This is a genomic window from Brevibacterium sp. LS14 (genome assembly GCF_012027885.1).
GTDB lineage: Bacteria > Actinomycetota > Actinomycetes > Actinomycetales > Brevibacteriaceae > Brevibacterium > Brevibacterium casei.
In genome coordinates, this window is the sequence record NZ_SJXG01000058.1 from 57,253 (window position 1) to 114,923 (window position 57,671).

Annotated in this window: 45 protein-coding genes and 2 tRNA genes (1 of these 47 running past the window's edge); 24 read left to right on the forward strand and 23 right to left on the reverse strand. The window is 69.2% G+C overall.

Translation table 11 applies throughout. The annotated features are described in order from the left end of the window. The 7 genes from EZE58_RS14035 to EZE58_RS14065 all read right to left on the reverse strand — a co-directional run. On the reverse strand, positions 1–2,333 hold the 5' portion of the coding sequence (locus tag EZE58_RS14035; protein ID WP_167560769.1) for an FtsX-like permease family protein. It extends 205 nt beyond the left edge of the window; the window shows 2,333 of its 2,538 coding nt (coding positions 1–2,333); its start codon is at positions 2,331–2,333; its stop codon lies beyond the left edge, outside the window. Then, entirely contained in the window at positions 2,330–3,091 is a 762-nt protein-coding gene (locus EZE58_RS14040) for an ABC transporter ATP-binding protein (RefSeq protein WP_167560771.1), read from the reverse strand. The genes EZE58_RS14035 and EZE58_RS14040 overlap by 4 nt, the downstream gene beginning before the upstream one ends. A gap of 75 nt (positions 3,092–3,166) precedes the next feature. Beyond that, positions 3,167–3,239: transfer RNA gene (locus EZE58_RS14045), tRNA-Arg, on the reverse strand. A gap of 81 nt (positions 3,240–3,320) precedes the next feature. Beyond that, positions 3,321–4,319, reverse strand: coding sequence for a M15 family metallopeptidase (locus tag EZE58_RS14050; RefSeq protein WP_240941336.1), 999 nt, complete (start codon positions 4,317–4,319; stop codon positions 3,321–3,323). Positions 4,320–4,590: 271 nt separating this feature from the next. Next, positions 4,591–5,637 (reverse strand): hemolysin family protein, encoded by a 1,047-nt coding sequence (locus tag EZE58_RS14055; RefSeq protein WP_009375271.1) that lies wholly within the window; start codon positions 5,635–5,637, stop codon positions 4,591–4,593. Next, entirely contained in the window at positions 5,634–6,965 is a 1,332-nt protein-coding gene (locus EZE58_RS14060) for a hemolysin family protein (protein ID WP_009375269.1), read from the reverse strand. Before EZE58_RS14060 ends, EZE58_RS14055 begins: the two co-directional genes overlap by 4 nt. Positions 6,966–7,096: 131 nt before the next feature. Beyond that, positions 7,097–8,554, reverse strand: coding sequence for a GuaB1 family IMP dehydrogenase-related protein (locus tag EZE58_RS14065; RefSeq protein WP_009375267.1), 1,458 nt, complete (start codon positions 8,552–8,554; stop codon positions 7,097–7,099). A gap of 101 nt (positions 8,555–8,655) precedes the next feature. On the opposite strand from EZE58_RS14065, the gene EZE58_RS14070 reads away from it, so the two are divergent. Together EZE58_RS14070 and EZE58_RS14075 are read left to right on the forward strand one after the other, a co-directional pair. After that, positions 8,656–12,444 carry a multifunctional oxoglutarate decarboxylase/oxoglutarate dehydrogenase thiamine pyrophosphate-binding subunit/dihydrolipoyllysine-residue succinyltransferase subunit gene (locus EZE58_RS14070; protein ID WP_095375830.1) on the forward strand — a complete coding sequence of 1,263 codons (3,789 nt, stop codon included), beginning with the start codon at positions 8,656–8,658 and terminating at the stop codon, positions 12,442–12,444. Next, positions 12,441–13,058, forward strand: coding sequence for a GDSL-type esterase/lipase family protein (locus EZE58_RS14075; RefSeq protein WP_009375263.1), 618 nt, complete (start codon positions 12,441–12,443; stop codon positions 13,056–13,058). The genes EZE58_RS14070 and EZE58_RS14075 overlap by 4 nt, the downstream gene beginning before the upstream one ends. A 211-nt stretch (positions 13,059–13,269) precedes the next feature. Here the strand turns inward: EZE58_RS14075 and rsrA are convergent, their stop codons facing one another. Then, positions 13,270–13,536, reverse strand: coding sequence for a mycothiol system anti-sigma-R factor (gene rsrA / locus EZE58_RS14080; RefSeq protein WP_009375261.1), 267 nt, complete (start codon positions 13,534–13,536; stop codon positions 13,270–13,272). Next, positions 13,533–14,300 carry a sigma-70 family RNA polymerase sigma factor gene (locus EZE58_RS14085; RefSeq protein WP_269447356.1) on the reverse strand — a complete coding sequence of 256 codons (768 nt, stop codon included), beginning with the start codon at positions 14,298–14,300 and terminating at the stop codon, positions 13,533–13,535. The genes rsrA and EZE58_RS14085 overlap by 4 nt, the downstream gene beginning before the upstream one ends. 90 nt (positions 14,301–14,390) lie before the next feature. Between EZE58_RS14085 and EZE58_RS14090 the strand changes: the two genes are divergently transcribed. From EZE58_RS14090 to EZE58_RS14110, 5 genes are read left to right on the forward strand one after another with little or no spacing between them, the layout of a single operon-like run. Next, positions 14,391–14,888, forward strand: a complete 498-nt coding sequence (locus tag EZE58_RS14090; RefSeq protein WP_040340965.1) for a DoxX family membrane protein — start codon at positions 14,391–14,393, stop codon at positions 14,886–14,888. Beyond that, a complete protein-coding gene (gene aroA, locus EZE58_RS14095) occupies positions 14,875–16,182 on the forward strand; it encodes a 3-phosphoshikimate 1-carboxyvinyltransferase (RefSeq protein ID WP_051995472.1) in 1,308 nt (435 codons plus the stop codon). Before EZE58_RS14090 ends, aroA begins: the two co-directional genes overlap by 14 nt. 1 nt (position 16,183) lies before the next feature. Continuing rightward, entirely contained in the window at positions 16,184–17,203 is a 1,020-nt protein-coding gene (gene rsgA / locus EZE58_RS14100; RefSeq protein ID WP_167560773.1) for a ribosome small subunit-dependent GTPase A, read from the forward strand. 9 nt (positions 17,204–17,212) lie between these two features. After that, entirely contained in the window at positions 17,213–18,004 is a 792-nt protein-coding gene (hisN, locus tag EZE58_RS14105) for a histidinol-phosphatase (protein WP_167560775.1), read from the forward strand. Then, complete coding sequence (locus EZE58_RS14110; RefSeq protein WP_240941338.1) at positions 18,001–19,257, forward strand: aminotransferase class I/II-fold pyridoxal phosphate-dependent enzyme; 1,257 nt, start codon at positions 18,001–18,003, stop codon at positions 19,255–19,257. The genes hisN and EZE58_RS14110 overlap by 4 nt, the downstream gene beginning before the upstream one ends. Before the next feature lie 166 nt (positions 19,258–19,423). Here the strand turns inward: EZE58_RS14110 and EZE58_RS14115 are convergent, their stop codons facing one another. Then, positions 19,424–19,972 (reverse strand): YceI family protein, encoded by a 549-nt coding sequence (locus tag EZE58_RS14115; RefSeq protein WP_009375251.1) that lies wholly within the window; start codon positions 19,970–19,972, stop codon positions 19,424–19,426. A 272-nt stretch (positions 19,973–20,244) separates the two neighbouring features. Between EZE58_RS14115 and EZE58_RS14120 the strand changes: the two genes are divergently transcribed. Then, positions 20,245–20,321, forward strand: a tRNA-Met gene (locus EZE58_RS14120). Between the two features lie 193 nt (positions 20,322–20,514). Then, positions 20,515–21,510, forward strand: coding sequence for an iron-siderophore ABC transporter substrate-binding protein (locus EZE58_RS14125; RefSeq protein WP_095375899.1), 996 nt, complete (start codon positions 20,515–20,517; stop codon positions 21,508–21,510). Positions 21,511–21,616: 106 nt separating this feature from the next. Here EZE58_RS14125 and EZE58_RS14130 read toward each other — a convergent pair whose 3' ends face one another. Continuing rightward, on the reverse strand, positions 21,617–24,565 hold the full coding sequence (locus tag EZE58_RS14130) for a UPF0182 family protein (RefSeq protein WP_051995471.1): 2,949 nt from the start codon (positions 24,563–24,565) through the stop codon (positions 21,617–21,619). A 29-nt stretch (positions 24,566–24,594) separates the two neighbouring features. Next, positions 24,595–25,734: a S16 family serine protease gene (locus EZE58_RS14135; protein WP_040340959.1), complete on the reverse strand. Its 1,140-nt coding sequence runs from the start codon at positions 25,732–25,734 to the stop codon at positions 24,595–24,597. Positions 25,735–25,896: 162 nt separating this feature from the next. Here EZE58_RS14135 and EZE58_RS14140 point away from each other — a divergent pair, with 162 nt between their 5' ends. Both EZE58_RS14140 and EZE58_RS14145 read left to right on the forward strand, forming a co-directional pair. Then, positions 25,897–27,489, forward strand: coding sequence for a zinc-dependent metalloprotease (locus tag EZE58_RS14140; RefSeq protein ID WP_040341141.1), 1,593 nt, complete (start codon positions 25,897–25,899; stop codon positions 27,487–27,489). A gap of 1 nt (position 27,490) precedes the next feature. Next, a complete protein-coding gene (locus tag EZE58_RS14145) occupies positions 27,491–28,036 on the forward strand; it encodes an NUDIX domain-containing protein (protein ID WP_009375244.1) in 546 nt (181 codons plus the stop codon). Positions 28,037–28,092: 56 nt separating this feature from the next. Here EZE58_RS14145 and EZE58_RS14150 read toward each other — a convergent pair whose 3' ends face one another. Then, complete coding sequence (locus EZE58_RS14150) at positions 28,093–28,644, reverse strand: M48 family metallopeptidase (protein ID WP_040340957.1); 552 nt, start codon at positions 28,642–28,644, stop codon at positions 28,093–28,095. A gap of 547 nt (positions 28,645–29,191) precedes the next feature. Here EZE58_RS14150 and EZE58_RS14155 point away from each other — a divergent pair. Beyond that, positions 29,192–30,073, forward strand: coding sequence for a hypothetical protein (locus tag EZE58_RS14155; RefSeq protein ID WP_009375237.1), 882 nt, complete (start codon positions 29,192–29,194; stop codon positions 30,071–30,073). A 3-nt stretch (positions 30,074–30,076) separates the two neighbouring features. Here the strand turns inward: EZE58_RS14155 and EZE58_RS14160 are convergent, their stop codons facing one another. After that, the gene (locus tag EZE58_RS14160; protein WP_009375235.1) at positions 30,077–32,116 is read right to left on the reverse strand and encodes an ATP-dependent DNA helicase UvrD2; all 2,040 of its coding nucleotides are present in this window, start codon (positions 32,114–32,116) and stop codon (positions 30,077–30,079) included. Further along, positions 32,113–33,090 carry an NAD(+) diphosphatase gene (gene nudC / locus EZE58_RS14165; protein WP_009375234.1) on the reverse strand — a complete coding sequence of 326 codons (978 nt, stop codon included), beginning with the start codon at positions 33,088–33,090 and terminating at the stop codon, positions 32,113–32,115. Before nudC ends, EZE58_RS14160 begins: the two co-directional genes overlap by 4 nt. Before the next feature lie 93 nt (positions 33,091–33,183). Here nudC and EZE58_RS14170 point away from each other — a divergent pair, with 93 nt between their 5' ends. Next, positions 33,184–34,440 (forward strand): phosphotransferase, encoded by a 1,257-nt coding sequence (locus tag EZE58_RS14170; protein ID WP_009375232.1) that lies wholly within the window; start codon positions 33,184–33,186, stop codon positions 34,438–34,440. Between the two features lie 120 nt (positions 34,441–34,560). Here the strand turns inward: EZE58_RS14170 and EZE58_RS14175 are convergent, their stop codons facing one another. After that, positions 34,561–37,761: an ATP-dependent DNA helicase gene (locus tag EZE58_RS14175; protein WP_009375230.1), complete on the reverse strand. Its 3,201-nt coding sequence runs from the start codon at positions 37,759–37,761 to the stop codon at positions 34,561–34,563. Further along, on the reverse strand, positions 37,761–41,072 hold the full coding sequence (locus EZE58_RS14180) for a PD-(D/E)XK nuclease family protein (RefSeq protein WP_009375228.1): 3,312 nt from the start codon (positions 41,070–41,072) through the stop codon (positions 37,761–37,763). Before EZE58_RS14180 ends, EZE58_RS14175 begins: the two co-directional genes overlap by 1 nt. Before the next feature lie 75 nt (positions 41,073–41,147). Here EZE58_RS14180 and EZE58_RS14185 point away from each other — a divergent pair, with 75 nt between their 5' ends. After that, on the forward strand, positions 41,148–41,747 hold the full coding sequence (locus tag EZE58_RS14185) for a TetR/AcrR family transcriptional regulator (protein ID WP_040340952.1): 600 nt from the start codon (positions 41,148–41,150) through the stop codon (positions 41,745–41,747). 221 nt (positions 41,748–41,968) lie between these two features. Continuing rightward, a complete protein-coding gene (locus EZE58_RS14190) occupies positions 41,969–42,193 on the forward strand; it encodes a DUF3107 domain-containing protein (protein WP_009375226.1) in 225 nt (74 codons plus the stop codon). A 273-nt stretch (positions 42,194–42,466) separates the two neighbouring features. Here EZE58_RS14190 and EZE58_RS14195 read toward each other — a convergent pair whose 3' ends face one another. Then, on the reverse strand, positions 42,467–43,099 hold the full coding sequence (locus EZE58_RS14195) for a ferritin-like fold-containing protein (RefSeq protein ID WP_040340951.1): 633 nt from the start codon (positions 43,097–43,099) through the stop codon (positions 42,467–42,469). Between the two features lie 61 nt (positions 43,100–43,160). On the opposite strand from EZE58_RS14195, the gene EZE58_RS14200 reads away from it, so the two are divergent. Beyond that, positions 43,161–44,672: a DEAD/DEAH box helicase gene (locus EZE58_RS14200; protein WP_009375224.1), complete on the forward strand. Its 1,512-nt coding sequence runs from the start codon at positions 43,161–43,163 to the stop codon at positions 44,670–44,672. A gap of 301 nt (positions 44,673–44,973) precedes the next feature. On the opposite strand, the gene EZE58_RS14205 is transcribed toward EZE58_RS14200, so the two are convergent. Beyond that, positions 44,974–45,831 (reverse strand): PHP domain-containing protein, encoded by an 858-nt coding sequence (locus EZE58_RS14205; protein WP_009375223.1) that lies wholly within the window; start codon positions 45,829–45,831, stop codon positions 44,974–44,976. 81 nt (positions 45,832–45,912) lie between these two features. Here EZE58_RS14205 and EZE58_RS14210 point away from each other — a divergent pair, with 81 nt between their 5' ends. From EZE58_RS14210 to EZE58_RS14235, 6 genes are all read left to right on the forward strand, one after another. Beyond that, complete coding sequence (locus EZE58_RS14210) at positions 45,913–47,427, forward strand: aminopeptidase P family protein (protein WP_063250937.1); 1,515 nt, start codon at positions 45,913–45,915, stop codon at positions 47,425–47,427. Then, positions 47,424–48,488 (forward strand): P1 family peptidase, encoded by a 1,065-nt coding sequence (locus EZE58_RS14215; protein ID WP_167560777.1) that lies wholly within the window; start codon positions 47,424–47,426, stop codon positions 48,486–48,488. Before EZE58_RS14210 ends, EZE58_RS14215 begins: the two co-directional genes overlap by 4 nt. An 873-nt stretch (positions 48,489–49,361) precedes the next feature. Then, positions 49,362–50,636 (forward strand): CBS domain-containing protein, encoded by a 1,275-nt coding sequence (locus tag EZE58_RS14220; RefSeq protein WP_009375210.1) that lies wholly within the window; start codon positions 49,362–49,364, stop codon positions 50,634–50,636. Positions 50,637–50,638: 2 nt separating this feature from the next. After that, positions 50,639–51,175, forward strand: coding sequence for a DUF1003 domain-containing protein (locus tag EZE58_RS14225; RefSeq protein ID WP_009375208.1), 537 nt, complete (start codon positions 50,639–50,641; stop codon positions 51,173–51,175). Then, positions 51,172–52,302: an Mrp/NBP35 family ATP-binding protein gene (locus tag EZE58_RS14230; RefSeq protein ID WP_009375206.1), complete on the forward strand. Its 1,131-nt coding sequence runs from the start codon at positions 51,172–51,174 to the stop codon at positions 52,300–52,302. The genes EZE58_RS14225 and EZE58_RS14230 overlap by 4 nt, the downstream gene beginning before the upstream one ends. A 270-nt stretch (positions 52,303–52,572) precedes the next feature. Continuing rightward, positions 52,573–54,018 carry a polysaccharide deacetylase family protein gene (locus tag EZE58_RS14235; protein ID WP_063250941.1) on the forward strand — a complete coding sequence of 482 codons (1,446 nt, stop codon included), beginning with the start codon at positions 52,573–52,575 and terminating at the stop codon, positions 54,016–54,018. A gap of 147 nt (positions 54,019–54,165) precedes the next feature. Here EZE58_RS14235 and EZE58_RS14240 read toward each other — a convergent pair whose 3' ends face one another. Next, the gene (locus EZE58_RS14240; RefSeq protein ID WP_063250942.1) at positions 54,166–54,639 is read right to left on the reverse strand and encodes a twin-arginine translocase TatA/TatE family subunit; all 474 of its coding nucleotides are present in this window, start codon (positions 54,637–54,639) and stop codon (positions 54,166–54,168) included. A gap of 55 nt (positions 54,640–54,694) precedes the next feature. Here EZE58_RS14240 and EZE58_RS14245 point away from each other — a divergent pair, with 55 nt between their 5' ends. Together EZE58_RS14245 and EZE58_RS14250 are read left to right on the forward strand one after the other, a co-directional pair. Next, positions 54,695–55,033, forward strand: a complete 339-nt coding sequence (locus EZE58_RS14245) for an MGMT family protein (protein WP_009375201.1) — start codon at positions 54,695–54,697, stop codon at positions 55,031–55,033. Positions 55,034–55,065: 32 nt separating this feature from the next. Further along, entirely contained in the window at positions 55,066–55,704 is a 639-nt protein-coding gene (locus tag EZE58_RS14250) for a class I SAM-dependent methyltransferase (protein WP_009375199.1), read from the forward strand. Between the two features lie 161 nt (positions 55,705–55,865). Here the strand turns inward: EZE58_RS14250 and EZE58_RS14255 are convergent, their stop codons facing one another. The 3 genes from EZE58_RS14255 to EZE58_RS14265 form a co-directional block, all read right to left on the reverse strand. Beyond that, a complete protein-coding gene (locus EZE58_RS14255) occupies positions 55,866–56,036 on the reverse strand; it encodes a DUF3117 domain-containing protein (protein WP_009375197.1) in 171 nt (56 codons plus the stop codon). Between the two features lie 118 nt (positions 56,037–56,154). Then, complete coding sequence (locus EZE58_RS14260; RefSeq protein ID WP_009375195.1) at positions 56,155–57,390, reverse strand: hypothetical protein; 1,236 nt, start codon at positions 57,388–57,390, stop codon at positions 56,155–56,157. A 3-nt stretch (positions 57,391–57,393) separates the two neighbouring features. Next, positions 57,394–57,657 carry a DivIVA domain-containing protein gene (locus EZE58_RS14265; RefSeq protein WP_051995470.1) on the reverse strand — a complete coding sequence of 88 codons (264 nt, stop codon included), beginning with the start codon at positions 57,655–57,657 and terminating at the stop codon, positions 57,394–57,396. Positions 57,658–57,671 lie beyond the last annotated feature (14 nt).

Here is a 57,671-nt window from a genome sequence, read left to right on the forward strand (position 1 = left end):
CCGATGAGCGCGGCGACGACGGAGATGAGGACTGCTTCGAAGGCGAGCAGAGCGCGCAGCTGCGCGAGGCTGAGGCCGAGGGCGCGCAGCAGCGAGTTCTCCCGTCGGCGTTCGATGACCGAGAGGCTGATCGTGTTCGAGACCCCGATGAGGGCGATGAGGACGGCGATGAGGAGGACGCCGACGGCCGTGAGGAGGAGCACGTCGATGACCTGGGCGAAGAGCCCGCGTTCGACCGCCGAACCGATGACCTCGTCGGTGGCGACGTCGAGTGCCTCGGCGACCTGCTGCCGGATGCGCAGGACGTCGGAGCCGCTCTGGTCGGGGGCCAGGGTGATGAGCACAGCCGTCGACGCCGCGGAGATGCCGATCCTGTTGCCGACGTCAGCGGTCGTGAAGTAGGCCCGGCTCGACTCCCCCGACTTCTCGACCGGCAGCGTCGCCGTCGTCAGCCCCTGCACCTGCACCGACTGCCCCGGGTAGTTCTCAGGCACCGTCACCCGCCCGGCGACCACCGGAGGCGCCTGCTCGCCGAGGAGGGCCGAGAGCGAGCTCGGATCGACGATGTAGAGCTCGGCATCGTCGTCGACGACGGACCCGTGGTACGCGAGCACCGCCGTGGCGACGCCGTCGATGTCGCGGATCTCCTCGATGACGTCCTGATCGGCGGCGGTGCCGAGGTTGACGGCGACGTCGACGGGGAAGTGCTGTTCGAGGCCCGCCCCGAACGTCGCCTTCGTCGACATGCCGCCGACGACGAGAGTGGAGACGAGCGTGACGCCGATGACCAGCGCCGCGGCTGTCGACCCGGTGCGGCGGCGGTTGCGCAGCGTGTTGAGCGTGGCCAGTTGGCCCGGCAGACCCCACGGGGTGACGACGAGGTCGCCGATCCACGAGACCACGGGCGGGATGATCTGGCCTGAGCCGAGGACGAGTCCGACGACGACGAGGATGCCGCCGAGGGCGCCGACGAGGATCCAGACGGGCGAGTCGACGGCGAAGACGAGAGCGAGGACGACGGCGAGGGTGCCGATGACGATGCTCCCCCACCCGGAGAGGACACGCGCCCGCGACTGCGAGGTCGGAGCGCTGGGGACGTCGAAGGGCTGCAGCGCCTCGAGCGGGGTCACCGCGATCGCGCTGCGTGCCGGCCGGATCGTCGCCGCCACGGTGAGGAGGACGCCGACGACGACGCCGGCCAGCAGCGTCCAGGCCGGCACCGTGAGCGAGACGTAGGCGAACTCGTCCTTCCAGACCCGGGTGGCGACGGCAACGAGCAGGGCGCTCACCCCGATCCCGGCGATGACCCCGAGGAGCGAGCCGAGGAGTCCGACGAACACGCCTTCGACGAGGACCGAGCCGTAGAGCTGTCGGCGGGAGGCGCCGATGCAGCGGAGCAGGGCGAGTTCGCGGCGACGACCGGCGACGATGACCGAGAACGTGTTCGAGACGACGAGGACGGCGACGAGGACGGAGATGCCCGCACAGCCGAGCAGCATCCATGCGATGAAGTCGCTGCCCTCGGAGAACTCCGCGACCCGGCGGTCGACCGCCTCGTCGACGGTCATCGTCTCCATCCTGTCGCGGAGGACGGAATCGGCGATGCGGGTCTCGATCGCAGAGCGCACCGTTTCCGGGTCGGCATCGGAGGACAGACCGAGCTGGATGGCGGCGACGTCACCGGAGCGGGCGAAGTGCTCGCGGTAGCTCGCCCCCGTCGTCAGGGCCCGGGGCATGCCGACGAAGGTGGGGTCGTCGCCCATCTCCGCGATGCCGACGACGGTGAAGTCCGTGGCCGAGTGCCGCGGTCCGCGGTAGACGGGCATCGAATCGGTGTCGGTGTCGATCCGGGCGGTCGCCGTGGTGAACCGCAGGGTGTCTCCGACACCGACGCCGAGGTCGGCAGCCGTCGCCGTGTCGACGACGACGTCCGTGGGCTCCTGCGGACGGGATCCCTCGACGACGGAGAACGTGTCGAGTCGGGGATCTCCCGGCGCGGGGGTGACGGCGAAGTCGGTGTCGGCGATTCCGCCGCCGCGCGCCGAGGCGACGGCGCTGGCGGTGACCTCGACCGCACTCACCCCGGGCACCCCCGCCAGCGACTCCGTCACCGCGGCGACCTCAGGCGGGTCGATCGCGGCTCCGGTGACGGGCATGACGACGACTCCGGCCCGGGAGAACGACTGTCCGATCCCCTCCCGCAGGCTCTCCTGCAGCGAGGTGTTGATGATGAGGGTGGCCGAGACGAATCCCGCAGCGAGCGCGATGCCGAGACCGATCGCTGCGAACCGCGCCCAATGGGCGCGGATCTGGGCGAAGGCCACGGAGATCATCGCGCGCTCAGCTCGCTCAGGGCGGTGACGACTGTCTCCGTCGTCGGGTCGGCGATCTCACCGCCCACACGACCGTCCTTGAGCAGCACCACCCGATCGGCGTGGGCGGCGGCGACGGGGTCGTGGGTGACCATGATGATCGTCTGACCGTATTGGGCAGCGGCGGCATGGAGGAGGTCGAGCACCTCGGCGCCGGAGAGGGAGTCGAGGTTGCCCGTCGGCTCGTCGGCGAAGACGACATCGGGCTTCGTCAGCAGGGCACGGGCGACGGCGACGCGCTGCTGCTGGCCGCCGGAGAGCTCGTGGGGACGGTGCCGGAGTCGGTCGCCGATGCCGAGGCGCTCGACGATCTCCGCCTTCCACGCCTCGTCGACGTAGCCGCGGGCGAGCGAGACCGGCAGATCGATGTTCTGGTCGGCATCGAGGGTGGGGACGAGGTTGAAGGCCTGGAAGATGAAGCCGACGCGGTCGCGGCGCAGCTGGGTCAGCTGCCGGTCGTCGAGTCCGGTGATGTCCTCGCCGCGCATGAGGATCTCCCCCGAGTCGACGCGGTCGAGGCCGGCGAGCACATGCATGAACGTCGACTTGCCCGACCCGGAGGGGCCCATGATGGCGGTGAAGCGCCCGGAGTCGAAGTCGACGCTGATGTCGTCGAGCGCAGTCACCGCGGTCTCGTCGCGGCCGAAGCTCTTGCGCAGGTGACGGGCGCGCAGCACCGCCTCGTCAGAGCTGCTCGGCGCGGGGGAAGGAGTCGACATCACTGTCCTCGTGATCGCGGTCGGCGCGGGATAGACGAACCGCCCATCTCGACGTGGGAGATGGGCGGATCACTGTGCCCGCGACAGGATTCGAACCTACGACCTTCTGCTCCGGAGGCAGACGCTCTATCCGCTGAGCTACGCGGGCAACGCATGTCATGCTATCACCGACTGAGATCCGAACCCAAAACGCCGCCCGATCGTGTCGGACGGCGCAGCGGGGCGGGACTCAGGAGCCCTTCATGCCTTTGCGGCCGGGCACGTACTCCCAGTGCCACAGCTCGTACGAGTTGGCCTTGGCCCAGTCCGGGTTCTCCCAGCCGTACTTGCCGGCGTTGGCGGCGAGCCAGTCGTAGTTCGAGGTGTCGAGGTCGAGCGCGAGACCCCAGCCGTGGTTGGAGGTGCCCGGGCGGGCGGCGAAACCCGGCTTGCGGGCCGCGACCGAGATCTGCCCGGCCATGTCACGGTACGAGTCCGTGATGCCGAGGTCCTTGCCGGTGTCCTTCTTGAACGCGGCGTTCATCTCGGCGAAGGCGACAGCGGCGTCCGAGCGCAGCTTGTGGTCGCCCACGCCGATGCCGCACAGCCATTCCTCGGGCAGCTCGCCGTTCGAGGGCGAACCCTTCGGAGCCTCACCGGAGCAGCCGGGCAGGACCGACTTCTCGATCGCACGGGACGCGGCCTCGGCCTTGTTCTGCTTGGCGCTGGGAGCTCCGATCTCGATGCTCGTCTTCTCGTCGGTCGCGGGAATGTCCGCGGAGACCGATTCCGCGTTGATCGCACGCGCCGGGGCCGCGGCCGCGGTCTCATCGACCTTGACCTCCTGGCCGCCCATGTTGCCGGCGATCATCACGGCCGCGATCGCGGTGCCGGTGACCGAGACGGTCGCCAGCGCCGAGGCGGTGGTCACCCGCTTGCGGCGGACGGAGCGGAGCAGGGAGCCGTCGGAGCCGCGGTTGCCCGCGAAGGCGGCGACGCTTCCCGAGGCGCGTTCGGCGGCCAGGGCCGCACGCCTGGGCGAACCCGCCTGCGCCGCAGCCTCAGCGGCCATCGCCGCTCGCCGGGGCGAGAGGGGCTGGGACTGAGGCTGAGATGCGGATTCCCGCGTCTGCGGGGTCGTGTCGGCGGTGCGCCGGGAGAGGAGAGAGGGAACGCTCGAGGAGGCGTGCTGCTTGCGTAGATCGCGTCGGCGCACAGGCGCCTCCACGGTCGAGGTGTCACTCGACATATCACTCCGAACTGTCGTCTGCTGTGCTGCACGCCCGCGGTCGGGCAGGCGGCCGAAAAGCTTATGTCACAACACTATAACGGCATTGTTACAGAAAGTCATGTCTCTGCAACGTTTCGGCTCTGACCTCGCAGAACGCCCAGGGCAGGCGTGTCGGAGCACCGCTGATCCGTGACCTGGCGCACATCGATCGTTACATTCCGTTACACAGGCCACGCCGTTCGGGAGACCGGGATCACCGTTGGGGCGTGCGAATGTGGGCGAACTCACCTCAGCCGTTCGCGCGACCGCGCTGCATCGCGTCCTGGACCTCGCCGACGAGCTCCTCGAGGACGTCCTCGAGGAAGAGGACGCCGAGCACCTCGTCGTCGGCCGAGAGGACCCGGGCGACGTGGATGCCGACCTTCTGCATCTGCGCGAGCGCCTCCTCGACCTCGTCGTCGGCGCGCACGGTGAAGAGCGGGCGGAACCGCTTCGCCGGCACCGGCTCGGTGTCCCGATCGGCGTAGAGGACGTCCTTGATGTGGAGGTAGTTCTCCGGATACCCGTCATCGTCGACGACGAAGTACCGCGAGTATCCCGTGCGGCCGACGAGGGTGACGAGCTCGTCGGGAGTCACGCTCTCGCTGATCGTCACGAGTTCGGACATCGGCACCATGATGTCGGCGGCGGTCTTGTCGCTGAACTCGAGCGCTCCCTTGAGCAGTCCGATGTCGTCGCTGAGCAGGCCCTCGCGCTTCGACTCGGCGACGATCGACTCGACCTGCTCGATCGTGTAGGCCTCGTTGACCTCGTCACGAGGTTCGATGCCGATGAGGCGGAGCACGGCGTTGGCGAGTCCGTTGAGCGGTCGGATGACGAAGCCGAAGACGCGGGAGAGGAACACCAGCGGCGGAGCGAGCAGCATCACGGCACGCCCCGAGGTGGCCAGGGCGATGTTCTTCGGCACCATCTCGCCGATGACGACATGGAGGTAGGTGACGATGCCGAGGGAGAGGATGAACGAGATCGTCGACGAGAGGCTCGCCGGGATGCCGAGGCCCTCGAGTGGCCCGGAGAGCAGATGGTGGATCGCCGGCTCAGAGACGTTGCCGAGCAGCAGCGAGCACACAGTGATGCCGAGCTGGCAGATCGCGAGCATGAGCGAGACGTGCTCCATCGCATAGAGGGCCGTGCGCGCGGCGGCGGAGCCCTCGGCGGCCTTGGGCTCGACCTGTGAGCGCTTGGCGGCGACGATGGCGAACTCGGCGGCGACGAAGAACGAGTTGCCGAGCAGCAGGACGACGAGCCAGACGAGTCCGAACCAGTCAGCGCTCATGCCGCACCGCCTTCCTGCTCGTAGAGTGCGTGGTCGGTGGCGCGCAGCACCACCCGGAGGCGTTCGATGCGCCGGCCGTGCATGCGCTCGACCCTGATGAGCGCGTCGGGCGTGCGCACCTCGTCTCCGGGCACCGGGATCCGACCGAGCTCCTTGAGGACGAAGCCGGCGACGGTCTCGTAGTCGGGGTCCTCCGGGATCGTCAGCCCGATCGTCGTCTCGATCTCGTCGGGGCGCAGCTGACCGGGCACGATCCACGAGCCGTCGCGGGCGGGCCGGGCGGCCACCCGCATCCTGTCGTGCTCGTCGGCGACCTCTCCGACGAGTTCCTCGACGACGTCCTCGAGGGTGACGACACCGGCGGTGCCGCCGAACTCGTCGACGACGACGGCCAGCTGCATGCCCTTGCCGCGCAGCTCCATGAGCAGCGGGTCGAGGCGCAGCGTCTCGGGGATCTCCGTGACCTCTGTCATCAGCCCTCCCGCGTACGCGTCATCGCGGTTGGCCACGGGAACGGCGAAGGCCTGTTTGACGTGGACGACGCCGACGATGTGGTCCTTGTCCTCGCCGGCGACCGGGAACCGGGAGTAGCCGGTCTCACGCGCCTGCTCGATGATCTGCCGCGCGGTGGTGTCCTTGACCACCGAGGACATCCGTGTGCGCGGCGTCATGACGTCCTCGGCGGTGCGCTCGGAGAAGCTCAGGGTGCGCTCGAGCAGACCGGCGGTCTGCTCGTCGAGGACGCCCTCCTCGGCGGAGTGGCGCACGAGCGAGGTGAGCTCGTCCGGGGAGCGCCCGACAGAGCCCTCCTCCTGCGGTTCGATCCCCATGGCGAGCAGGATCTTGTTCGCCGTGCCGTTGAGTGCGGCGATGAGCGGGCGGAGCACGACGGAGAACGCGTACTGGATCGGCGCGGCGATGCGCCCGGTGGCCAAGGGCACTGCGATCGCGAGGTTCTTCGGAACGAGTTCGCCGAAGATCATCGACAGCACCGTCGAGACGATGAGGGCGATGGTGAGCGCGAGCGGCTCCGACAGGCCCGGGCTCAGTCCCCAGGTCTCGAAGACCGGGGAGAGCAGTCTGCCCAGCGACGGCTCCATGAGGTAGCCCGTGAGCAGAGTGGTGATCGTGATGCCCACCTGCGCGGCGGAGAGCTGCGTGGACAGGTGCGTCATCGACTGCCGCAGCGTCTTCGCCCCGACGACGCCGTCGGCGACGGCTCGGTCGGCCGTGTGGCGGTCGAGGGTGAGGAGGGAGAACTCCGCTGCGACGAAGATGCCCGTGCCGGCGATGAGCAGGAGGGCGAGGGCGAGGAACAGCCACTCCATCAGCGGTGCGCCCCCTCATGCAGGGGCGGGGTGAGAGTCTCGATGTCTCCGCTGACCCTCACGGGTCGGGGGTCATCGTCTGGGTCGCCGGCTTCCCGCCGGCGGGGACTGTCACTCTGCATGCGACGATCCTACCAACTTCCGCTCACAGGTCGACCTTCTTCGTAGCCCGCCGTACTCTGCACGCCCACGCTCGCCCGATCGGCGAATTCCTCGAGATCCGCGGCTCCGGCGTAGGTGAATGAGCTGCGCACTCCGGAGGTGATCGAGTCGAGGAGGTCCTCGACGCCCGGGGACGCCGGATCGATGTACATCGTCGACGAGGAGATGCCCTCCTCGAACAGTCCCTTGCGGGCGCGCGAGAACGCCGACTCAGTGCGCGTCCGGTTGGCCACCGCGCGGGCCGAGGCCATGCCGAAGCTCTCCTTGTACTTCCGCCCCTCGCCGTCGACGAGGAGGTCGCCCGGGGATTCGTGCGTGCCGGCGAACCACGAGCCGATCATCACCTGGGAGGCCCCGGCGGCGAGTGCGAGCGCGACGTCACGGGGGTAGCGCACTCCCCCGTCGGCCCAGACGTGGGCACCGAGCTCGGCGGCCGCTTCGGCGCATTCGCGCACGGCCGAGAACTGCGGGCGTCCCACCGCCGTCATCATCCGCGTCGTGCACATCGCTCCCGGACCGACGCCGACCTTGACGATCTGCGCACCGGCCGAGACGAGGTCGCGGACCCCGTCGGCGGTGACGACGTTGCCGGCGACGATGGGCACGCCGAGGTCGGCGTCCGCGACGGCCGTGAGGACGTCGAGCATCTTCGCCTGGTGGCCGTGGGCGGTGTCGATGACGAGAGTGTCGGCTCCGGCCTCCACGAGCGCGCTCGCCCGCTCGACGGCGTTGCCGTTGACGCCGATCGCCGTGGCGATCTTGAGGCGTCCCCCGTCGTCGAGGTTCGGCGTGTAGATCGACGACCGCAGCAGCGACTTCGGGGTGAGCGCCCCGAGGAGGACGCCCGCGTCATCGACGACCGCGGCGTAGGCGGTGCGCGCCTCGTTCATCGTCTCGAACAGCTGTGCGAGGGCTTCCTGGTCCTCCCAGTCGATCTCGTCGGCCCGGATGACCTGCGGGGAGGTCTGGACGAGTTCGCCCACCGCGGTGAAGCGATCGACATCGCGCAGGTCGGCGGCGTCGATGACCCCGACGAGCCGACCGGCATCGTCGACGACGGCACCGAGACCGTGGGCGCGCTTGCCGAGCACGTGGAGGGCGGAGAGGACGGTGTCCTCGGCGGAGAACCGAAGCGCCGACTCGAAGACCCGGTCCCGGCTCTTCACCCAGCGGATCGTGTCCTCGGCGGCGGTGAGCGGGATGTCCTGCGGCAGGACTGCCAGGCCGCCTCGGCGGGCCATCGTCTCCGCCATCCGTCGCCCGGACACGGCCGTCATGTTCGCGGCCACGATGGGGGTCGGGGACCCTGTCGGATCGGTGGTCGTGAGGTCGACGTCGAAGCGCGAGGTCAGCGACGAGGAGTTGGGGACAAGGAACACGTCGGAATACGTGAGATCGTGATCCGGTTGGTGTGAAATGAAACGCATGACACTATTGTCCCCCATGTGCACACAGCGGAGCACATCGCGTTAGGCTGGTATGTGTCGTATTGCAGCAATTCGTGAACAGGAAGTAGGCGATCAGCGCCGTGTCCGTCAATACTCCGAACCGCACCGTCGACGACTTCGGATCGAACGAGTGGTTGGTCGAGGAACTGTACGAACAGTACAAGTCAGACAAGAACTCTGTAGACAAGTCCTGGTGGCCGTTCTTCGACCAGTACGAGAAGACGGACGGAGCGCAGACGACGAAGGCTGCGGATTCCGCATCCGGTGGGGATGCCCCGCAGAAGAAGGCGGCCGACGAGCCGCAGGGCAAGACCGAGGCGAAGTCGGCTCCCCAGGCGAAGGGGTCACCGCAGGCCGAGGACGCGGGAACCGCGGCTCGCCCGGATTCGGTCCCGGCCGCGAAGGAGACCTCGCGCGGCGTCTCCCCGTCCTCGGCCGAGACGGAGACGCTCAAGGCGGAGTCGAAGTCGGTGCCGAAGGTGACGACGAAGGACGTCGAGCCGAAGCCCGCCCCGGAGGAGACCGTCACCCCTCTGCGCGGACCCGCCAAGCTCATCGCCAAGAACATGGACGAGTCGCTCGAGATGCCGACGGCTACCTCGGTGCGCGCCCTGCCGGCGAAGGCGCTCATCGACAACCGCATCGTCATCAACTCGCACCTCAAGCGCACCCGCGGCGGCAAGGTCTCGTTCACCCACCTCATCGGCTTCGCCGTCATCCGCGCCCTGAAGAACTTCCCGTCGATGAACGTCTCCTACGACGTCCGCGACGGCAAGCCCGCGATGGTCTCGCCGGCGCACGTCAACTTCGGCCTCGCCATCGACGTCCCGAAGAAGGACGGCACCCGCTCACTGCTCGTGCCCAACGTCAAGAAGGCCGAGACGCTGACCTTCCGGCAGTTCGTCGACGCCTACGACGGCCTCGTCGACAAGGCCCGCAAGGGCAAGCTCACCGCTGACGACTTCGCCGGCACGACGGTGTCGCTGACGAACCCCGGCGGCATCGGCACCGTCCACTCGATCCCCCGCCTGACCAAGGGGCAGGGCGCGATCATCGGAGTCGGTGCGCTCGACTACCCGGCCGAGTTCCAGGGCGCGAGCCAGCGCACGATCAACGACCTCGCCGTCTCGAAGGTGCTCACGCTCACCTCGACCTACGACCACCGCGTCATCCAGGGAGCGGGCTCGGGCGAGTTCCTCAAGCTCGTCCACGGCTACCTGCTCGGTGAGGACGGCTTCTACGACGACGTCTTCGAATCGCTGCGCCTGCCCTACGAACCCGTGCGCTGGGTTCCCGACGTCTCCGCCGAGGACCAGGACGACGTCAACAAGACCGCCCGTGTCATCGAACTCATCGACGCCTACCGGACGCGCGGCCACCTCATGGCCAACATCGATCCGCTCGTCTACCGCCAGCGTTCGCATCCCGACCTCGACATCAACCAGCACGGACTGACCCTCTGGGACCTCGAACGCGAGTTCCCCACCGGCGGTTTCGGCGCGAAGCCGATGATGCCCTTCCGCAACATCCTCGGTCTGCTCCGGGAGAGCTACTGCCGGACAATCGGCTTCGAGTACATGCACATCGCCGATCCGCTCCAGCGCCGCTGGTTCCAGGCGAAGATCGAGGTCCCCCACCAGGAGCTCACCCGTGCCGAGCAGGGGCACATCCTCGGCCGTCTCAATGCCGCCGAGGCGTTCGAGACGTTCCTGCAGACGAAGTACATCGGACAGAAGCGCTTCAGCCTCGAGGGCAGCGAGTCGGCCATCGTCCTCCTCGACGAGGTCCTCAACCAGTCCGCGGACGCCGGACTCGAAGAGGTTGCGATCGGCATGGCCCACCGCGGTCGCCTCAACGTGCTCACGAACATCGCGGGCAAGTCCTATGCGCAGATGTTCCGGGAGTTCGACGGCACCATGTCTCCCGACAGCGTCCAGGGCTCCGGCGACGTCAAGTACCACCTCGGCACGCAGGGCTCGTTCACCTCGCCCTCGGGCAACTCGACGAACGTCTACGTCGCAGCGAACCCCAGCCACCTCGAGACTGTCGATCCCGTCCTCGAGGGCATCGTGCGCGCGAAGCAGGACGTCATCGACCAGGGAGAGGCAGGCTTCTCCGTGCTTCCCGTCCTCGTCCACGGTGACGCCGCGTTCGCGGGTCAGGGTGTCGTCGCCGAGACGCTCAACCTCTCCGAGCTGCGCGGCTACCGCACCGGCGGGACGATCCACATCATCATCAACAACCAGGTCGGGTTCACGACTCCGCCCGCCTCGGCGCGTTCGTCGTTCTACTGCACCGACATCGCGAAGTCGATCAACGCCCCGATCCTCCATGTCAACGGCGATGACCCCGAAGCCGTCGTCCGGGCGGCCCGTCTCGCGTTCGAGTACCGCCAGGAATTCAATCGCGATGTCGTCATCGACCTCGTCTCCTACCGCCGTCGCGGACACAACGAGGGCGACGACCCGTCGATGACCCAGCCGCTCATGTACTCCCTCATCGAGAAGAAGGGGTCGGTTCGCAAGCTCTACACCGAGTCCCTCGTCGGCAGGAAGTGCATCACGGATGAGGAGGCCGCCGAGGCGCTCAAGGACTACCAGTCGAAGCTGGAGTCCGCGTTCGCCGAGACGAAGGCCGCCGAATCCGGGTCGGGCAAGGGCAGCGCGTTCAACGCCCCGCACCGACCGAGCGACATCGAGGCCCTCAACGACGTCTCGACGGCGATCAGCCCCGAGACCCTCAAGCGCATCGGCGACGCATTCGTCGACGTGCCCGAGGGCTTCACGGTGCACAAGAAGCTGCGCGCGCTGCTCGAGAAGCGCCGGGAGATGGCCATGCACGGCGGCATCGACTGGGGCTTCGCGGAGCTGCTCGCCTTCGGCTCGCTGCTCATCGAGGGCATCCCGGTGCGGCTGGCCGGGCAGGATTCGCGCCGTGGCACCTTCGTCCAGCGCCACTCGGTGCTCATCGACTCCGTCAACGGCAACGAGTGGACGCCTCTGCAGAACATCAGCGACGACCAGGCGCGGTTCTACGTCTACGACTCGCTGCTGAGCGAGTACGCGGCCGTCGGCTTCGAGTACGGCTACTCCGTCGAGCGCAAGGACGCCCTCGTGGCGTGGGAGGCGCAGTTCGGCGACTTCGCGCAGGGCGCCCAGTCGGTCATCGACGAGTTCGTCTCCTCGTCCGAGCAGAAGTGGCAGCAGAACTCCGGTGTCGTCATGCTTCTGCCCCACGGGTACGAGGGACAGGGACCCGACCACTCCTCGGCGCGCATCGAGCGCTACCTGCAGCTGTGCGCGGAGTCGAACATGACCGTCGCGTTCCCCTCCAGCGGCGCCTCGTACTTCCACCTGCTGCGCCGGCACGCGCTGACCCCGAACAAGCGCCCGCTCATCGTCTTCACCCCGAAGTCGATGCTGCGCCTCAAGGCGGCGGCGAACTCGCCGGAGGACTTCACCTCCGGGAAGTTCGAAGCCGTCATCGACGACCCGAGCATCGATCCGTCGAAGGTCGAGAAGGTCGTCCTCGTCTCCGGCAAGCTCTACTGGGAGCTGCTCGCCCAGCGCGAGAAGAACGGCGACGACACGACCGCTCTCGTGCGCGTCGAGCAGCTCTACCCGCTCGACGAGGACGCGATCACCGCGATCCTCGACCGGTACCCGGCCGATGCCAAGCTCGTCTGGGCGCAGGAGGAGCCGGAGAACCAGGGCGCGTGGCCGTTCATGGCCCTCAACCTCACCCCGCTCCTCGGCGGTCGTGACCTCACCCTCGTCGCCCGACCCGCTTCGGCGTCGACGGCGACGGGACTCAAGCACGTCCACGAGCTCCAGCAGGAAGAGGTCGTCGGCAGGGTGCTGCAGCGGTGAGCTCCGAGACCTCGACGACGATCGCCGTGGTCGGCGGCCCCTTGGTCGCCGGCCACGGCGATGGCCGCGGTCTCGGATGGGTCGGCAGGGTGACCGCACGGACCCTGCCGAGTCTGCCGGGCATGCGGGTCTACCCTCTGGCCGTCGGCCATGAGGATTCCGCAGGCCTCCATTCCCGTGCGATGTCGGAGGCGGCGCTGCGCTTCTCCGACGGTGCCGACAATCGGCTCGTGCTCGCACTCGGCTCCGGCGACCTCGATACCGGTCGCTCGGTGGCCCGCGCCAGACTCGACGTCGCCAACGTCCTCGACGAGGCGCTGGCGCGGAAGGTCTCGGCCTTCGTCATCGGTCCTCCGCCCGATCACGGAACGGATCGCAACCGGGCCATCGCCGAGCTGAATACGAGCTTCTCCGATGTCGCCAAACGCCGCGGCATCCCCTACGTCGACACCTACACCCCCCTGCTCGGCCATCCGGTCTGGCAGCGGGAGCTCGCGTCCTCGCACGACCGACTGCCGGCTCAGGAGGGCTACGGGCTGCTCGCGTGGCTCGTCCTCCACCGCGGATGGTTCCCGTGGCTGGGCGTGCGCGACGTGCTCGGAGACGACGGGTGAACTTGGCCCTCGGTCCACAGGCGTGAAACAATGAACCGTCCAATCGAAGGAGAACTGCCATGAGCAAGCGAGGCCGCAAGCGTCGCGATCGCCGTCGTTCGAATGCCAACCACGGCAAGCGTCCGAACAGCTGATCCACCGTGCACCGCGGGTGCACAGAGAAGGCGGGGAGAGTCATCCGACTCTCCCCGCCTTCTGTCTGCTCCAGGCCTCAGCGCTGCCAGCGCACCTGCTCGACTGCGATCCTCCGCCGGATCTTCTCCTTGAGTCCCAGCGGGGCCTCCTCGCGGCCGCACGACCGCCGCACGACCTCTTTGAGCATCGCTTCGATCTCGTATTCGTCGTGGCAGGCCGGGCAGTGCTCGAGGTGGATCGAGATCTCACGGATCTCGGTCGTCGTCAGCTCCCCGTCGAGGTAGTGGTAGATGCGCATGAGCGATTCGGCCCGCATGCTCTCACAGCAGTCTCCGTCGGTCATTTCTCCCCTCCTTCGCGCTTGCCGAAGCCGCGCTCGGCGGCATACTCGGAGAGCATCTCGCGCAGCTGCCTGCGTCCGCGATGGAGTCGCGACATCACTGTGCCGATCGGGGTGTCCATGATCTCAGCGATCTCCTTGTACGGCAGGCCTTCGACGTCGGCATAGTAGACGACCATCCGGAAGTCCTCGGGCAGGGCGGAGAGCGCATCCTTGACGTCGGAGTCGGGCAGGTGATCGAGGGCTTCGAGTTCGGCCGACCGCCCCTCGGAGGAGGTGTGGCTCGCGGCCTGGGCGATCTGCCAGTCCTCGATGTCCTCGCTGCCGTGCTCCTGCGGCTGCCGCTGCTTCTTGCGGTAGTTGTTGATGAAGGTGTTCGTGAGGATCCGGTAGAGCCACGCCTTGAGGTTGGTCCCCGGGGTGTACTGGTGGAAAGCTGCGTAGGCCTTCGCGTACGCCTCTTGCACGAGATCCTCGGCGTCGGCGGGGTTGCGGGTCATCCGCAGAGCCGCCGCGTAGAGCTGGTTGAGGTACTCGAGGGCGTCGCGCTCGAAACGAGCCGAGCGCTGTGCGTCGGTCTCGGTCTCGGTGGCTTCTCTGACTGATTCGGTCATCACCGTCAATGGTACGCCCGTTCTCTCCAGCACGGCAGTGGCACTCACTGACTCCTCCTCGTCCTCGGCGCTCTCCCACCGCGCACCCAGGTCGCGTGGATCCCGGCGAGCGGTCGGTCGTTGCCGTCGTCGGACCTGACATGCCGACGACATCGTGTACCGTCAACGCCGTCGCGCGGTTCCGATATTCCCTTTCGGCTATGCTTGCGGGTGAGATGCCCGACAGCCTCAGGAAGGAACCCTGTGTCCCCGATTCGACTTCTCGCAAGGCCCATGCTCGCCGCCGGCTACATCAGCAACGGCGTCGACCGTCTCCGCCGCCCTGAGGCAGCCGCAGCCTCGATCGCGCCGCTGCTCGCCCAGGCCCGCAAGCGCGTGGAGATCCCGCTCGATGCGACGACGATCGCCCGCGCCACCGGTGCCGCGCAGGTCGCTGCCGGTTCCCTGCTCGCCATCGGTCGTTTCCCGCGCCTGAGCGCCTCGATCCTCGTCGGCACCTACCTCCTCGACACCGTCGGGGAGCGCATCGCCGCGGAGAAGGCGACGTCGAAGGAGGAGAAGCGCACCCGCCTCGAGCGCACCCTCACCCGGACCTCGATGCTCGGCGGCGCCCTGCTCGCCAGCGTCGACACCGCCGGCAAGCCCGGACTGTGGTGGCGCACCCAGCACGCAGCCGAAGACCTCTGGTCCTCGGTCGAGAACACGTCGAAGCAGGCAATGAGTGCCCTTGGCGTCGACTGAGCCTCCCCCGTCAGCCGTGGGCGACTGGCGGCCTCCCCGCGCTCCCGAGGCCCTCGACGCCGTCGTCACGGTTCCCGGGTCGAAGTCGCTGACCAACCGCTATCTCGTCCTTGCCGCGCTCGCTGATTCCGAATCGATCATCCGCGGGTGGCTGCGCAGCCGCGACACCGAGCTCATGGTCGGCGCCCTGCGCAGCCTCGGCGCGGAGATCACGGAGTCCGGCGACGACCTCCACGTCACCCCGATCGACTTCACTGCCGGTGGAGAACCGGTGGCGATCGACTGCGGTCTCGCGGGGACCGTCATGCGCTTCGTCCCCCCGATCGCCGCGGCCACCGGCCGTGAGGTGGTCATCGACGGGGATGAGCAGGCCCGGGCGCGGCCGATGGACGTCACGATCGACTCCCTCACCCGCCTCGGCGCGTCCATCACCGCGGTCGACGACTCCCTGCCCCTGACGATCCATGCGGGGTCCGAGCTGCGCGGGGGACATCTCGAGATCGCCGCGGGGACCTCGAGCCAGTTCGTCTCGGGTCTCCTCCTCGCCGCGGCGGCGATGCCGCTCGGCCTCGACCTGAGCAACCGGGGTGACAGTGTGCCCAGCCGGGCCCACATCGATATGACCCTCGAGGTTCTCGCCGATGCCGGAGTCGACGTCACCGAACCGGAGCCCGAGCACTGGATCGTCGAACCGGGCCTGCCGCGCGGGCTCGACGTCGTCGTCGAACCCGACCTCTCCAACGCCGCAGCCTTTCTCGCCGCGGCACTCGCCACCGGGGGCACCGTCACGGTGCCCGGCTGGCCGGCCCACACGACGCAGGCCGGTGACGACTTCCGCCGCATCGCCGAGGCGTTCGGCGCGGAGGTCGATCTCGATCGCCGTGGTCTGCGAATCCTGGGACCCCAGCGGCTCTCCCCCGTCGACCTCGACCTCTCAGCCGTCGGCGAGCTCACCCCGGTCGTTGCGGCGCTGGCCGCACTCGCCCCCGGGACGTCGCACCTGCGGGGAATCGGCCACCTGCGCGGGCACGAGACCGACAGACTCGCAGCGCTGTCCGCGGAGCTCGGCGCGCTCGGCGTCGAGGTCGATGAGAGGCCCGACGCCCTGACGATCACCGGGGCGCGGCTGCGCGCGGGCACGTGGCACACCTACCACGACCATCGCATGGTCATGGCCGGGGCGGTCCTCGCCCTGGCCGCCGAGGACATCGTCATCGAGGACGTCGGCACGGTCGCGAAGACCCTGCCGGAGTTCGCGGGCCTCTGGGAAGCCATGCTCGCCGCCGAGGCCTGAGATGGCGCGCATCTTCCGCGATGAGGACTACCGGCCGCGACCGAACCGGCGCGGCTCGCGTCCGCGGACGAAGCACCGTCCCAGTCACGAGTCAGCCGTCGACGGTCTCGTCACCGCCGTCGACCGCGGCCGCTACCGGGTCGTCCTCGCCGATGCCGACGGGGACTTCGACGCCGACGGCCGCACCGTCACCGCGGTGCGGGCCTCCAACCTGCGCAGGGTCGCCGTCGTCCCCGGCGACATCGTGCGCATCGTCGGCGACACCACGGGCCGGGAGGGCACACTGGCCAGGCTCGTCGAGATCACCGAGCGGCGGACCCTGCTGCGTCGCAGCGCCGACGACACGGACCCCACCGAACGGGTCATCGTCGCCAACGTCGACCTCATGGGCATCGTCACCGCCACCGTCGACCCCGAACCGTCCTACGGCCTCATCGACCGGGCCCTGACCGCGGCCATCGACGCCGGCATCACCCCACTCATCATCGTCACGAAGACGGATCTCGCTCCCGCCGACGACATCGCCCGCCGCTTCTCCGCGGCCGAGGTCGACATCGTCTCCTCGGGGCTGCGCTCCGACGGCAGCCTCGCCGACGACGCGGTCGCCGAGCGGCTGGCCGGTCATATCAGCGTCCTCGTCGGCCACTCCGGCGTCGGGAAGTCGACGCTGACGAACGCCCTCGTTCCCGCCGCCGACCGGGCCACCGGCGACGTCAACGACGTCACCGGACGCGGTCGCCACACCTCCTCCTCGGCGGTGTGCCTGCCCCTGACGACCGGCGGCTGGCTCATCGACACCCCGGGCGTGCGCAGCTTCGGCCTCGCCCACGTCGACCGCGACGGCCTGCTGGCCGCGTTCCCCGAACTCGTCGAGGCGACGACCGAGTGCCCGCGCGGGTGCACCCACCTCGCCGATGCGCCCGGCTGCCGGCTCGATGCGTGGGTGGAGTCCGGGAAGGCCGGCCCCGAAGGGGTCTCACGACTGGAGTCACTGCGGAGGTTGCTCGCCAACGCTGGTTAGAGTGGGAGGATGAACGACCTCGACCTCGCGCTCGACCTCGCCGACCTCGCCGATTCGCTGAGCCTCTCGCGCTTCATCGCCCAGGACTTCACGATCGAGACGAAACCGGACCTCACCCCCGTCACGGAGTGCGACCGGGCCGTCGAATCAGCGCTCGTCGACCGGCTCGCCGTCACCCGCCCCGAGGACAGCGTCCTCGGTGAGGAGTTCGGATCGCACGGGAGCTCGGAGCGGCGCTGGATCATCGATCCCATCGACGGGACGAAGAACTACGTCCGCGGAGTGCCCGTGTGGGCCACCCTCATCTCCCTCTACGAGGGTCAGCGGCCCCTCCTCGGCGTCGTCTCCGCTCCTGCGCTCTCCCGCCGCTGGTGGGCGGCCGCGGGACAGGGTGCCTTCGCGAGGGGTCCCGGGGGCCCTGACCGGCGCATCGAGGTCTCGCGGGTCGACGATCTCGGCGACGCCTCCCTCTCCTTCGCCTCGCTGAGCGCCTGGCGCGATCTCGGGGTCCGCGACGAGTTCATCGCCCTCACCGATGCCGTGTGGCGCACGCGCGGCTACGGGGACTTCTACTCGTACATGCTCGTCGCCGAGGGCGCCGTCGACATCGCCTGCGAACCGGAGCTCGCCCTCTACGACATGGGGGCACTCGCTCCGATCGTCCTCGAGGCCGGGGGCACCTTCACGAACACCGCCGGGGTGCCCGGGGTCTTCGGCGGCAACGCCGTCGCGACGAACGGGCGCCTCCACGAGCGGGTGCTCGACGCCCTCGGCCGCGTCGCCCCCGAGGTCGCAGAATGAGGCCGGATCTCTCCCGCGCGATGCTCTGGCACGAGATGGCGGACGCGGCAGGACTCGTCGGTGCCGACGGAGAGCTCTCGGAGACGATCTACGGCCAGATGACGCAGCTGGCGGCGGCGACGGGGGCGGTCAACCTCGGCCAGGGTGCTCCGGGCACGGATGCGCCGGCGTCGCTCATCGAGGCGACGGCCGAGGCCATGCGCGAGGGCTTCAACCAGTACGCCCCCGGGCAGGGACACCCGATCCTCCGCGAGGCGATCGCGCGCCGACGGGCGAAGGACTTCGGCCATCCGGTCGCCGCCGAGGAGGTGCTCGTCACGTGTGGGGCCACGGAGGGGCTGACCGCGGCGATCCTCGCCCTCGTCCCCCGGGGAGGCCGGGTCGTGACGTTCGAACCGTACTACGACGCCTACCCGGCTGCGGTCGCGGCGGCCGGCGGAGAGTTCGTCACCGTGCCTGTGCTCCAGACCGAGAGCGGATTCCGACCCGACTGGGAGGCGTTCGAGGCCGCGATGGCCGACGGTGCGGCACTCGTCATCGTCAACACTCCGCACAATCCCACGGGATTCGTCTTCTCCGCTGACGACTCCGCGCGAATCGTCCGCGCCGCCGAGACCGCGGATGCGTGGGTGCTCACCGACGAGGTCTACGAGCAGCTGGTCCTCGACGAGAGTGCGCACATCCCTCCGGCCGTGGCTGCAGCCGACCCTGCCCGAGTCGTCACGGTCTCCTCAGCGGGCAAGAGCTGGAACATCACCGGGTGGAAGATCGGCTGGGTCATCGCCGCACCGGAGGTGCGGGAGGCGATCCAGGCCGTCAAGCAGTTCCTCACGTTCACCGGCGGTGGGCCGATGCAGATCGGCCTCGCCCGTCTGCTGGACTCGGACGACGATTTCGTCGCGGGCAATCGCCGGTCCCTGCGCGAGCGCGCCGAGGTGCTCGTCGCCGCATGTGCGACCGTGCCCGGTGCCCGGGCCTCGGATCCGGCCGCCGGATACTTCACCGTCGTCGACTTCTCTGCGCTCACCGATCTCGACGCGTTCGCCCTCAATGATCTCCTCGCCCGCAGGCACGGCCTCGTCGGCATTCCCGTCCCGGCCCTGTGCCGGCCGGACTCGACCGCGTCCGAGGCCTACCGGAGCGCCATCCGGTACTCGTTCTGCAAGGCACCGGCCGACGTCGCCGAAGGGGCCCGGCGGTTCCGCTCCCTCGCCGAGGCGGTCGCCGCCGATCCGCAGCTGCTCGTCGGCTGACACGGCTGGTGCCCGGGCAACGCCGGCTCCCCGGCCGATTCGGCTGATACCGCTGGGCCCTCGGGACACGCGACAGCGGGCCGCTCGGAGAGAGCGGCCCGCTGTGGGGTCGTCCGGACACAGGCGCACACCTGTGTCCGGACGGAGGGGAGTGATCGCCCGGCGATCAGGCCTTGGTGAGCTCGAGGTCGAGGGCGATCTTGATCTTGTCGGACACGAGCAGCTCGCCGCCGCCGAGCACGGCGCTGAACTCCATGCCGAACTCCTTGCGATCGACCGTCGCCTCAGCCGAGAGCCCGGCGACCTGGTTGCCGTTCGGATCGGTGGCGACGCCGTTGAACTCGCTGTCGAAGGTCACGCGCTTCGTCACTCCGCGCATCGTGAGGTCGCCTTCGAGCGCGAACTCGTCGCCCGACTCGGCCTTGATGCCGGTCGAGGTGAAGGTGAGCTTCGGATGCTGATCGGCAGCGAAGAAGTCGCTCGTCTTCAGGTGCTGGTCACGCTGGGCGTTGCGGGTGTTGATCGAGTCGACGACCGCTTCAGCGGTGACCGAGCTGTCCTCGAGGGTCTCACCGACCTGGACGGTCCCGGCGATCGTCTCAAAGTTGCCGCGGACCTTCGAGACACCCGCGTGCCGGGCGGTGAAGGTGAACTCCGAGTGGTTCGGGTCGATGTTCCACGTTCCGGGGGTGAGTCCGTTGGGAAGTGCGGTCATGTGCCTGTCCTCCTTTTGATTGAAACTTGAAGTACGTCAGTGACTATAGTTGAGACTTCAACCAGATGCAAGCCCTGCGCGCCGAGGCCCCCTGCTCGACAGGCCTCCTGTGCGCAGTCGCACCGGACCCGCCTTGGCATCATCGCCCCCATGCCCGCCCGGCATCCCCTCAGGATCCGCCGTTCGGGTGAACCCCAGGTTACCGTGTGGCAAAGGTCACTTGTCCAGGATTTTGCTCCGGGAATTACGCTCGTGTAATGTGGAGACCACGCCGCGGGGTGGAGCAGTTCGGTAGCTCGCCGGGCTCATAACCCGGAGGTCGGAGGTTCAAATCCTCCCCCCGCCACCACAGTGGCAGAGGCCCCGTCCAGTTGATCTGGACGGGGCCTCTTCTCATCCCCGGACTCGCCCCGGCAATCGGGACGCGCGCTGTACGGTCGGGCCGGACCCGCGAGGCGCAGCCGGCCCGAACCACCAGGTGAGGTTAGACTCACCTTATGACCAGATTCTCTCAACTCCCCCGCTCTTCCCGTCTCCGCACCATGACCGCGACCGTGCTCGCCGTCGCTCTGCTCGCCTCCGGCTGTGCCGCCGAGTCCGAAGCGACATCCGGAGACAGCGCCGGGAACACCGATGTCGCCACCGGCGGCCGACTCTTCGACACCGCCGACGAAGAGACCGCGAAGCTCGGCAGCGATGCGGCACCCGGTGAGTTCCCCCGCACCGTCGAACACGCCAACGGGACGACGGAGATCGAGGCGAAGCCCGAACGCGTCGTCGTCCTCGACACCGGAGAACTCGACGATGTCATCGCCCTCGGCATCACACCGGTGGGCATGGTGACCACCAAGGGGGCGAACCCCGTTCCCTCCTACCTCGCCGAGAAGACTCAAGGTGTCGAGACCGTCGGGACGATCAGCGAACTCGACCTCGAGAAGATCGCCTCCCTCGAACCCGACCTCATCCTCGGCAGTCAGCTGCGTGCCGACAAGCTCTACGACCAGCTGTCGGCGATCGCTCCCACGGTCTTCTCGATCCGCCCCGGCTTCCCGTGGAAGGAGAACTTCCTCCTCGCCGGTGAGGCGCTCGGCACCGAGGAGGCGGCCACCGAGAAGCTCAACGAGTACGGGCGGGCGGTGACCGAGCTCAAGGACAGCGTCGAGGGCGACCCGACGATCTCACTCGTGCGGTTCATGCCCGAGCGTCTGCGCCTCTACGGCAACCTGTCCCTCATCGGAGTCGTCCTCGCCGATGCCGGTCTGGCACGCCCGGAGATGCAGGACGTCGACGATCTCGCCGTGGAGATCTCTCCCGAGAAGCTCGACCAGGCCGACGGCGACTACATCTTCTACACGAGCTACGGCGATCCCGGTGCCACCGGGGAGACCCGGGCGCTGTCGACGAGCCAGTGGACGGGACTCGAAGCGGTCAAGGACGGCCGGGTGCACCGCGTCGACGACGACGTGTGGTTCCTCGGCCTCGGCCCCGTCGGAGCGATGGAGATCGTCGAGGACCTCGACGGGTATCTGACGCAGTAATCACCGCTCCCCCGCCGAGGCGGCCCCATCCGGTCCGCCCTGCACGACGACGGCCCCCGGAGAAGTTCTCCGGGGGCCGTCGTCTTCGGCTCAGGCCGTCTTCGGCTCAGTTCCCGCCCTCATTGGGAGCAGGCGACTGGGTGCCGTCCTCAGCGATCGAGGGGTCGGCGGCCACGGCATCCTCGAGGGCCTTCCGCAGGCGGTCCTGCGCCTTGCCGTACTCCTCGAAGTTGCCCTCCCTGAGCGCGGCGTCGGAGTCCTCCATCGCCTTGCGCGCCTCCTCGAGGGCATCATTGAGGCTCTTGTTGGCGGGCTGATCGCCCTCACCCTCGCCTCCGGAGGTGCCTGCGGTTCCGCCACCGCCGGACTCCGTGCCCGCGTCGCCGGCCTCGGCGCCCGAATCACCGCCGAACACCTGGTCGAGCGCCTCGTCGAGGGTCGGGGCGAACCCGATGTTCTCACCGAAGGCGACGAGCACGTGCTGGAGCAGCGGGTACGAGGTCTCACCGGCCGAGCGGACGTAGACGGGCTGGACGTAGAGCAGTCCGCCGCCGAGCGGCAGGGTGAGCAGATTGCCGTTCTGGACCTGCGACTCACCCTGACGCAGCAGGTTGAGGCTGCGCTGGACCTCGGGCGCGGTGTTGAAGTTGTTCTGCGCCTGACCGGGGCCTGGAACGGTCGTGTTGCGCGGCAGCTGGAGGAGCCGGAGCTTGCCGTAGTTCTCCGAGATCTCGCCCTTCGTCGCCCCGGCGTCCGCATCGGCGGAGAGGAAGCCGGTGAGGTTGTTCCGCGACTGACCCTCCGAGGAGCGGGCCGGGATGTAGGAGCTCGTGAGCGAGAACGAGGGCGCTTCCTGACCCGGCATCTGCAGGGTCATGTAGAACGGCGGCTGCGTGAGACCGCTGTTCGCCTGCTTCGTCGGATCGGTCGGCAGGGCCCAGAAGTCCTGCCCGGTGTAGAACTCGCTCGCCGTGGTCACGTGGTAGCGGGTGAGCAGCTCACGCTGGACCTTGAACATGTCCTCGGGGTAGCGGACGTGGCTCATGAGGTCACCGGACATCTCCGACGCGGGCTGGATGAGACCAGGGAAGATCTTCATCCACGTCTTGAGCACCGGGTCGTTCTCATCCCACTGGTACATGTCGACGGAGCCGTCGTAGGCGTCGACGGTGATCTTCACGGAGTTCCTGATGTAGTTGACCTCCTCATCCGGCAGGGTCGCGACCGTGCCGGGTGCGGTCGCCGTCGTCGAATCCTCCGTGGCCTCCTGGAGGGGCTGCGGTGTCGAGTACGGGTAGTCCTTGGCCGTCGTGTAGCCGTCGAGGATCCACTTGATCTTGCCGTCGACGACCGCCGGGTAGGGGTCGCCGTCGATCTTGAGGAACGGAGCGAGCTTCTCGACGCGCTGACGCGGATGGCGTTCGTAGAGGATCTGCGACTCCGAGTTCACCGCATCGGAGAGGAGGATCTGCTCGTCCTGGTACTTCAGCGCGTATGCGAGGCGGTTGAAGAGACTGCCCACGGATGGGCCGCCGTCGCCCTGGAAGGTGTTGTTGACCTGACCCGAACCGCCCTCTTCGTCCGAGGGGTAGTCGAGCTCGCGCGGTGTGGCCCCTTCGGGTCCGCCGACGATCGAGTACTCGGGAGAGCTCTCGCCGAAGTAGACGCGCGGCTCGTATTCGGGGAACTCGCCCTGCGGCGGGATGTCCGACTCCATGAACGTCGGTTCGCCGTCGGGATTGCGCTGGTTGCCGTTGGCGGCGACGACGCCGAATCCGTGCGTGTAGACGATCGCCCGGTTGTACCAGCTCTGGTTGTTCACCGAGGCGGGGCTGAGCTCGCGCACGGCGATGACCGTGTCGCGCATCTGCCCGTCGATGTTGTAGCGGTCGACGTCGAGCTGGGCGGGGAACGAGTAGTACGGCCGCACCTGCTGGAGCTGGCGGAAGGTGTCGGAGACGAGGTTGGGATCGAGGAGGCGGATCGATGCCGCGGTCTCGGCGTCCTCGCGCAGCGCTCCCTTCTCACCGCTCGTGCTCGGCTCGTACGGGGTGACCTCGATGTCGTCGAAGTCGAAGGCCTCCCTGGTCGCGTCGATGTTGCGCTGGATGTACTCGGATTCGAGGCTCTGCTGGGAGGGATTGACCTGGAACTGCTGGACGAGCGCAGGGTAGGCGATGATCGAGACCCCGCCGAGGACGAGGAGGGTGAGGGTGGCGATGATCGAGATCCGCCAGTTGCCCTTCCACGCGGTGTAGACGAAGAGGAGGGCGACGAGGACGGCGGCGATCGCGACGATCGCCATCGCCGGCAGCGCGGCCCGGTCGTCGACGTAGGTGACACCGGGGACGATGCCGCCGGTCGCGGTGAGCCGGTCATAGCGGCTCAGCCACAGGCGACCGGCCTGGACGAGGACGAGCACGGCGACGGTGATGCCGATCTGCCACTGCGCGGTCTTCGTCAGCACGATCCCCCGCTGCTCTCCTGGGCGGATGCCGCCGAAGAGGTAGTGCGCGACGAGGGCGGCGATAAGCGAGAGCACGAGCGCCATCCCCAGCGTGTCGCCGATGAGCCGCAGACCGGGAAGGACGAAGACGAAGAAGGACTTGTCGATGCCGAACTGCGGATCGGTCTCGCCGAACGGCGTCGCGTTGATCCACTGCAGGACCGTGCTCCACTGCGCGGAGGCGGTGATGCCGGAGAGGATGCCGACGACGGCGGGGATGGCCAGGGTCGCGACCCGGCGCAGGGGCTCGATGGCCTCGCGGTAGCGGTCGAGGTTCTCCTGGCGCGGGGTCGTCGGTGCGTACACCGGTCGGTTCCTATACGCCAGGTGCAGGCTCAGCCACACCGGGACGGCCATGACGACGAAGCCGGCGAGGAAGGTGATGCCGCGGGTGAACCACATCGTGCGGAACACGTCGCCGGCACCGATCTGACCGAACCACAGCACCTCGGTGTAGACCTGGGTGAACGCGATGAAGGCGACGAGGAGGATCGCCACCGTCACGAGGGTGAGCAGCAGGGGGGAACGCTTGGATCCAGATCCGGGCATTCTCGCGGAGGTGGGTGAGGACGAAGTGCTCACTGCTTCCCTTTCTCATTGGTGGAGTCGCCGGCCGGGCACGTCTTCAGTGCGGACGTGTCCCCGGCGGCGAAGCCCTCGACGGCGTTCTGCGCGTCGTCGAGGGTGTCGATGCGTGCAACGGTGATCTTCGACCGGTCGGCTGCGGCGATGACCTCGGCGCAGTTGCCGGCGGGCGAGAGGAAGAGCTTCGCTCCCGCCGCGGTCGCCGCCGCCACCTTCTGCCGGGCTCCGCCGATGGGGCCGACCTGTCCGGCGGGGGTGATCTCACCGGTGCCGGCGACGTGCTTGCCGCCGGTCATCGCCCCCGGAGTGAGCTCGTCGACGATCGCGAGGGCGAACATCGTGCCGGCGGACGGTCCGCCGATGCCGTCGACGTTGAAGGTGACGTCGACGGGGAACTCGAAATCCTGTTTCATCGTGATGCCGATGGCGTTGCGTCCCTGGATCGTCGCAGGCTCGAGGGTGAGCTCGACCTGTTCGCCGTCCCGGTCGACGACGAGATCGACGGAGTCCGAGTTCTGCACGGTCGTGCTCATCTTCGCAGCCGCCTCGGGGTCGGTTTCGAGGCCGGTGCCGTTGACGGAGAGGATTCGGTCTCCCGACTCCAGCCGACCGTCGGCCGGAGCACCCTGAGTCACCTCGTCGACGAGGAGGGAGACCGTGTACGGCTTGTCGAGCTGCTCCATCGCAGCGGCGACGGCGACGTCCTGGCTCGACGTCATCTCATACGAGTTCGATTCCGCGACCTGCTCGCGGGTCGTCTCGAGCGGATAGTAGGCCTCGGTCGGAACCACCGTCTCCTTGCCGCGGATGAGCGCCCCGAGCGCCTGCGAGGCATAGGTGTCGCGTCCGGGTCCACCGCTCACGGCGACGGTGAGCATGTCGATCTTCCCGTCGGTGGGGTAGGTCTGGGCGCCGGAGACGCTGATCATCGGCTTCCCCTGATAGTCACCGAGGGTGTTGAACACCGGCCCCGGCAGCTGGAGCATGTAGGGCACGGGCAGGAGCACGGCAAGGGCGATGAGGAGATAGGTCATGACGCCGGAGGACGTGGCGAAACGGGGTGAACGTCGGCGGGCTCGGCTCCGCTGGGACGGCGCCGTCACCGGCACGGCCCGGGGGGCATTCTCAGACATGTATTCCTTTCGCTGCACCGCGTGACCAGTCTAGTTGAAAGCAGGTCACGGAATTCTCAGACTCCTTTCGCCCGGTGCGAACATCGGGCGGGATTGGGAAGCTTCTGACAGGTACGGCGGTTACCGTGGTGATGACTACGATTCGTGAAGGCGCGTGAGATCATGAGCAACGACAACACCAACGACAACAGCAACGAGCAGAACCCCTTCGAGCAGATCTTCGGAATGCTCTTCGGCCAGGGTGGTCAGGGCGGCTCGGACGGCGCGCAGGGTGCCGGCGGTGCACAGGGCTTCTCGATCGACCCCGCAATGATGGCGACGATCATGAACCAGATGCAGGGCCTCTTCGGGCAGGGAGCCGACCCGACCGCGCAGGCGACCTCGATCGCCCTGCGCAGCGTCCCCTCCCCCGATCCCGCTGTCGGTGATGACGCGGTCCACGCGACCACGGATGCATTCCGCCTCTCCGAGCTGTGGCTCGCCGAAGCGACGGACCTCTCCGTGGCCAATCGGTCGACGTCGACGCTCACCCGCGCCGACTGGGTCAAACGGACGATGCCAGGCTGGCAGCGCTTCGTCGAGCCGATCAAGGACAACATGTCGACCGCGCTCACCGACACCCTGCAGACCCAGATGCCCGAAGAGATGAAGGGCATCCTCGCCGGTGCCTCGTCGATGTTCTCCTCGATGAGCGATTCGATGTTCTCGATGCAGATCGGTCAGGCCGTCGGGGCGCTGTCGGAGAGCGTGCTCACCGGCACCGAGGTGGGACTGCCTCTGCTCCCCCACGACCAGGCCGTCCTCGTCGAGTCGAACATCGCCGCGTTCGCCGAGGAGATCGGCGTCGACGTCTCCCAGGTCCGCATCTATCTCGCCGCCCAGGAGCTCGCGCACCTCGCACTCTTCGAGCGCGCTCCGTGGCTGAGCGCTCAGGTCGAGACCGCGCTCGCCCGATACGCTCAGGGCCTCAAGGTCGACACCTCGCAGATCGAGGAGATGGCTTCGTCGATCGATCCCTCGAACATCTCCGACCTCAGCGACAACATCCGCCAGGGACTCTTCAACCCGCCGACGACGGACGAGCAGAAGCGGGCGCTGACGACCCTGGAGAACCTCCTTGCGGTCATCGCCGGCTGGGTCGACGTCGTCGTCTATGCCGCGTGCGAGAAGCTTCCGGCTCGCGAGCAGATCCGCGAGGCCCTGCGCCGTCGACGGGCGACCGCCGGCCCGGCGGAGAAGACCTTCTCCACCCTCGTCGGACTCCAGCTCAATCCCCGCCGGCTGCGCGACGCCGCCGCGCTCTTCGGGTACCTCGAGACGCAGGGCGGGGCGGAGGCCCGGGACAAGGTCTTCTCCCATCCCGACCTCCTGCCCACGACCGAGGACCTCGACGACCCGCTCGGCTACAGCGAACGCCGTCGCGCGGAATGGGAGGGCGGATCGACCCTCGACGAGGCGCTCAGCCGCATCCTCGCCGAAGGCACGGACGGCAGCGGCGCCACGGCCACCGCGACCGACTCGTCCGCCGGTGCCGAGGATCCGGCGCAGGCGCGAGGCGACGCCGAGGACGGTTCGGCATCCGCGTCGCAGGATGGCGACTCATCCACCGACGCCTCCTCCGCCGACGGTTCCCAGGCCGACAGCGCGCGGGGTGACAGCGCGCGAGGCGACAGGTCGACGGATGACGAGTCCGCGGCGACCGAGGACGAGTCGACCCCTGAGGGCCCTGACTCCACGGACCGCGACGAGAAGTGAGGTGATCGACCTCGACACCGCTCGCGCGGAGATCACGGGCATCGTCAACGCCGAGGCGTTCGCTGAGCTCTTCGAGCACAGCGGGGCGTCGGCGCTCGTGCGTGAGGGCACGTCCGAGCATGTCACGGCGAGCTGCCTCGTCATCGACCCCGCCGCCGAAGCGGTCCTCCTCAACCACCACCGGAAGGCCGGGGCCTGGATGCAGTTCGGGGGTCACCTCGAACCCGGTGATGTGAGCCTGCGGGAGGCGGCGAGACGCGAGGCGCTCGAGGAGAGCGGGATCGGCTCGCTCTCATGGGTCTCCCCTGCCCCCATCGACCTCGACATCCACGAGCTGGCCGGTGACTTCGGCACGTGCCGACGCCATTTCGACGTCATCTACGGTGCCGTCGCCGAGACGGCGGATCTGCCGAGGGTCTCCGAGGAATCGATCGACGTGGCCTGGTTCCCCGTCGGCAGACTTCCCGAGGACCTCATGCCCGACCTCGTCGAGCGCCTTCCGCAGCTCTATCGGGCCACAGCCGAGGTGTTCGCGCAAGGCGCCTGAACGGATCGATGAGCGGTCGGTCACGCGGCAGCCGAACGGACCCGCGCACGGCCGCCTCAGGTGCCGCGGCCGAAGCGCTCCCCCGCGCTGAAGCCGTCGAGATAGAGCTTCGCCTCCGCCTGCCTCGGGTGACGGTCGGCAAGAGCGTGGAACTCCTTGGTGTGCGGGCCGATCTGCAGGTGCGCGAGTTCGTGGACGATGACGGTCTCGAGCACCCAGCGCGGCACGGACTGCAGCCGGTGGGAGATCCTGATGTCGCCGGTCGACGTCGTCGTCGACGCCCACCGGCTGAGGTTCTGGTTCGTCACCCACCGGATCGACGCCGGCCGCAGGCGTCCGGCGAAGTAGCGGTCGTTGAGTTCGTCGGCGAGAGCGACGAGGTCCGCAGCCGAGGAGTGGTCCTTCGCGGCGAGGCGGTTGAACAGATCGGTCAGCGACCGGATGTTCGACTCGACGCTGTAGCGGTCGGGAGCACTGAGCACATAGGTGTCGATCTCCTTCGACACCGCGATCGTCTTCTTCCGCCGTGCCGAACGCCGCACGACGATCTCTCCGCGGGCGATCGCCCGGAGCACACGCTCCTCCGTCCACCGAACCTGCTCTGCCATGCCCCAATGATAGGGAACGACAGTGACACGAGAGCGCGTGAGGGGCCGTGGTGGCTACTTGTGAGTTTCCTGAGTATCGTGATCCAGTGCCCTCACACCTCCGTCCACAGACCGATGGGAGCCGCCGACCGACCGCGCATCGGAAGTGACCTACGCATTCATCTGCCCCCGGCGCGTTTCGACTCGACGGGCGGCGAGTCGCTCCTCCACAGCCCGTCGGCAGGTGTCCACACGTTATCCACAGATCGGCGGACCGCGGCGGCCGGATGCGCCATTGACGGGGCCGCGAATGGGGCATAGGTTCTATGTTTGACCCCGGAAAACCCGGAGATGCGTGCGGAAGGGGAAGCCGCACGAGTCGCCGCGAGCGCCTGGGGCATCATGCGGTTGAGGGCATGTCGGATTGACTTTCCGACCTGTCCTCTTCCGTTTTTCCACAAGGTTTTCCACAGTCTGGCATTCGCTCTGGTGCGCGGCCTGCGCATTCACTACCGTAGAGGCTCCCGAACCGAGAGCGAGGACTGTGATGCTGAGGATCTGTCCGAGTGTGCCGATCACGTGGCGCGGCCGCGGCTGCCTCCAGTTCGGGGTCGAGGATCCCGTCCTCATCGACGGTCTCCTCCCCGCGGAGGCCTCGCTCATCGAGGACCTGCGGATGGGGCTGGCCTCCGCGCAGTTCCACCACCGCGCTCAGGAGCTCGGAATCGACCTCGCTCGGGCGACCTCGCTCATCTCCCTCCTCGCCGAGGCCGATGTCCTCATCCCCTCGGACTCCGACACCTCGGCGATGGCGAAGGGGTCGAAGGCACTGTCCACGGCTCGGCTCTTCCGACGGACCCCCGACGAGACCTCCGAGGTCCTCGCGGCACGCACCGTCGCAGTCCTCGGACCGCTTCGCTCTCCGGTGGCCCACCAGCTCTCACTGGCCGGGTTCGCGGTCTCGACGGCATCACGCGTCGACGAGAGCGAGGCACTCGCCCATCCCATCGTCGTCACGACCTCGCACCTTGTACCCGATCTCCACTCGGCCACCTGGCTCGTCGATCGCGAGATCGACCACTGCCAGGTCGTCGCCGGGGAGTTCACGGTCACCCTCACCGGGCTGGTGCGACCGGGACGCACGCCGTGCACGCTCTGCGGGTGCCTGAGCCTCCGGGACGCCGATGCGGACTGGTTCGACCAGTACCCGCGGATCAGAGCACTGCAGGACCGGGACGAGCTCAGCGATCCGCTTGCGGCGGGAGTCGCTGCCACCCACATCGCCCTCGTCCTCCGGCGCGCGCTTCTCGAGGACGCAGCCGAACCGATGGTCCGCTCCGTCGACCTCCGCACGGGATTCGCCGACGAGGAGGACCTCGCCTTCCATCCGCGCTGTCACTGCCGGGCGCCCGTCCCCCGCTTCGGTCGTCCCGAGGAGGCGGCGCAGTGACCGCTACCCGGCGATGAGGCGCAGCAGACTCGACCCGTAGAGTTCGAGCTTCGTCGCTCCCACCCCTGGGATGCGGGCCAGGGCTGTGAGGTCGCCCGGGCGCATCTCGGCGATCGCCGAGAGCGACGTGTCGGTGAGGACGAGGTAGGGAGGGAGGCCCTGTTCGAGTCCGACTCGGGCCCGCCACCGGCGCAGCCGATCGAGGAGTTCGAGATCGACCTCGGCGGGGCAGCCCGCGCACCTGCCCAGAGCTCGATCGGCCTGGGAGACGAGGACCCGCCCGCAGGCACGGCACCGGTTGGTCGTCACCGTCGTCCCCGGCCGCCGACCCCCGCCGGTGCTCTCCTCGACCCGTCCGAGTTCGGAGAGGAAGCGCGAGGGGCTGCGCGGCTTCTGCTTCGAGGCGTGACGGGCGAGCGACCAGCTCAGCGATAGGTCCGCGCCGGCACGCGTCACGGCGACGTAGAAGAGCCGACGCTCCTCGGCGATCGCCCGGGGCGTCTGCGCGTAGCTGATCGGCAGCAGCCCCTCGCTCAGCCCGACGAGGTGGACGCTGTCCCATTCGAGGCCCTTCGCGGCGTGGAACGAGGCGAGCGTGACGCCCTCGATGTCGGGGGCGAACTGGTGCTCGGCGCGATCGGCGAGGTCGGCGAGGAAGGCGTCGAGGGGAACCGGCAGCTCCGAGGCCGCCTGGTGAGTCTCGGCGAGATCGACGAGGGCTTTGAGCGACTCCCACTTCTGCCTGCTCGCTCCGGCCGGGGGCGGGGTGCGGGTGTAGCCCGCCGAGGCGAGCACCTCGGCGACGATCTCCGGCAGCGGACGCGCCCCCGCCGCCGCTCGGGCGGCCCTGAGCATGAGGATGCCCTCCTTGACCTCCTTGCGGGCGAAGAACCGCTCCCCGCCGCGGAGGAGGTAGGGGATTCCCGCCGCCGTCAGCGCCTGTTCGAAGGCCGGACTCTGCCCGTTCGTGCGGAAGAGGACCGCGATGTCCCGGGGGCGACGCCCTGCCCTCACCTCGGCGGCGATCGCCTGGACGACTCCGACCGCCTCCGCCTCGTCGGTGGGATATTCGACCATCCGCGGGGACCGTCCCTCGGGATTGTCCGTGCGCAGGGTCAGCGCCGTGCGCGAGGTGTGGCGGAGCAGGCTGTTGGCGGTGGAGACGATCGCCTGCGACGAACGGTAGTTGCGGACGAGGCGGATCGTCGTCGAGGACGACAGGGACGAGGGCAGGGACTCGAGCAGGGACGCATCGGCACCGGCGAAGGAGTAGATGGTCTGTGCGGGGTCACCGACGACGCAGAGGTTCTCCCGCGGCCCCAGCCACCGGGTGAGCAGATCGAACTGGAGCGGTGAGACGTCCTGGAACTCGTCGACGACGAAGTGCCGGTACTGTTCACGGACTTCCGCGGCGATCGCCGGGTACTCGGCGAGGGCCCCGTCGAGGACGAGGAGGACGTCCTCGAAGTCGAGGAGTCTCCCCCGGGTCTTCGCCTCCGAATAGGCTTCGGCGATGCGCACCATGTCCTCGACGCCGAGGTCGCCGGGCAGTTCGCGCGCCTGGGCCTTCATCGCGTAGTCCTCGATGCCGAGCAGGGAGGCCGCGGCGTATTCGATCTCCGCGGCGACGTCACGCGCGAGCTCACGGCTGACGTCGATGCCGAGGTCCTGCATGACGGAGCCGAGCACCCCGGCCTTGTTCTCGATGATGCGGGGGAAGTCACCGCCGGCGAAGCGGTCCCAGAAGAACCGCAGCTGGCGCAGGGCAGCGGAATGGAAGGTCCGCGCCTGGACTGCGGGGACGCCGAGGGAACGCAGCCGCGCGCGCATCTCGCCGGCCGCCTTCGCGGTGAAGGTGAGGGCGAGGACGTGGTGGGGTGGGAAGACCTCGGTGGCGATGCCGTAGGCGATGCGGTGGGTCATCGCCCGGGTCTTGCCGGTTCCGGCACCGGCGAGGACGATGACCGGGGATGAGAAGTGGGTGGCGACCTCCCGCTGCTCGTCGTCGAGAGCCGCGAGGAGGTCGGCGGCGCGAGTGTTCACTCGTTCTCCAGCCACGCCCGCAGCAGCTGGCCGGCGATCGACACCGTTCCTGGGGCGCTCACCCGGCCGGCGGCGATCTCGGCGTTGAGCTCGGCCCTGGTGAACCACCGCAGCGAGGCGATCTCCGCTTCGTCGGCGGCGACGTCGAGGCTCTCCGCCTCGGCGGAGAATCCGAGCATGAGGGAGCAGGGGAAGGGCCACGGCTGGGAGCCGAGGTAGCGGGGATTGACGACTCTCAGATGCGCTTCCTCCCAGATCTCGCGGATGACCGCGTTCTCCAGCGTCTCGCCGGGTTCGACGAATCCGGCGAGGAGGGAGTAGCGTCCGGCGGGCCAGGCGGCGTTGTTGCCGAGCAGCACCCGTTCGACGCCCTCAGCATCCGTGTGGACGATGACGACGATGACCGCAGGGTCAGTGCGCGGGAAGTGCTCGCTGCCGGTCACCGGGTCCCGACGCACCCAGCCGCCGAGCACGGGTTCGGTGGGGGTCCCGGTGAGCGGGGAGAACGGGTGGGCCCGGTGCCAGTTGCCGAGGGCGACGATCTCACACGCGAGGGAGACGTCGACGTCGTCGAGCGCCTCGGCGAGCTCCCGCAGAGGCAGCCACACGGGTTCGGCGCTCTCGACACCGCCTCCGGGGGCGGTGAGGAGGTCGGTGGCGTCGCGGGCGCGGGCGGCGGCGAACTCGGTGTCGAGGGCGCTGCGGCCGGCATCGTCGAGGCTGACGCCGATGTAGCGCTGACCCGCCTCGTCGCGGCCGAGGTAGATCTCCGTCTGCCCGGGCGGAACCTGAGCCCGATCGGCGCGGAGGAGCCCGCCGCGGGCGACGAGGAGGGAGCCGCGATGTTCGAAGACGGCGAGGGCTCCGGTCTCCCACAGCTGCCCGAGATCGCCGTCGCCGCCGCGGGCCAGATGATCGCGGTCGATCCCTTGGCGAGCCAGGCTGACTGGGGCGATGGCGGGCAGCGGTTCCATGGCCTCCACGATAGCTCAGGCCCCTGACGCGCCTGACACGCTCGAGGCCCGAATCCCAGGGCTGGCGGGGAGGCAGACGGTACATTGGGGAAGGTGGATACGAAGGCGCTCAAGTTGGCAGCAGTCGCAGCGACGATGCTCGACGATTTCTCCCCGACGACATGGACATCCCTCCCGCCGCTCGATGCGGGAGTGAGGATTCTCATCTCCGACGGGGAGACCGACTACGTCGCCGCCGCGCACCTGCGCATCGACCGTTCCGCCGATGCGGGATCGACCGCCGAGGCGGCGCGCATCTACGAGACCGCCTACCCGCACGCCGACTTCACCTGGCCGCACCTGCGGGCGATCACCGAGGTCGAGGAGAAGGTGTTCGGCACCGACTCGCCGGTCACAGTGACCCTCTCCGATCCCCTGCCGGGAGCCCCGGTGGGTGATGAGCCGATCGCCGACGTGGCCCGAGCGAGCTCGCTGGCGCAGACGCTCGCGACCATCCACTCCGCCGCCCCCGAGCCGATCTCCGATGCGGGCTTCCCCGTCGAGGAGCCCTCGCGCTTCCAGTTCCAGATCCTCGAGCGCCTCGACCAGGCTGCGGCGACCGGGCGCGTGCCTGCGACGCTCCTCCAGCATTGGGAGGAGGAGTTCGAGAAGGTCGCCCTCTGGCATTTCCTCGCCACCCCGATCCACGGCGCCCTCGACGAGTCCAACGTCTACACCGACGAGGAACGCGTGCTCGCCCTCGCCGACATCGGTCGGATGCGGGTGGCCGATCCCGCGATCGACCTCGCAGCCGCCTCGGCGCTCATCGATCCCGCAGCGGTTCCGACGTTCTTCACCGAGTACCGCAGCTCACGGCCCCGCGCCGATGACCACATCGTCACCCGCGCCGAGCTGCTCGCCGAGTTCGCCGTGCTCGACTGGCTGCTCGAAGCCGTCGAGTCCGGTGACGACGAGGCGATCGCCGATGCCGCGGACCTGCTCACCTCCTTCGACCAGGTGCTGCTGCGTCCCGACGGCTCCGACGTGCCCACCGCGCCGGTGTCCTCCGACGACGTCGCCCAGGGGTCGAACGTCACCTCCGCCACCGAGGAGTCGGCTGACGATCACGGCACCTCCGACGGCGGCGTCCGACGTTCGTCGCCATCCGGTGCCGACCGTGGCTCAGCCGGTGCCGACCGTGGCTCAGCCGGTGCACGCGTGTCGGAGCACGCGTCGCCCGGCGGCTCCGGGCACGCGTCGCCCGGCGGCGGCACCTCCGGGCGCACATCGGCCGGGGACGGCGCGTCCGGAAGCCGATCGGCAGGCGCCGCCGAGAACGGCCCCGAGTCCTCGGGATCCCCGGAGCGCTGAACACCACGGCCGGCCCCGGCCCGACGTGGGTCGCCGCCGCCTTCGCTTCCCCTTGAGCCCGGCTCCTTCCGAAGCCGGCGACTTCTCCCGGCCGGGTGCCGCGGCTTCGACGACTGCAGATCAGTCGTGGGCCTCAAGCCATGCGATGACCTCCTCCTCTTCGGGCAGGTCGGTGAAGCTGACGACCTCGTCGCTGCCGACGAAGTAGAACGTCCCCGTCACCTCCGTGACCTCCGGATGCACCCGCTGGACGGCGAACCGGTAGAGCGCGAGCTGCCATTTCATCACCTCGAGCGCCTCTGCGTTCGGCTTCTTCGCCGTCTTCCAGTCGACGACCTCGGCGTGGTCGCCGGTGATGAACACGGCGTCGATCTTCCCGGGAACCCGGAACCGCCCGAGGACGAGTTCGAAGGACATCTCGATCTCCGCCGCCCGGCGGGACGCGAACGAGGACGCGAGGAACGTCTCCTGCAGCCGCTCGAGCACAGCGGTGTCCCGGGCGCGGCCGGAGTCGGTGTCATCGACCTCGATGCTCGCCTGCCCGAAGCGGCGTTCGATCCAGGCATGGAAGCTCGTCCCGATCTCGGCGGCCCGGCTCGGCGGCTCCGGAACCGGTCGCAGAGTGCTGGTGCGGAACGATTCGGGGTCCCTCCGCCACGAGACGAGGTCGGTCGCCGAGAGCCGATCGGGCAGCCTGCCGTCGGTCGCAGGGGCGCGATGGGCGAGGATCCGCTGGGCTCTGCGAGCGAGGACGGCGACCTGCGAATCACCGCGTGCGAGTGCAGCGAGGTCCGCTCCCGCCGCGCTCTCGACCCACTCCCCTGCCCGCTGCGCGACGGCGACGCGCTCATCACGAGGCACCGGCCAGATGCTCGTCTCGATCCGATCGACCGCCGACTCCTCAGCCGGCTCCGGGATCTCCGTGTCAAGGCCCGCCGCCTCGATGGCCTCGGTGAGGAACGGGGAGAGCTCGTCGGGGGTCGATCGGGAGCCCATGAGCTCGGCACCGAGCCACAGGTGGTGCTTCGCGCGGGTGAACGCGACGTAGGCCAGTCGCCGCTCCTCCTGCTCGTGGGCGTCGGCCACGGCCGGCCTGATGAACTCGTTCACCCATTCGTCGAGGGCCTTCTTCGTCTCGAACTCCGCGCCCCGCAGGTCGTAGTCGACGAGGTGGGCACGATCCCCGCGCAGCGGATAGGGCAGAGAGGTGCGGCCCATCCACCCCTCTCTGTCCCGGGGTTCGGTCGGGAAGTCCTTGACGACCAGTGAGGGAACGGCCACGGCATCGAACTCGAGACCCTTCGACGCATGGACGGTCATGACGTTGATCGCCCCAGGGGCGACCGTCGGTTCGGCCGCGCTCAGCGCGTCCTTGACCTCCATGAGGGAGAGCCACTGCAGGAACCCGGGCACCGATGGCCGCTCGACCGACGCCGAATACTGTGCTGCCGCGGAGAGGAACGCGTCGATCGCCTGCCGATGGACGCGTCGCAACGCGTCGCTCAGCCCCCAGATGTCGGAGTCGATGCCGGTCTCGCGCAGCGCGGTCCGCAGCACCGAGGTCACGGTCCCGGATCCCGAGCGCACCGTTCGCAGGGCGCGGGCGAAGCGGACGAGACGCTCGCGCGCCGGCTGGCTCAGGCCGGTCTCCCGGCCCGCGGGAACGTCGATGAGCTCGTCGAGTCCTTCGACGATCGTCGGCACGTCGATGGACTCGGGCACAGCCTCCGCGGTGCCCTCGCCGACACGTCCCGAGTCACCGGCCGCGGCCAGGGCGCCGTCGGCGTCGGCCGCACCCTCAGCGCCGGCCCGGGCTTCGCGCGCGTCGGCATCGTGGCGCCGCTGCGCCTGGCGGCGGGTGAAGGAGGACAGCGCGGCGATGTCGGAGGCCCCGAGACCGAGGAGGCGGCCGCTGAGGAGGCGCATGAGCTCGTCGCCGGCCATCGGGTCGACCGCAGCGGAGAGCACCGCCCGCAGGTCAGCGACGTACGGGTCGGTGAGCAGCCCCGAGGAGCCGTGGACGTGGACGGCGAACCCAGCCGCCTCGAGGGCGGCGCTCACCGGCGCGAAATGCGCGCGTTTGCGGCAGAGCACCGCCGTCGACGAGCCCGCCGGCAGTCCCGCGACCCATTCGGTGAGCGAGCGCATGCCGACGGTGAGGAACTCCTCGTCGTGGGCCCCGGAGGACACATCGACGACGACCTCGCCGGGACCGGCGCCGGGCCTGGTGGTCAGCGGAGTCTCCCGTGAGCCCGTGAGCCCGTCGGCGACCCGATTGGCCACGGTGAGGATGGTGCCGTCGTTGCGCCAACTCGTGCTCAGGGTCAGCGGCCGGACGTCGGTGAAGTCGGTCTCGAAGCGGATCATGTTGTCCGCGCTGGCCCCGCGCCACCCGTAGATCGCCTGCCGCGGGTCGCCGACCGCGGTCACCGCGCTGCGTTTGAACAGCGTCGAGAGCAGGGTGAGCTGGGCGACCGAGGTGTCCTGGAATTCGTCGAGGAGGATGATCTTCCAGCGTGCACGTTCGGCGGCCAGCGCCTGCGGAACCTCGTCGACGATCCGCTGGGCGAAGCGGACCTGATCGGAGAAGTCCATCGCCAGGTGCCGTCGCTTCGCGGCCATGTACTCTCCGGCGAGGCCGGCGATCCGCTTCTTCTCCTCGAGCTTCCGACGACGGCCGTTCGGGTCGACGGGTTTTCCCTTCGACGACATGAGGGCGGCCAGGCAGGCGTCGAGGTAGTCAGTGACCTCCTCGACATCGCGGCCGTGGTCGTTCATCGCTCCGGCGAAGGCGATGATGTCGGCGATCATCGTGTCCCTCGCGTAGCTGCCGGGAATCTCATCGGGAAGGGCCGCGTCGAGCACTTCTCCGGCGATCGTGTGCGCGGCCGCCTCGTCGAGGAGCACGGTCTCGGGTTCGATGCCGATGCTCGCCCCGTGTTCGGACACGATCGCAGCGGCGTACGAGTTGTACGTCGACACGGTCGGATAGTCGAGTCCCGGCAGGCTCGGTGTCGTCCCTTCGCCGAGGCTGTGCCGCAGGCGGGAGAGCAGCACCCGGATCCGGCTGCCGAGCTCCCCCACCGCCTTCCGGGTGAAGGTGAGTCCGAGGATCTCCTCGGGGGCGACGAAGCCGTTGGCCACGAGCCACACGACGCGCTGGGAGATCACGGTCGTCTTGCCCGATCCGGCACCCGCGGTGACCTTCATCGACAGTGCCGGATCGGCTTCGATGATCTCCCGCTGCTCAGGGCTCGGCCCGAAGGCCCGGGCGGGATCGGCGGCGGTGAGGCGGGCGAGGTCGTCGGCGCTGAATCTCATCAGTCGTCCTCCAGCATGTGCGGCCCGATCGCCGGGCACGAGGAGCGGACAGGGCAGGACTGGCACTTCGGCGGGTCGACTCGAGCCGGGAAGTGGGCGGCACGCATCCCCTCCGAGACCTGCCCGATGAGCGCCCGGGCCCACTGCGGATCCTCGTCGGCGCTCACCGCATCCTGGTGCCGTGCCGTCCCGGCGGTGCGGCGGAGGAAGACGAGTTCGGCACCCGCCGAGCGGGCATCGACCCTCGATCCGTCGGGGAGTTCGAGGACTCCGGAGTCGACGGCCTCCTGGTAGACGCCGAGCTGCGGGTGCCTGGGCATATCGGCGCCGGCGGGCACGGCCTTGCCGGTCTTGAAGTCGACGATCCGGACGCCGCCGGCGACCTCTTCGACACGGTCGAGTCGGCCCGTGACCTTCCACTCCTGTCCGCGGTCGTCGACACCGGTCGCATAGACGCGGGCTTCGACGCCGAGGACGTCGCCGGGTGAGTTCTCGATGTACTCGCCGAGGCGGTCGACCATGGCCATGGCCGTCGCGTGCTCGCGTTCGCGCTCCCAGTCGGTGTCGAACTCGAGGGCCGCGAACTCACGGTCGACGAACTCTCGGATCTGCGACGGCGGCCCCTCGGGGTGGTGTTCGGCCGCGGCATGGAGGATGGTGCCGATGCTCTGCGCGGTCGTCGCCCCGCGGTCGCCTCCGTGGCGGGTGAGGAACCACCGCAGGGAGCAGTCGGAGAACGTCTCGACCTGCGAGGGCGAGATCGCCACGGTGTCCTCGGCGTCGAAGAGCGGGGTGAAGGAGGTGAGGTCCTCGGCCTCCCGCCATGCCTCGGGACCCGGCATCTGCGCCTCGGCGCCCGCCAGTGCCGCCGCGAGCCGGGCCCACTCGATGGTCTGGGCATCGGGGTCGCCGTCGCTCTCCCGCGCGGCGGTGAGTAGGTGCGCCCGGGACAGGGCGGCGATCTCGTCGAGCCCGAGCGGGGGCAGTTCGTCCTCATCGGTGATCGCGTACCCGTCGCCGGCGGCCGTTCCCTGCCGGGTGGCTGCGGCGATGACGTCGAAGAACGCCGAGGGCGAGGACTCCGAATCCGACAGTGCGGTGACGATGACGCGGTGGGAGGCTCGGGTGAGCGCGGTGTAGAAGAGCTCGGCCTCCTCCCGGAGGTTCGTGCGCTTCGCGTAGGCGTGGTAGCCGGGGTCGACGGTGACCGGATCCTCGCCCGCGAGGACCGCGACGAGGTCGCTGAGACCGAGCATGCCGCCGCGCAGCTTCGGGTTCGGCCACACTCCTTCGTCGACCTCGGCGATGATGACGAGCGGAACGCGCACGTGCGCGAGGGAGGCAGGCGTCCCGACTCGGACGTGGTCGGCGAACCCCGCGGTCCTGGCCAGAGAGTCCTGGGCGATGTCCTGTTCGGCGACGATGCCGGCGAACGAGCGGGCGGTGAACCCGCCACGGTCGGAGATCTTCTCGGCAAGGGTGAAGAGGCGGAGTACGGAGTCGAGGTGTGCGCCCGCCTGGCCGTCGGGATCGCGCAGCGCCTCGGACTGCCAGCGTTCGGACACGCCCGCGGCCTCCCAGATCGCCCACAGCGCGGTGTGCGGATCCGCATCGGCGTTCTCCCCAGCCGCCCTGAGCATCCGCGAGAGCGTGTCGAGGCCGGGGATCTCCGGGGCGAGTTCGTCGCTGCGCAGGGCCAAGGCGAGCGAGGCAGTGCTGTCGGCGGCGGGGAACCGGGTGCGGACGAGGCGCCGGAAGCGGCGGATCGCCACGGCGTCGAGGCGGACGTAGACGCTGCCGGCCAGTGTCAGCGCCGCCGTCGTCAGCGTCTCGTCGTCGCCGAGTCCGGGGGCGACGGTGAGCAGTTCGAGCAGGGGCGCGGTCGCCGGGTCGACGTTGAGCGGTTGGACGATCGTCGCCGTGGGAGTGCCCGCCGCCTGCAGCTCTCCGGCCATCACCCGCGCCGTCGAGGCGTTGCGGCAGATGACGGCGACGTCGGAGTGCGCGCTGCCGTCCGCGACGAACTCGGCGATGCGCCGGGCCAGGTAGCGGTGCTCGGACGCCGCGCTCGCGAACACGTGCGCTTCGACCGGCGGATCGGCCGGCACGCTCAAGCCCACACCGGCGGCGTCCCGAGCATCCGCACCCGCACCGACGCCGGACCCGTCCGCACCCGCCGGCCGCGGAGTCTCCCCCGGCCCGGGTTCCGGACCCGGCTCGGCAGTGGTGCCCGCAGCGTCACCGCTCGAGGCCGTGTCCGTGCCGGCACCCGGCCGGGGCATGTGCCCGAGCCCCCACCGGGTGGTGATGCGGGCGCCGAAATCGTCGCAGATCGCGGTCAGCGCCGCCTCGGCGCCGTACGGGTCCTCGAGCACGACCGTCGTGAAGTCGGCCGCGGCCGCCGCGCGGTCGAGGACCGATGCGTCGGCACCGTGGAAGCGGCCGGTGACGGTCTCGGGCGCGCCGAAGAGCGCGAGCGCGGACCCGCGCAGCCGCAGCTGCTCGAGCAGACCCCAGCTCGCGGCGGGGAAGTCCTGCACCCCGTCGGCGAGGACGACGGAGGGCACCCGGTCGGGAGCGAACGACCACGGCCTGCCCGCGGTCACCTCGGCGGGTTCGCGGAGGACTTCGAACGCCGAGCGGGCGAGCACGGTCGCCGAATCGATCCCCCCGTACCCGGGCATGCTCATGATCCCGAGGTACTCCTCGAGGATGCGGGAGAGCGCCGCCCAGCGGGGGTCGGGACGGACCGCGAGGACCCGGTCCAGGGCGCTCAGCCCGGCATCGAAGACGTACTCCCCGTCCCGGGTCGGTGCGGGGGTGCGCACACCGAAGTCGAACTCCATGACCCGGTTGAGGGCGTCGCGGATCTCGGTGCGGAAGGCGGAGGTGGCCCGCACCTCGGCGGTGATGTCGGTCGGCCATGCGGGCATCCGACCGCGGCCGGCCTCATGACCGGCGAGGAGGTCGGCGAGGAAGACGTCCTGGTCGGCACCGGAGACGAACTCGAGGTCCTCCCCCGTCCGCGTCGCATGGGCGGCGCGGACGATCCCATAGGCGAAGGAGGAGATGCTCCGGGCAGGCGCGGCGCGCAGGACGGCCTCCCGCGGGACGGGCAGGGTGTTGCGCAGGACGTCGGCGTGGTCGCGGTCAGGGCTGAGGACGAGGACCGAAGAGGGATCGATCGACGTGACGAGGCGTCCGTAGACGTCGGCGAGCAGCGACGTCTTGCCCGTCCCCGGCCTGCCGATGACGGCAAGGGACCCCTGTCTGAGCAGGGAGCCGGTGAGCGTCGAGGTGAGATCGTCCATATCCGTATTCCATCATGCGGGGCTGACACGACGATCCGACCCGGTCGGCGACGCGACTTCGCGTAGCATTGGAGAATGCCGAGTCCGCAGCAGAGAATGCCCCGTGAACAGCGACGCGACCAGTTGGTCGGAGTCGCGCGTGCGGTCTTCGCCGGCCGCGGCTACCGCACGACGTCGATGGACACGATCGCCGAGGAGGCCGGCGTGTCCAAACCCGTCCTCTACCAGCACTTCGCCTCGAAGCAGGACCTCTACCTTGCGCTCATCGACGATTCAGCCGGCCACCTCGCCGGTCGGGTCGAGCAGGCGCTCAACTCGACGACCGACCCGCACGAGCGGATCCGCGCGACCTACCGCGCCTACTTCGACTTCGCGATCTCCCACCGCGAGGAGTTCGTCATCCTCTTCAACTCCGACGTCTACGAGCCGGCAGCCCAGGAGCGGGTGCGGGCGATGCGCGAGGGCACCGTGGCCCGCATCGTCTCCGCCCTGCAGAGCTTCACCGACCTCGACGACGCCGAGGCGGACCTCCTCTGCCGCACCCTCATCGGCACCGCAGAGGTCGTCATCAAGCAGATCGAGTCGACCCAGGAGATCGACATCGCCGCCGCTGTCGACCTGCTCACCCAGATGAGCTGGGGCGGGCTGAGCTCATTCGCCACGACCGTCCGGTGAGACGGACCCGACTCTCCCGCCCGCCGAGGCGGGTGGATCGTAGGGTCTCGCCCGCCGGGGCAGGTGGATCCGAGGACACCCCGCCGAGGCGGGTGGATCCGGGGGTGCCGTTCGCCGAGGCGGCACGGCCCGCCGTTCGCTGAGAGCCGAGCGTGGGCGGGAAGAGCGAGCGCAGCCCGGACGTTAAGCTGAGCACGACCATCAACGCCACAAGGAGAACCATGGAAATCAAGATCGGCGTCCGCCAGTCCCAGCGCGAGATCGTCCTCGACACGGACGAATCCGCCACCGACCTCGCCAAGCGCATCCAGGAGGCCGTCGAGTCAGAGGCGCTCCTCACCTTCACCGACACGAAGGGCCGTCAGGTCTTCGTCCCCTCGACCGCGCTCGGCTACGTCGAACTCGGCACCGAGGCCACCCGCCGCGTCGGCTTCGGCGCCGCCTGAGCGGACACACGCGCACAGACGCGACGAGGCGGGGCCCGGTCCGGATGACCGGGCCCCGCCTCTGTCTTCTGGGCATCGGATCGAGGGCACCAGACTGAGGGCACCAGCTCTGCGTCCGGGCCCGCTGCGCTGTGTCGCGAGACGCCTTCCCGCAGCCTCGGCGAGGGGACGGAATCGAGGAAGCGGTCACGACCGCGAAGTGGGGTCGACCACCTCGGCGAGGGGTTCCCCCGCACCGGCAGACCAACCGCCGCGCCGGAGCCTGTCGAACCCCTACGCGACGAGGCCGAGGGCCGACATCCGGCGCGAATGGTTCGCGGTGACGGCGGGGATCGCCTCGACGATGACGGCCTCGTCGATGTCGAGGACCGGGTCGGTGAGCATCTGGCGGGCACGGCCGAGGGTCTCGGCGACGAGTTTGCGACCCCAGAGGGCGAGCCGGGAGGCGAGCTGGGTGTCCTCGGCGACGTCGGCGGTCAGCCGATTGCGGACGTAGTCAGCGGCACGTGTATCATCGAGAACAGCAATTGCCAGGCTGTGCCCGGGCTCATCGAGCTTGTCGGCCGCCATGCGATAGAAGTCGTTCATGATCCCGTCGAAGACGAAGCCCTTCATGAGGCTCTCGTACCAGTCACGGGGACGAGTCCTCTCAGCGAGCACCGAGAACGTCGGCTCGAAGAGCCGGCAGAGCTCGATCACATCCTGGCCCGAGTCACTGATGCGCGCCGAGAGCTCTTCGAAGTGCGAGAATGAATGCGATGCCAACCGGGACAGAGCCACCGTGTCATCGAGTTCGGAGGCCGTGGACGCGTTCGTCGCCATTCTCTCGAAGGCGGTGAGCTCACCGTACGCGACCAGCGCGAGCGTTGCAGCATCAGTACTGGCCAGTGGGGCAGAATCGGGCATAGGTCAAGAGTACCGGTTCGCCACCATGACGAGCGCGAAGGCGCCAAAAGGAGTTTGAGACATGGCGGAGACAGACGCCGATTTCGCTGAGTTGGGGGTCTCCGGACCGATCGTGGCATCGCTCGCCGCTGCCGGCATCACCCATCCCTTCCCCATCCAGGCGATGACCCTGCCCGTCGCGCTCTCCGGCGCCGACATCATCGGGCAGGCGAAGACCGGCACGGGCAAGACCCTCGGCTTCGGCATCCCCCTGCTCCAGCGGGTCACGGGCAAGGACGAGCCCGGCGGTGAGACCGCCGAGGGAGACACGCGGCTGCCGCAGGCGCTCGTCGTCGTCCCCACGCGCGAGCTCGCCAAGCAGGTCGCCCAGGACCTCGTCACCGCGTCGAGCCAGCGCAGCATCGACGTCGTCACGATCTACGGCGGCAAGGAGTTCGAGCCCCAGATCAACGCGCTCAAGGCCGGCGTCGACGTCGTCGTCGGCACCCCCGGTCGCCTCCTCGACCTCTACGGCCGCAAGGTGCTCAGGCTCAACAAGGTCCGCACCGTCGTCCTCGATGAGGCCGACGAGATGCTCGACCTCGGCTTCCTCCCCGACGTCGAGCGCATCATCGCCGCCGTGCCCGCGAACCGGCAGACGATGCTCTTCTCCGCGACGATGCCCGGGGCCGTCATCACGCTCGCCCGTCGGTACATGAACCGACCCACCCACATCAGGGCGCATGACAACGAGGACCTCTCGCTCACCGGCAAGAACACGACGCAGTACGTCTACCGCGCGCACGCGATGGACAAGAGCGAACTCGTCGCCCGCCTCCTCCAGGCCGAGGGCCGGGGCCGGACCATCATCTTCACCCGCACGAAGCGCACCGCCGACAAGCTCGCCGCGGAGCTGTCCGACCGCGGGTTCGCCGTCCGCGCGCTGCACGGCGACCTCGGTCAGGCGCAGCGGGAGAAGGCGCTCAAGTCCTTCCGCGACGGCACCGTCGACGTCCTCGTCGCCACCGATGTCGCCGCCCGCGGCATCGACATCGACGACGTCACCCATGTCGTCAACTTCCAGTCGCCCGAGGACGAGAAGACCTACGTCCACCGGATCGGCCGCACCGGTCGCGCCGGCAACTCCGGCGTCGCCGTCACCCTCGTCGACTGGGACGACATGCCCCGCTGGCGCCTGATCAACAAGGCCCTCGGCCTCGACCACGACGAACCCGCGGAGACGTACTCGACCTCGCCGCACTTCTTCACCGACCTCGGCATCCCCAAGGGGACGAAGGGCCGTCTCCCCCACAAGCACGGGGAGAGCACGGACAACACCGGCGAGGAGAAGCGCTCACGGGGTCGTGGGTCGTCCGGTGGTCGCCGAGGCGGCGGTTCCGGCTCGTCCGATTCACGCCGCGGCGGCTCGTCCGAAGGCCGTCGGGGCGGTTCCTCCGACTCCCGTCGCAGCGGCGATGGCGACTCGGACGCTCCGCGCAAGCCGCGCCGCAACCGGGAGCGTCGCCGCACCCGCGGCGGCAAGCCGGTCGGCCGAGCCAGCAGGTCCGAGGCCTCGGACACGAACGCCGAGTAACGGCACCCGCGCTGTAGGACCCCAGCGCCGTGTGGACCGCCGCGCCGAAGGGCCCTGCGCCGTCGGCCCCTACGCCGTAAGGAGCCAGCGTCCCGCCTCGGCGAAGGGCGACCGATCACCCGTGCCCGCGGACAACGCCCCGCTGCGATCCACTCGCGGCGGGGCGTTGCGCCTGTGCATACGGCGCTCGCTCGAGCCGCGTCTGCCGCGCTCGCTCAAGCCGGACAGCACATATCGAAGCGAGGAACGTCTGCAAAGCGCGCTCCGGCTTGAGTGAGCGGCCGCGCGCGGCCCGCCCCTCTCACCCTTGGATGAACTCGACTCCTCCGGGGCGGGCGGCGGCCCGGTCGAGGAGTTTCGCGAGCATGTGATCGGACGTCGAATGCTCGCCGAGGCGGTTGGGCTTTCCGGTGCCGTGATAGTCCGAGGAGCCGGTGACGATGAGGTCGTTGTCGTGGGCGAGACGCCGCATGACCTCGCGTTCGTTCGGCGGGTTGTCCCGGTGGTCGACTTCGAGGCCGTCGAGACCGGCGGCGATGAACTCGCGCATCGCGGCATCGGAGACGACGAGTCCGCGCATCGCCGCCCTGGGGTGGGCGAAGACGGAGACCCCTCCCGCCTCGGCGATGAGGCGGATCGCGGTGATCGGGTCGATCGTCGGCAGGGTGACGTGGTACTTCCCGTGGCTGGAGAGGATCGAGGCGAACGCCTCCGACCGGGTCTCGACGATGCCGGCGGCGACGAGTGCGTCGGCGATGTGGGGGCGCCCGATCGTCGCATCCTCACCGGCGACGGAGAGCACGGCGTCCATGTCGATCGGATAGTCCTCGGCGAGGCGGTCGATGATGAGGTGGGTGCGGTCGAGGCGCGAACGGCGCGTCTCCTCGACGACGCTGGCCAGGCCCGTGTCGTAGGGGTCGTGGAGGTAGGAGAGCAGGTGGACGCTCACTCCTTCGTGGCGGCAGGAGATCTCCATCCCGCGGACGAGGCCGAGTCCGTACACGCGGGCGGCCTCCTCGGCGGGGGCCCATCCGGCGGTGGTGTCATGATCGGTGATGCCGACGACGTCGATGCCTTCCATCGAGGCTTCGGAAACGAGTTCGGACGGGCTCTGTGTCCCGTCCGAGAACGCCGTGTGCGCATGGAGATCGATGACCATGAGCCCCAGTCTATCGACTTCCCGAGCCGGTGCTGCTCCGCGCCTGAAGGCCGGCGCCGCCCCCGTGCCTAGAATGGAGACATGACTGAGCACAGCGCCACCAGCACTGATACCGACCAGCCTCTGACCGACCGCGTCAACAACCGCTCGCACCGTCCGAACTCCCGCGCCTTCCGGGATTTCGTCGCCTCCGGCTGGGACCGCACCCCGCTCGACGCCGACGCCCTCGCCGCCGCCGGATTCACGCCTGAGCGCCGCGCCAAGGTCTCCGCCGCGTTCCCCGGTGAGCGCCTCGTCATCCCCGCCGGTTCACTCAAGGTCCGCTCGAACGACACCGACTACCGGTTCCGTGCCCACTCCGCGTTCATCCACCTCACCGGACTCGAGACCGACTCCGAACCCGACGCCGTCCTCGTCTTCGAACCCGAGGGCGATGAGCACAGCGTCACCCTCTACTTCCGCCCCCGCGCCGGTGCCGACACCGAGGAGTTCTTCTCCGACGCCCGCTACGGCGAGTACTGGGTGGGACCGCGCGCCGACCTCGAGGCGATGCGGACGATGACCGGGATCGCCACCGAATCCTCGGCGACCGTCGACGATGCGATCACGAAGGACCTCGGTGCCATCTCCGTGCGCCTCCTGCGCTCGGCCGACACTCGCATCGACTCCGTCATCGACACCGCCCGCACCCAGGTCCAGGCCGACCTCGAGACCTCCGAGGCCGGGGATGCGGAGCTCGCGCAGATGCTCTCGGAGCTGCGCCTGATCAAGGACGACCACGAGATCGACCAGATGCGCGAGGCCGTCGCGATCACCCGCGCCGGCTTCGACAACGTCGTCGCCTCCCTGCCGGCCGCCGTCGCCCACCGCCGCGGTGAGCGGGTCATCGAGACCGCGTTCGAGACCGCCGCCCGCAGCGACGGCAACGGCATCGGCTACGACACGATCGCCGCCTCGGGCAACCATGCGTGCACCCTGCACTGGATCCGCAACGACGGAGTCGTCTCCGAGGGCGACCTCGTCCTCGTCGACGCCGGTGCCGAAGCCGACTCCCTCTACACCGCCGACATCACCCGCACCCTGCCGGTGTCCGGCACCTTCACCGAGGTGCAGGCGAAGATCTACGACGCCGTGCTCGAGGCCTCCGACGCCGCCTTCGCCGTCGCCGCCGAGCACGTCGACCGCCCCGTGCGCTTCCGCGAGGTCCACGAGGCCGCGATGAAGGTCATCGCCCACCGCCTCGAGGAGTTCGGCCTCCTGCCCGTGTCCGCCGAGGAGTCGCTCTCGCCCGAGGGCCAGCAGCACCGCCGGTGGATGGTCCACGGCACCAGCCACCACCTCGGCCTCGACGTCCACGACTGCGCGCAGGCCCGTGCGGAGATGTACCTCGACGCCGTCATCGAACCCGGCATGGTCTTCACGATCGAACCCGGTCTCTACTTCAAGGCCGACGACCTCCTCGTGCCCGAGGAGTTCCGCGGCATCGGCGTGCGCATCGAGGACGACGTCCTCGTCACCGCCGACGGAGTCGAGAACCTCTCCGCCGACTTCCCGCGCACCCGCGCCGAGGTGGAAGCCTGGGTCCAGGGACGATGACCCCGACCCGCGGGCGCGGCATCCTCGACGTGCCGGGGCTCGCCCTCGGACACGCCGGGACGCTCACCCGCGATCGGCTCACCGGGGTCAGCGTCGTCCTCCCGCCCGCGGGCTCGACCGTCGGCGTCGACGTCCGGGGCGGGGGCCCGGCCACCCATGAGACCGACGTCCTCTCCCCCACCGCGCACGGGTCCGGGGCCGATGCCCTCGTGCTCACGGGAGGGTCGGCGATCGGTCTGCGCTCCGTCGCGGGGGTCTCCGATGCCCTCGCCGAGGCGGGGCGCGGCTTCCCCGCACCACGCCTGCCGGGCACCGTCATCCCGCTCGTCCCCGCCGCAGCGATCTTCGACCTCGGCCACGGGGCCGGCCCGGTCGCCCCGCCGACGGCTGCCGAGGGCGCTGCCGCGGCCCAGGCTGCGTTCGCGGCGCTCACCGAGGAGGCGCCGACGACCCCGGTCAGGGGCAGCGTCGGTGTCGGCATCGGCGCCCGCGCCGGCGCTCAGACCCTGCGCAGCTCGCTCGGTTCGGTGAGCATCCGGCTGTCTGCCGGGTACATGGTCTCCGCCCTCGTCGTCGCGAATCCCTTCGGGACGATCGGCACCGAGGCGGGGACCCTGTGGGCCGGTCCCCTGCTCGAGGCCGTCGGTTGGGATCTGCCGCCGCTGCCGAGCCTGCCCGTCCCCGATCTCGAGGCGCCCCTCTCGGCGCAGAACACGACGTTGGCGATCATCGCCACGGACGCCCGACTCGACCGCGCCCAGGTCACAGCGCTTGCGGCCGGCGGCCACCCCGGCATCGCTCGTGCGGTGCGTCCCTCCCACACCCTCATCGACGGGGACACCGTCTTCGCCGTCGCCACCGGGGCCCGGGCGCTGCCTGAGGACCCCGCCGAGGCGCTGCCCGCGGTCGTCGAGATCACCGCGGCAGCCGCCGACGCCGTCACCCTCGCCGTCCTCGACGCTCTCACGAGTGCCTCCCCGCTCGCCCCGGCGTGGGAGCAGCCGCCGACTCTCGTCGACATCGCCCCGGACTTCACGGCGGCGTTCGCGGACCTCCCATAGCAGCCCCGCCGGGGCCGCTCGGCCGGCGGGCGTCGGCCCAGGGGCGCACTGCCTGTCCGACCGACCGTCGGCCGACCTCTTCGGCGATCGCCCGCTGCCGCTTCCAAACCGCCGGTGCAGTCGTCGGACCTTCACCCGGGCCGCCTCGCCGAGGAGGATCGAGTTCGACATCGGGCCCAGAATCGACCCGGATCCTCCTCAGGGACACGAGCCGCGCCTCCGGAACGGTTGACACCCGACCGCAACGCTGCCGCCTCCAAACCGTCGGGACAGTCGGCGGACCTTCACCCGGGCCGCCTCGCCGAGGAGGATCGAGTTCGACATCGAGCCCAGAATCGACCCGGATCCTCCTCAGGGACTTGAGCTGCGTCCGGAACGGTTGCCGCGTGACCGCAACGCTACCGCCAGAACGGCGATGCAGTCCGCGAGCCTTCACCCGCACCACCTCGCCGAGGAGGATCGAGTTCGAAATCGGGCCCAGAATCGACCCGGATCCTCCTCAGGGACACGCGCCGCGCAACCGCTGGGTTGCTGTGCGCCTACAGGGTTGCCGCGCGCCCGCAGGGCTGCCGGGCGCCCGGAGGGTTGCTACCCGACTGCGAAGTGTGGAGCGACTAACCCTGCGAGGAGGATCGAGTTCGAAATCGGGCCCGGAATCGACCCGGATCCTCCTCGGGAGCGCGCGATGGGCGCCCGCGGGGTTGCTCCGCGCCCGCGGGGTTGCCGCAGGGCCCCAGGGTGCCGGAGCGCAGACGCGGGGCGTGCTTCGTGCAGCCCTCGTCCAGGGTCGAGCGATCGACAAGAGGACTTGGCGCAGAGAACGTGATGCGGACGACGCTGAGCGGTGCCGGGTCACGAAGTAGGCTTGGGTCCATGAGTGGCTCCTCGAAACGCGTCTTCGTCGCCCGCCTCATCTCCGCTCCGGTCTTCGACCCGCTCGGGGATCAGGTGGGTCGTGTCCGCGACGTCGTCGTCGTCTACCGCACGACGATGCGCCAGTTCCCGCGCGTCATCGGCCTCGTCGTCGAGGTCCCCGGACGCCGCCGCGTCTTCGTCCCCATGGGCCGGGTCACCTCGATCGACGCCGGGCAGGTCATCACCACGGGACTGGTGAACATGCGCCGGTTCGAACAGCGCCGCTCGGAGACGCTCGTCGTCAACGACCTTCTCGACCGTCGTCTGCGCCTGCGGGAGGACGACTCCCCCGTCCAGATCGAGGACGTCGGCATCGAGCAGCAGGTCAACCGCGACTGGGAGGTCACCCGGCTCTTCGTCCGTCGCGTCCAGGAGCGCACGGCCTTCTCCGCCTTCCGCCGCCGCGGCGAGACGATGCAGATCTCGTGGTCGGATGCCGACCACCCCGCCGACTCCGCCCAGGACCAGGAGGCCACCCAGCTCATCGCGGCCTACCAGGACACGAAGCCCGCCGACCTCGCCGACGTCCTCTTCGAGATGACCCCCGAACGCCGCCTCCAGGTCGCCCGGGCCCTCGACGACGAACGCCTCGCCGACGTCATCGAGGAGCTGCCGGATGAGACGCAGGTCGAGCTCCTCTCCGCGCTCGACACCGAGCGCGCGGTCACCGTGCTCGAGGAGATGGAGCCCGACGACGCGGCCGACCTCCTCGGCGAGCTCACCGATGAGCAGGCCGAACGGTTCCTCACCCTCATGGAGCCCGACGACGCCGAGGACGTCCGCACGCTGCTCTCCTACGATGAGCACACTGCGGGTGGTCTGATGACGACCGAGCCGGTCATCCTCACCCCGGAGACGACCGTCGCCGAGGCGCTCGCCCACGTCCGTCGGGAGGATCTGCCGGCCGCGCTCGCCGCCGCTGTCTTCGTCTGCCGCCAGCCCATCGAGACGCCGACGGGGAAGTTCCTGGGCATCGTCCACATCCAGGAGATGCTGCGCCATCCCCCGCACGAGGCGGTCGGTATCATGCTCGACACCGAAGTCGACGCGATGCCCCCGGACACATCGCTGGCCGAGGTGACGAAGCTGCTCGCGGCGTACAATCTGGTGTCGGTGCCGATCACCGACGACAACGACCGACTCATCGGCGTCGTCACCGTCGACGACGTCCTCGACGAGCTGCTGCCCGAGGACTGGCGCACGACCGGCCGCGATGACCACAGGAGGGGGTAACCATGCCGACCGACGACTTCGACGTCCCCCGCTCGTCCAAACGCAAGCTGCCCCGGTTCGCGATCTCCCCGGAGACGTTCGGACGCGGCGCCGAGGCGTTCGCACGGTTCATGGGCACCCCGGCGTTCCTCGTCGGCATGACGGTCTTCTGCGCCGTCTGGCTGATGTGGAACACGCTGCTGCCCGAGTCCGTCCAGTTCGACCCGCGGTCGCTCAACTTCACCCTGCTCACGCTCATCCTCTCCCTGCAGGCCTCGTACGCGGCCCCGCTCATCCTCCTCGCCGAGAACCGCAGCGCCGACCGCGACCGCGTCGAGTTCGAACACGACCGGCAGCGGGCCGAACGCAACCTCGCCGACACCGAGTACCTCGCCCGTGAGGTCGCCGCCCTGCGCATCGCGATGCGCGAGGTCGCGACCCGCGACTTCATCCGCTCCGAGCTCAAGGATCTGCTCAAGGAGCTCGAGGACGAACGCTCAGAGAGCGGGAAGGACGAGCAGGTAGGGTCGAAGTCTCGCGACAGGAAGGGACAGGGATGAGACGAACGAGCCCGACCGACGAAGCCGTGCGGCAGGCGCTGGCGACGGTCATCGATCCCGAGATCCGGCGCAGCATCGTCGAGCTCGACATGGTCGAGGATGTCACCATCGACGGCGGCAGGGTCACCGTCACCGTGCTGCTCACGATCGCCGGCTGCCCGCTCAAGGACACCATCACCCGAGACACCGAGGCGGCGCTTGCCAAGGTCGACGGCGTCACCGAGGTGGTCGTCAGGCTCGGCACGATGTCGCCCGAGCAGCGCACGGCGATGCGTGAGAAGCTCCAGGGTCCCGGCGGCAGCCGCGAGGTGCCCTTCGCCAAGCCCGATTCGCTGACGAAGGTCTATGCGATCGCCTCGGGCAAGGGCGGGGTCGGGAAGTCCTCGGTGACAGCGAACCTCGCCGCGGCACTTGCGAAGCAGGGCCTGCGCGTCGGTCTCGTCGACGCCGACATCTACGGGTTCTCCATCCCCACGATGTTCGGCCTCTCCGGTCAGCCGACCCGCGTCGACGAGATGATCATCCCGCAGGTCGCCCACGGGGTGAAGGTGATGAGCATCGGCATGTTCGTCCCCGGCAACCAGGCCGTCGTGTGGCGGGGCCCGATGCTCCATCGCGCCCTGCAGCAGTTCCTCACCGACGTCTTCTGGGGTGACCTCGACGTCCTCCTCCTCGACCTGCCGCCCGGCACCGGCGACATCGCAATCTCCGTCGCGCAACTGCTGCCGAACTCCGAGCTCCTCGTCGTCACCACCCCCCAGCAGGCCTCGGCTCAGGTCGCCGAGCGGGCCGGTGCCATCGCCACGCAGACGAAGCAGCCGATCGCCGGTGTCGTGGAGAACATGTCGTGGATGGAGATGCCCGACGGCACCCGGATGGAGGTCTTCGGCAGCGGCGGCGGTGCCACGGTCGCGGGGAACCTTGCGACGACCACCGGCACCGAGGTGGAACTGCTCACCCAGATCCCCCTCGACACCGCGGTGCGGGAGGGCTCGGACGCCGGGACCCCCGTTGTGCTCACCGACCCCGAGTCCCCGGCGGCGCAGGCGTTCACGACGCTCGCCACCCGGCTCGCGCAGCGCACCCGCGGTCTCTCCGGTCGCTCCCTGGGACTCAGCCCCGTCTGAACGAAGGCCTCCCACCGGAGAGCGGCAGCCGAAGCCCCGACTGTCACGGTCGTCTCCCATCTCTGCAACGATCGGGCAACACTCGTGTGATCTGCGACCCGCGACGACGGGCGGACTCTCACTACAAGGCAGACGTCGTTCCAGGTCAGAGCCGTGGCAACGGTCCGAGAACGCAGGATTGTTCGGCGCAGCGCCCGGCCGTGCGCCCCCTAGACTGGATGTGCGGATTCCCGCCGACCATCTGCACTCTCTCCCCGCAAGGACCTCCATTTGACGCGCACTCCCCGACTGCTGTCCAGACTGACGGCGCTCACCGCAGCGTCGACCGCACTCGCCCTCGTCTCCGGATGCGTCGTCACCGGCACGACCCGCGGCGACGATGAGGCCTCGGATTCGGCGACCGTGGAGTCGCACCGGAAGAACGCCCGAGACAATCTCGCCGCCGTCGATGCGAGCCTGCGCAGCTACGCCGTCGTCGACGAGACCTCGACTCCGAAGCTCCACGCGCATCTCTTCGGCATCCCCGGCGCGGACTCACTCAACGAGGCGACCGAGCGAGCCGTCCTCGACAGCTTCGACGCCGCGGGTGCCTTCGCCGGGCGCAAGGCCTTCAGCCCCGTGCTCACCGACCCCTCGCTGCGCTGGGACCCCTCGGCATTCACGACAGCGACGACCGCCTCGGCGGGATCGACACCGAAGGACACCGACACCGGCGCGGACGTCGACATCAGCAATCGCGTCCTCGCCGCGGGCGGGATCTTCCTCCTCAGCGCCGTCACCCGGTCCGACGCTGCGGGACCCACGGCGAGCCCGAACGCGGGATCGACCCGGGTCTATCTCACCGACCTCTCCGCCGACACGACCGTCGACGCCGCCGAGCTCTTCACCGGCGACATCGAGGACTCCGCGATCTCCGTCGATGACTCGGGAGCGCTCCTGCTCGACGGAGAATCGGTGCGCGGCGACGAACTCACCGATCTCGGACTCCAGGTCGCCGACGCCCTCCACACTCCCCTGTCCCTGCCGCAGGGCACCGATGACCGCGACCCCGACTTCTCCTGTGCGCTGCTCCCGTGCGTGGCGCTGACCTATGACGACGGACCGGGCGAACCCGACGTCGAGGATCGCCTGCTCGCGGCCGCGAAGTCTGCGAAGGTCCGCCTCACGTACTTCCTCCTCGGCAAGAACGTCCGGCACAGTCCCGACGTCGTCCGGAGGATGGCCGAGGCCGGACACGAGGTCGGCAACCACTCCTTCGACCACCCGCAGATGTCGAAGAAGTCCCCCGAGACTGTGCGCAGGCAGGTCGAGGACACCGACGCGGACATCGAAGCCGCCGGCGGCGGAAAGCCGAACCTCGTCCGTCCGCCCTACGGGGCGCTGACGAAGGCGACGGCGAAGGCGCTCGGTCATCCGGCGATCATGTGGGACGTCGACACCGAGGACTGGCGCAGCAAGAACGCGGGGAAGGTCGTCGACGCAGTGAGGGCGCAGACGAAGCCGGGGTCGGTCGTCCTCATGCACTCGATCCACCCCTCGACCGTCGATGCCGCCCCGGACGTCTTCAGCACCGTCCTCGACCGCGGCTTCTACCCGGTGACGGTGAGCGAGCTCTTCGGCGACCAGCGGCTCGAGAAGGGTGCGGAGTACTTCTGCCGCGGATATGCGACGAAGCTATGCTCGAACCCCGAACATCCCGAGGTGCGCAGGAACTGACCGGCACCGGTTGCACGCGCGGCGTGAATCAGGTGGAGTTGGTTGGTCCGGTGAGGTCGCGTCGGCGTCGGCGGGTCCGGTGAGGTCGTGGCGCGAGGCTCAGGTGGCGTCGGCTCTGGCGGAGCCGTGCAGAATGTGACGCGAATTTCAGGTGGCGTCGGCGTCGAAGGGGGCCGGGGCCGAGCGGTCGCGCTTGGCGTACTGGGCCTGGAACCGTTCGATCGGCGACGGGGGCGCTGCCGCAGACGCCGACGTGTCCTCTGCCGTCGATGCGGCTGCTGCCGTACCTGCAGCCGCCGCCGGTGCGGCGCCGCTGCCTCCCTGCTCGCGGCGCTTGGCCTCGCGAATCGCCGAGTCCTCCTCGACGAGGGCCTCGCGGACGATGCGGCGGGGATCGTACTGGCGGGGGTCGAGCTTCTGCCAGTCGACGTCCTTGAAGTCGTCGCCGAAGTCCCGCTTGACGTTGTCCTTCGCGCCTTCGGCCATGCGGCGGAGCTGGCGGACGGTGTCCCGCAGCTTCTGCGCGTATTCGGGGAGGCGCTTGGGCCCGATCACCACGAGTGCGACGATCACAAGGATGACCATCTCGGTCCCATTGATGCCCATGAACATGATCTCCATTCTAACCTCCCCGCAGTAGGCTCCTCCCAGGTGGACTCACATGAAGGGAGGGTGAATGGACGACGTCGTCGTCGAGCGGGTGCTGCGCATCGTCGAGTTCGTCCCCTCCGGTCGCGTGGTCAGCTACGGCACCGTCGGCCTCGTCGCGCGCTGCTCGCCGCGGTATGTCGGACGGGTGATGAAGGAGTACGGGTCGAACGTCACATGGTGGCGGGTGATCAACGCTGCTGGGCGGCTGCCCGACCCGCTGCTCGGGCGCGCCCGGGAGAAGTGGGAGGACGAGGGCACCGCTCATCGTCATGACAAGGCGCTCACCTCGGCGTTCATCACTTTCGAGGAGCTCGACGCGCTGTGGTCGGCACACGGGCGCGACCCGGGCGAGCAGTTAGACTGAGATACGGAACAGCAGCGGTTGAGGAGGGTCGATTGTCACGCGAGCATGCCGGTGATGTCACGTTCTCCGAGCAGTACAACGGACCGGATGCGCTCCTCGACGCAGCTCGCACCCTCTCCCACGAGTACGGGCTCACGCCTGTCTCACAGACGACCTCGTCGGCGCTCACGCTCATGGCGCGTCTGCTGCGCCCCGTCGCCGCGGTCGAGGTCGGCACCGGCACGGGAACGGCGACGCTCTCCCTGCTGCGGGGCATGCCCAACGCCGGCATCCTCACCTCGATCGACACGAACTCCACTGCTCAGGGCGCGGCCCGTGACCTCATCGACCTCGCGGGCATCCGCCCCGGCCGCCTGCGCCTGATGAGCGGACGCGCCGAGGACGTCCTCGGCCGCCTCGCCCCGAGCGCCTACGACCTCGTCTTCCTCGACATCGACCCGGTCGGGCTCGAGCGGATGATCGAACCCGCGCTGCGCCTCCTCGACGCCCACGGACTCCTCGTCCTCCACCAGACGCTGCTCTCCGGCGCCGTCGCCGATCCCGTCGATCGCTCCCCACGGACGACCGCGGCGCGCACCCTGCTCAGCCGACTCGGCGACCAGGAACGGCTCGACCGCGTCCTCCTGCCCATCGGAGAGGGTCTGCTCACGCTGCAGAAGACCTGGCAGTGATGACACGGGTCGCGCCGCCGACCCCGCGGATGTCGAAGCGGCCCCGCGGATGACGAAATAGCCTCGCGGATGACGAAACCGCCCCGCAGATGACGAAGCGATTCTGTGAATGACGAAGCGGCAGAGACGAACGTCTCTGCCGCTGCGCGGTCCACTCGTACTCAGATGCCCAGCGTCTCCGCCAACGTGTCGTGGAGAGCCGTCGCCTCATCGGCGCTGAGTTCGATCACCAGTCGCCCGCCGCCCTCGACAGGAAGCCGCATCACCATGCCTCGGCCTTCTTTGGTCACTTCCAGAGGTCCGTCGCCGGTGCGGGGTTTCTGAGCTGCCATGTGGGCGCTTCCTTCCATCGATTGAACAGAGCCGATCCGTGCGGAACGGACCAACCGTATTGATCCGATTATTCCACGATCCTGTCCTCAGCGGGGACATCGCCGCGAAACGACCCGATCACGGCGGCAGATCCGAGGGCGGGGTGAAGTGCCAGAGGTATCCGACCCAGACGATCTGGAGGAGGATGAACGCGACGATCACCGCGACCCGGTAGCCGCGCGAACGGACGGCTGAGAGGGTGAGTGCGAGCGGGAAGAGCGGCAGGAGCAGGCGCAGCGTCGAGGTCTGCGGGGTGAAGAAGATGAGCAGGTAGATCCCGTACGCGAGGCAGAAGAGCTGCAGTGTCCTGCCCATCCGCGCCCCTGCCGGGGAGAGGATGAGGGCGACCATGCCGGCGACGACGCCGATGAGGAGGAGCGGCCCGAAGGGACCGACGAGGCTGTTGGCCTGGGCCAGCCACTGGACGAGGTAGGTCGACGTCCCGGTGTGCCAGGCCGCCTCGGTGTCGGTGTAGGCCGTCATCGACCCGGTGACGATCCACGCGTGGACGGGGTGGATGAGCGCGGCGGCGCACGAGAGCACACCGAGGGTCCACGATCGGATGACCTCGGAGGGCGGATACGGTTCGGTCCGACGGCGGAGGAAGCGGTCGATGAGGTGGAAGAGGAGGAAGAAGGAGAAGGCGACGCCGATCGGGCGCGAGAGGTCCATGAGGACGACGACGGGAAGGGCCATGAGGTAGCGGCGCTCGACGACGAGGAGGAGCGCGAGGGCCTGGAGGAGAAGGGTGAGCGACTCCGCGTACCCGGTGGAGAACACCGCGGCCGGCGGGAAGACCATGACGAAGGTGAGCGCCGTGAGCGCCTGCCCGGGTGGGACGAACTTCCGGAAGAGCGCGAGGACGACGATCGCGGCGAGGCCCGCGGCGACCGTGGACACGAGCGGAGAGATCACCTCGTAGCTCAGGCCGGTGAGGTCGGCAATCGCACTGACGATCGCCGGGTGGAGCGGATAGAACGCCCACGTGTTCTCTGCGACCCGCCCGGCCTCATCGACCGGCAGCACCGCCGGGTAGCCTTCGGTCGCGACGCGCGCATACCACGCGGAATCCCAGAAGTTGAGGAAGTCGCCGAGGGTCGTCTCGACCGGGCTCGAGGACCAGTATGCGGGATCCTGGCGACGGAGGACCGCGGCGAAGATCGCGATGCTCACGATCCGCGAGGCGATGTAGACGCTCAGCGCCTGCACCCAGAGCGGAAGGGTGAGGAAGACGACGCCTGCCCGGTGGAGGCGGGAGGAGTTGAAGAGCTCGGGGAGGATGGTGATGCCGGGGAGGTCTGGGGAGGTGCTCATCGCCTAGTTCTGCGCGGCTTCCAATTCGCTGATCCGCGTCCGCAGCCGACCGATCGCCTCATCGACCTCGTCCATCCGGTAGCCGCGCAGCGCCGGACGGAACCGCAGCTCGTCGACGTCTGCGAGGGTGAAACCCTCGGGCAGTGGGGCGGCGACGGCATCGGACTCCTCGGCGGCCTCGGCGGAGAAGAGATCGAAGGACGCGGCGAGGACGATGACGAGGACGAAGATCGCAGCGGCGACCCCGATGACAATCCACAATGGCATGAGGCCATCTTCGC

Excerpts from the sequence above, each read along its gene's own strand:
- EZE58_RS14225 (WP_009375208.1), top strand. The coding sequence starts at position 50,639 with ATGCCGACCGACGACTTCGACGTCCCCCGCTCGTCCAAACGCAAGCTG.
- EZE58_RS14245 (WP_009375201.1), top strand. The coding sequence starts at position 54,695 with ATGGACGACGTCGTCGTCGAGCGGGTGCTGCGCATCGTCGAGTTCGTC.
- EZE58_RS14185 (WP_040340952.1), top strand. The coding sequence starts at position 41,148 with ATGCCGAGTCCGCAGCAGAGAATGCCCCGTGAACAGCGACGCGACCAG.
- EZE58_RS14265 (WP_051995470.1), bottom strand. The coding sequence starts at position 57,657 with ATGCCATTGTGGATTGTCATCGGGGTCGCCGCTGCGATCTTCGTCCTC.
- EZE58_RS14205 (WP_009375223.1), bottom strand. The coding sequence starts at position 45,831 with ATGGTCATCGATCTCCATGCGCACACGGCGTTCTCGGACGGGACACAG.
- EZE58_RS14085 (WP_269447356.1), bottom strand. The coding sequence starts at position 14,300 with ATGTCGTCGGCATGTCAGGTCCGACGACGGCAACGACCGACCGCTCGC.
- EZE58_RS14055 (WP_009375271.1), bottom strand. The coding sequence starts at position 5,637 with ATGAGCGCTGACTGGTTCGGACTCGTCTGGCTCGTCGTCCTGCTGCTC.
- EZE58_RS14050 (WP_240941336.1), bottom strand. The coding sequence starts at position 4,319 with ATGTCGAGTGACACCTCGACCGTGGAGGCGCCTGTGCGCCGACGCGAT.
- EZE58_RS14260 (WP_009375195.1), bottom strand. The coding sequence starts at position 57,390 with ATGAGCACCTCCCCAGACCTCCCCGGCATCACCATCCTCCCCGAGCTC.
- EZE58_RS14240 (WP_063250942.1), bottom strand. The coding sequence starts at position 54,639 with ATGGAGATCATGTTCATGGGCATCAATGGGACCGAGATGGTCATCCTT.
- EZE58_RS14135 (WP_040340959.1), bottom strand. The coding sequence starts at position 25,734 with ATGTCTGAGAATGCCCCCCGGGCCGTGCCGGTGACGGCGCCGTCCCAG.
- EZE58_RS14130 (WP_051995471.1), bottom strand. The coding sequence starts at position 24,565 with ATGCCCGGATCTGGATCCAAGCGTTCCCCCCTGCTGCTCACCCTCGTG.
- nudC (WP_009375234.1), bottom strand. The coding sequence starts at position 33,090 with ATGGAACCGCTGCCCGCCATCGCCCCAGTCAGCCTGGCTCGCCAAGGG.
- EZE58_RS14220 (WP_009375210.1), top strand. The coding sequence starts at position 49,362 with ATGAGTGGCTCCTCGAAACGCGTCTTCGTCGCCCGCCTCATCTCCGCT.
- EZE58_RS14200 (WP_009375224.1), top strand. The coding sequence starts at position 43,161 with ATGGCGGAGACAGACGCCGATTTCGCTGAGTTGGGGGTCTCCGGACCG.
- EZE58_RS14140 (WP_040341141.1), top strand. The coding sequence starts at position 25,897 with ATGAGCAACGACAACACCAACGACAACAGCAACGAGCAGAACCCCTTC.
- hisN (WP_167560775.1), top strand. The coding sequence starts at position 17,213 with ATGAACGACCTCGACCTCGCGCTCGACCTCGCCGACCTCGCCGATTCG.
- EZE58_RS14110 (WP_240941338.1), top strand. The coding sequence starts at position 18,001 with ATGAGGCCGGATCTCTCCCGCGCGATGCTCTGGCACGAGATGGCGGAC.
- EZE58_RS14065 (WP_009375267.1), bottom strand. The coding sequence starts at position 8,554 with ATGCGTTTCATTTCACACCAACCGGATCACGATCTCACGTATTCCGAC.
- EZE58_RS14125 (WP_095375899.1), top strand. The coding sequence starts at position 20,515 with ATGACCGCGACCGTGCTCGCCGTCGCTCTGCTCGCCTCCGGCTGTGCC.
- EZE58_RS14175 (WP_009375230.1), bottom strand. The coding sequence starts at position 37,761 with ATGAGATTCAGCGCCGACGACCTCGCCCGCCTCACCGCCGCCGATCCC.
- EZE58_RS14180 (WP_009375228.1), bottom strand. The coding sequence starts at position 41,072 with ATGGACGATCTCACCTCGACGCTCACCGGCTCCCTGCTCAGACAGGGG.
- rsgA (WP_167560773.1), top strand. The coding sequence starts at position 16,184 with ATGGCGCGCATCTTCCGCGATGAGGACTACCGGCCGCGACCGAACCGG.
- EZE58_RS14230 (WP_009375206.1), top strand. The coding sequence starts at position 51,172 with ATGAGACGAACGAGCCCGACCGACGAAGCCGTGCGGCAGGCGCTGGCG.
- EZE58_RS14115 (WP_009375251.1), bottom strand. The coding sequence starts at position 19,972 with ATGACCGCACTTCCCAACGGACTCACCCCCGGAACGTGGAACATCGAC.
- EZE58_RS14195 (WP_040340951.1), bottom strand. The coding sequence starts at position 43,099 with ATGCCCGATTCTGCCCCACTGGCCAGTACTGATGCTGCAACGCTCGCG.
- EZE58_RS14150 (WP_040340957.1), bottom strand. The coding sequence starts at position 28,644 with ATGGCAGAGCAGGTTCGGTGGACGGAGGAGCGTGTGCTCCGGGCGATC.
- EZE58_RS14215 (WP_167560777.1), top strand. The coding sequence starts at position 47,424 with ATGACCCCGACCCGCGGGCGCGGCATCCTCGACGTGCCGGGGCTCGCC.
- EZE58_RS14255 (WP_009375197.1), bottom strand. The coding sequence starts at position 56,036 with ATGGCAGCTCAGAAACCCCGCACCGGCGACGGACCTCTGGAAGTGACC.
- EZE58_RS14210 (WP_063250937.1), top strand. The coding sequence starts at position 45,913 with ATGACTGAGCACAGCGCCACCAGCACTGATACCGACCAGCCTCTGACC.
- rsrA (WP_009375261.1), bottom strand. The coding sequence starts at position 13,536 with ATGACCGACGGAGACTGCTGTGAGAGCATGCGGGCCGAATCGCTCATG.
- EZE58_RS14040 (WP_167560771.1), bottom strand. The coding sequence starts at position 3,091 with ATGTCGACTCCTTCCCCCGCGCCGAGCAGCTCTGACGAGGCGGTGCTG.
- EZE58_RS14060 (WP_009375269.1), bottom strand. The coding sequence starts at position 6,965 with ATGGAGTGGCTGTTCCTCGCCCTCGCCCTCCTGCTCATCGCCGGCACG.
- EZE58_RS14190 (WP_009375226.1), top strand. The coding sequence starts at position 41,969 with ATGGAAATCAAGATCGGCGTCCGCCAGTCCCAGCGCGAGATCGTCCTC.